This is a genomic window from Sphingopyxis sp. JAI108, assembly GCF_013410105.1.
In the GTDB taxonomy this organism is placed as follows: Bacteria; Pseudomonadota; Alphaproteobacteria; order Sphingomonadales; family Sphingomonadaceae; genus Sphingopyxis; species Sphingopyxis chilensis.
In genome coordinates, this window is record NZ_JACCCJ010000005.1 from 172,442 (window position 1) to 220,189 (window position 47,748).

The 47,748-nt window shown below is 64.4% G+C and carries 34 protein-coding genes (1 of these 34 running past the window's edge); 19 read left to right on the forward strand and 15 right to left on the reverse strand.

The features are described 5' to 3' along the window. Both HDC29_RS18435 and HDC29_RS18440 read right to left on the reverse strand, forming a co-directional pair. Positions 1-128, reverse strand: partial view of a TonB-dependent receptor gene (locus HDC29_RS18435; RefSeq protein WP_179499745.1) — the beginning only. The gene continues 2,593 nt to the left of window position 1, outside the view; the window shows 128 of its 2,721 coding nt (coding positions 1-128); the start codon lies at positions 126-128; its stop codon lies beyond the left edge, outside the window. Between the two features lie 86 nt (positions 129-214). Next, a complete protein-coding gene (locus HDC29_RS18440; RefSeq protein ID WP_179499746.1) occupies positions 215-1,672 on the reverse strand; it encodes a sulfatase-like hydrolase/transferase in 1,458 nt (485 codons plus the stop codon). A gap of 95 nt (positions 1,673-1,767) precedes the next feature. Here HDC29_RS18440 and HDC29_RS18445 point away from each other — a divergent pair, with 95 nt between their 5' ends. The 4 genes from HDC29_RS18445 to HDC29_RS18460 all read left to right on the forward strand — a co-directional run bounded on the left by HDC29_RS18445 (position 1,768) and on the right by HDC29_RS18460 (position 7,583). After that, positions 1,768-2,892: a hypothetical protein gene (locus HDC29_RS18445; protein ID WP_218844763.1), complete on the forward strand. Its 1,125-nt coding sequence runs from the start codon at positions 1,768-1,770 to the stop codon at positions 2,890-2,892. Between the two features lie 65 nt (positions 2,893-2,957). Beyond that, the gene (locus HDC29_RS18450) at positions 2,958-4,535 is read left to right on the forward strand and encodes an arylsulfatase (protein WP_373562837.1); all 1,578 of its coding nucleotides are present in this window, start codon (positions 2,958-2,960) and stop codon (positions 4,533-4,535) included. Between the two features lie 22 nt (positions 4,536-4,557). Next, positions 4,558-5,679 (forward strand): hypothetical protein, encoded by a 1,122-nt coding sequence (locus HDC29_RS18455; protein ID WP_218844765.1) that lies wholly within the window; start codon positions 4,558-4,560, stop codon positions 5,677-5,679. An 8-nt stretch (positions 5,680-5,687) separates the two neighbouring features. Continuing rightward, a complete protein-coding gene (locus HDC29_RS18460; protein WP_257018381.1) occupies positions 5,688-7,583 on the forward strand; it encodes a family 43 glycosylhydrolase in 1,896 nt (631 codons plus the stop codon). A gap of 94 nt (positions 7,584-7,677) precedes the next feature. Here HDC29_RS18460 and HDC29_RS18465 read toward each other — a convergent pair whose 3' ends face one another. Next, complete coding sequence (locus HDC29_RS18465; protein ID WP_179499748.1) at positions 7,678-8,598, reverse strand: Gfo/Idh/MocA family protein; 921 nt, start codon at positions 8,596-8,598, stop codon at positions 7,678-7,680. Between the two features lie 109 nt (positions 8,599-8,707). On the opposite strand from HDC29_RS18465, the gene HDC29_RS18470 reads away from it, so the two are divergent. Genes HDC29_RS18470 through HDC29_RS18480 form a run of 3 tightly spaced genes read left to right on the forward strand, consistent with a single transcriptional unit; the run spans position 8,708 to position 12,532 of the window. Beyond that, the gene (locus tag HDC29_RS18470; protein ID WP_179499749.1) at positions 8,708-10,519 is read left to right on the forward strand and encodes an IlvD/Edd family dehydratase; all 1,812 of its coding nucleotides are present in this window, start codon (positions 8,708-8,710) and stop codon (positions 10,517-10,519) included. Further along, positions 10,519-11,373 (forward strand): SMP-30/gluconolactonase/LRE family protein, encoded by an 855-nt coding sequence (locus tag HDC29_RS18475; protein ID WP_179499750.1) that lies wholly within the window; start codon positions 10,519-10,521, stop codon positions 11,371-11,373. The genes HDC29_RS18470 and HDC29_RS18475 overlap by 1 nt, the downstream gene beginning before the upstream one ends. Positions 11,374-11,386: 13 nt before the next feature. Next, on the forward strand, positions 11,387-12,532 hold the full coding sequence (locus HDC29_RS18480; RefSeq protein WP_179499751.1) for an aldose epimerase family protein: 1,146 nt from the start codon (positions 11,387-11,389) through the stop codon (positions 12,530-12,532). A 16-nt stretch (positions 12,533-12,548) separates the two neighbouring features. Here the strand turns inward: HDC29_RS18480 and HDC29_RS18485 are convergent, their stop codons facing one another. Beyond that, a complete protein-coding gene (locus tag HDC29_RS18485; RefSeq protein ID WP_179499786.1) occupies positions 12,549-13,289 on the reverse strand; it encodes a FadR/GntR family transcriptional regulator in 741 nt (246 codons plus the stop codon). A gap of 125 nt (positions 13,290-13,414) precedes the next feature. On the opposite strand from HDC29_RS18485, the gene HDC29_RS18490 reads away from it, so the two are divergent. From HDC29_RS18490 to HDC29_RS18515, 6 genes are all read left to right on the forward strand, one after another. Beyond that, complete coding sequence (locus tag HDC29_RS18490) at positions 13,415-15,049, forward strand: sodium/sugar symporter (RefSeq protein WP_179499752.1); 1,635 nt, start codon at positions 13,415-13,417, stop codon at positions 15,047-15,049. Next, on the forward strand, positions 15,040-15,918 hold the full coding sequence (locus tag HDC29_RS18495; protein ID WP_179499787.1) for a 2-dehydro-3-deoxygalactonokinase: 879 nt from the start codon (positions 15,040-15,042) through the stop codon (positions 15,916-15,918). The genes HDC29_RS18490 and HDC29_RS18495 overlap by 10 nt, the downstream gene beginning before the upstream one ends. Then, entirely contained in the window at positions 15,915-16,544 is a 630-nt protein-coding gene (locus tag HDC29_RS18500) for a 2-dehydro-3-deoxy-6-phosphogalactonate aldolase (protein ID WP_179499753.1), read from the forward strand. Before HDC29_RS18495 ends, HDC29_RS18500 begins: the two co-directional genes overlap by 4 nt. Before the next feature lie 26 nt (positions 16,545-16,570). Then, entirely contained in the window at positions 16,571-17,992 is a 1,422-nt protein-coding gene (locus HDC29_RS18505) for a sulfatase (RefSeq protein WP_179499754.1), read from the forward strand. 187 nt (positions 17,993-18,179) lie between these two features. Next, positions 18,180-20,978 (forward strand): TonB-dependent receptor, encoded by a 2,799-nt coding sequence (locus HDC29_RS18510; protein ID WP_179499755.1) that lies wholly within the window; start codon positions 18,180-18,182, stop codon positions 20,976-20,978. A 12-nt stretch (positions 20,979-20,990) separates the two neighbouring features. After that, positions 20,991-22,088 carry a family 43 glycosylhydrolase gene (locus HDC29_RS18515; RefSeq protein ID WP_373562838.1) on the forward strand — a complete coding sequence of 366 codons (1,098 nt, stop codon included), beginning with the start codon at positions 20,991-20,993 and terminating at the stop codon, positions 22,086-22,088. A 67-nt stretch (positions 22,089-22,155) separates the two neighbouring features. On the opposite strand, the gene HDC29_RS18520 is transcribed toward HDC29_RS18515, so the two are convergent. The 3 genes from HDC29_RS18520 to HDC29_RS18530 all read right to left on the reverse strand — a co-directional run bounded on the left by HDC29_RS18520 (position 22,156) and on the right by HDC29_RS18530 (position 26,154). Beyond that, positions 22,156-23,721, reverse strand: coding sequence for a sulfatase (locus HDC29_RS18520; protein ID WP_257018382.1), 1,566 nt, complete (start codon positions 23,719-23,721; stop codon positions 22,156-22,158). Between the two features lie 2 nt (positions 23,722-23,723). Then, entirely contained in the window at positions 23,724-24,644 is a 921-nt protein-coding gene (locus tag HDC29_RS18525) for a formylglycine-generating enzyme family protein (RefSeq protein ID WP_179499790.1), read from the reverse strand. Positions 24,645-24,747: 103 nt separating this feature from the next. Continuing rightward, the gene (locus HDC29_RS18530) at positions 24,748-26,154 is read right to left on the reverse strand and encodes a sulfatase-like hydrolase/transferase (RefSeq protein WP_373562839.1); all 1,407 of its coding nucleotides are present in this window, start codon (positions 26,152-26,154) and stop codon (positions 24,748-24,750) included. Between the two features lie 259 nt (positions 26,155-26,413). On the opposite strand from HDC29_RS18530, the gene HDC29_RS18535 reads away from it, so the two are divergent. Then, positions 26,414-27,145 carry a FadR/GntR family transcriptional regulator gene (locus HDC29_RS18535; RefSeq protein ID WP_373562840.1) on the forward strand — a complete coding sequence of 244 codons (732 nt, stop codon included), beginning with the start codon at positions 26,414-26,416 and terminating at the stop codon, positions 27,143-27,145. A gap of 4 nt (positions 27,146-27,149) precedes the next feature. Here the strand turns inward: HDC29_RS18535 and HDC29_RS18540 are convergent, their stop codons facing one another. Both HDC29_RS18540 and HDC29_RS18545 read right to left on the reverse strand, forming a co-directional pair. Further along, positions 27,150-28,091, reverse strand: a complete 942-nt coding sequence (locus HDC29_RS18540; RefSeq protein ID WP_326914297.1) for a family 43 glycosylhydrolase — start codon at positions 28,089-28,091, stop codon at positions 27,150-27,152. Next, a complete protein-coding gene (locus HDC29_RS18545; RefSeq protein ID WP_179499757.1) occupies positions 28,088-29,242 on the reverse strand; it encodes a cellulase family glycosylhydrolase in 1,155 nt (384 codons plus the stop codon). The genes HDC29_RS18540 and HDC29_RS18545 overlap by 4 nt, the downstream gene beginning before the upstream one ends. Positions 29,243-29,414: 172 nt before the next feature. Here HDC29_RS18545 and HDC29_RS18550 point away from each other — a divergent pair, with 172 nt between their 5' ends. Genes HDC29_RS18550 through HDC29_RS18560 form a run of 3 tightly spaced genes read left to right on the forward strand, consistent with a single transcriptional unit; the run spans position 29,415 to position 34,238 of the window. After that, positions 29,415-30,719 carry an MFS transporter gene (locus tag HDC29_RS18550; protein WP_179499758.1) on the forward strand — a complete coding sequence of 435 codons (1,305 nt, stop codon included), beginning with the start codon at positions 29,415-29,417 and terminating at the stop codon, positions 30,717-30,719. Between the two features lie 32 nt (positions 30,720-30,751). Beyond that, the gene (locus HDC29_RS18555) at positions 30,752-32,755 is read left to right on the forward strand and encodes a glycoside hydrolase family 2 protein (protein ID WP_218844769.1); all 2,004 of its coding nucleotides are present in this window, start codon (positions 30,752-30,754) and stop codon (positions 32,753-32,755) included. Between the two features lie 16 nt (positions 32,756-32,771). Next, positions 32,772-34,238 (forward strand): sulfatase-like hydrolase/transferase, encoded by a 1,467-nt coding sequence (locus tag HDC29_RS18560; RefSeq protein WP_218844771.1) that lies wholly within the window; start codon positions 32,772-32,774, stop codon positions 34,236-34,238. Between the two features lie 99 nt (positions 34,239-34,337). Here the strand turns inward: HDC29_RS18560 and HDC29_RS18565 are convergent, their stop codons facing one another. Then, complete coding sequence (locus HDC29_RS18565; RefSeq protein WP_179499759.1) at positions 34,338-37,148, reverse strand: TonB-dependent receptor; 2,811 nt, start codon at positions 37,146-37,148, stop codon at positions 34,338-34,340. 241 nt (positions 37,149-37,389) lie between these two features. Between HDC29_RS18565 and HDC29_RS18570 the strand changes: the two genes are divergently transcribed. Then, positions 37,390-39,102 (forward strand): arylsulfatase, encoded by a 1,713-nt coding sequence (locus HDC29_RS18570; protein WP_257018394.1) that lies wholly within the window; start codon positions 37,390-37,392, stop codon positions 39,100-39,102. 29 nt (positions 39,103-39,131) lie between these two features. Here the strand turns inward: HDC29_RS18570 and HDC29_RS18575 are convergent, their stop codons facing one another. Genes HDC29_RS18575 through otsB form a run of 3 tightly spaced genes read right to left on the reverse strand, consistent with a single transcriptional unit; the run spans position 39,132 to position 42,972 of the window. Next, positions 39,132-40,529, reverse strand: a complete 1,398-nt coding sequence (locus HDC29_RS18575; protein WP_179499761.1) for a trehalose-6-phosphate synthase — start codon at positions 40,527-40,529, stop codon at positions 39,132-39,134. Further along, the gene (locus HDC29_RS18580) at positions 40,526-42,307 is read right to left on the reverse strand and encodes a glycoside hydrolase family 15 protein (protein WP_179499795.1); all 1,782 of its coding nucleotides are present in this window, start codon (positions 42,305-42,307) and stop codon (positions 40,526-40,528) included. The genes HDC29_RS18575 and HDC29_RS18580 overlap by 4 nt, the downstream gene beginning before the upstream one ends. Then, positions 42,304-42,972: a trehalose-phosphatase gene (gene otsB / locus HDC29_RS18585; RefSeq protein WP_179499762.1), complete on the reverse strand. Its 669-nt coding sequence runs from the start codon at positions 42,970-42,972 to the stop codon at positions 42,304-42,306. The genes HDC29_RS18580 and otsB overlap by 4 nt, the downstream gene beginning before the upstream one ends. 159 nt (positions 42,973-43,131) lie before the next feature. On the opposite strand from otsB, the gene HDC29_RS18590 reads away from it, so the two are divergent. Further along, entirely contained in the window at positions 43,132-43,824 is a 693-nt protein-coding gene (locus HDC29_RS18590; RefSeq protein ID WP_179499763.1) for a hypothetical protein, read from the forward strand. Between the two features lie 98 nt (positions 43,825-43,922). On the opposite strand, the gene HDC29_RS18595 is transcribed toward HDC29_RS18590, so the two are convergent. After that, positions 43,923-45,635 carry a serine hydrolase gene (locus HDC29_RS18595; RefSeq protein ID WP_179499764.1) on the reverse strand — a complete coding sequence of 571 codons (1,713 nt, stop codon included), beginning with the start codon at positions 45,633-45,635 and terminating at the stop codon, positions 43,923-43,925. Positions 45,636-45,736: 101 nt separating this feature from the next. Continuing rightward, complete coding sequence (locus tag HDC29_RS18600) at positions 45,737-47,305, reverse strand: sulfatase-like hydrolase/transferase (protein ID WP_179499765.1); 1,569 nt, start codon at positions 47,303-47,305, stop codon at positions 45,737-45,739. Positions 47,306-47,748: the final 443 nt, after the last annotated feature.

Genomic DNA, 47,748 nt, shown 5'->3' on the forward strand with positions numbered 1-47,748 from the left:
GCCTGCGGATCTTCGGGCGCCGAGTCGACGGTGACCTGCCCGTCCTGGTCCTGTGCCAGCGCCGCCGAAGGCATGGCGATGAGCCCCAAGGCCGATGTCGTGCACGCCAGGATTATCTTGTTTCGCATTGTGAACTTCTCCCCCTTCAAATCTGATATGTATAGAATTAATATGATAAAATTCGGCGCGAAGCCGCCGGTTAGCTGCCCGTGCGCTATCTGGCGCGGCGCCGGGGAAAGGCTGGTTGCGGCAAGCTCGCGATCCACTTCGAAAGCTTCGCCGACAGCTTGGCGGCGGTCGCGGGATCTTCGGTCTTTCGATCACGCTGTTCCCGCCGATCCTCTTCGATATTGTAGAGTTCGGCGCCACCGCCGTCGGCGTTCATCAACAGCTTCCACGGGCCCGAGCGGATCGAATAGAGCGGGCCGAAGGCTTCGCCGCCGGGGCGTGCGATATGGCTGTAGATGTCGGGGCGCGTGGCGATCGGCTGGCCGCGCCAGGCGGCGGACATATCGATGCCGTCGATCCCCGCTGGCTTTTCGGCGCCGGTGATGGCCGCGAGGGTCGGAAGCAGGTCGACCGCCTGCGTCACGCTCTGTGCGTCGCGGCCGCCGCCGGCGATATGGCCGGGCCAGCGCACGATCAGAGGCTGGCGTATTCCGCCTTCGTACAGGCTCGCTTTCCGGCCGCGATAGGGCGCCGCCGACCCCGGGGTATCGGCGCCGATGGTGGGGCCGTTGTCGGAGGTGAAGACGATCAGCGTATCGTCAAGCTCGCCGGCCTGCCGCAGCCCATCGACGAGCCGGCCGATCTCGGCATCCATCGCGACGAGCACGGCGAGGAACTGGTCCTCGCGCGGCGTGGCGCCCTTGCCCTTGGTCGCGGCGAGCTGCGCGGCGCTGGGCACCCACGGCGTGTGCATGTCGGTCAGCCACAGCTGCGCGAACCACGGACGGTCCTTGCTGCGCCCCACGAAATCGATCGTCTTGTCGATGAAGCGGCCGGTGATCTCGGCGCGCGGCAGCCATTCGACCGGGCCCTGTCCCAGTTCGGCGCTCTGCTGGCCCAGCTTGTTGGTAAGGTCGGTCGGCAGGACGCGCGGGCCGAGGCCTTCCCATTGAGTATAGCTTTCGTCGAAGCCATAGGCTGACGGCAGCGGCGCGTCGCCGATGTCGCGCCCGCCACCGAGGTGCCATTTGCCGAAATGGCCGGTAGCATAGCCGGCCTGTCGCATCAGGCGCGGCAGCATGGGGAGCGACGGGTCGAGCCAGTCGGCCTGCCCGAAGTTACGGTTGCGCTTGCGATCGTGGATATAGGTCACGAAACGATCGCGGGCAGGGAAGCGACCGGTCATGAAGCCGGCGCGCGAGGGCGAACAGATCGGCGCGGCATCGTAGAATTGCGTCATCACCATGCCGTCGCGGGCGAGCGCGTCGATGTTCGGCGTCGCAACCAGCTTGTTGCCGGTCAGCGACAGGTCGGCATATCCCATGTCATCGATCAGGATGAAGAGGATGTTCGGCTGCCGCGCCGGCGCGTGCGGAGCCGATTTCGCTGGCGTGTCAGCGGGGGCGACGCCATGGGCGGGTGCCACGCCGGCGCCGAGCATCGCGAAAAGGGCGGCCCCTGCCGCCCCGATCGCCCATCTCCGCGTGTGCCGTGCCGATTTCATCCATTCCTCCCTTGCCCGGCTGTACGCCATCGTTATATCTGTATTATCGTATAATTAAGATGAGTCAAGGTTTCAGCACAGAACGGGAGGGCGAAATGCCGGGGAAATGGATTTGGGCCGCTGGTGCCGCAACGATGATGCACCCCGGCGCCGCTGCGGCGCAGGGCGCGCTCGGCGCGAATTTCAACGAGCATTTCGAGGATGTCGATTATCGGGAAATCGATGACGCGGGCGCCAAATGGATCCGCCTGTTCCTGCCCATGCCGCAGGTCGATCGCGGCGCGGCGGAGCATGGCGCCATCCGCACCACCCTTGAAGCGAGTGCGCGGGGGTACAAGACGATCTTCACGCTGAAATGGCCGCAAACCGACCGCGACTTTGCCAAGGCGGGAAGCGCGGAGTTTGCGCGCGAACTCGCGCGGCTCGATGCCGTGCTGCCGCTGGTGATGGGCAAGGTCGATATTTTGGTGATCGGCAACGAGCCCTATTTCGAAACGCGCGAGCAGGACCGCGACCTCGACCTCAATGCCTTTTACGAAACGATGGCGGGCCGCATCATCGCTTATCGCAAGGCCAATTGTGGCGGCGAGTGCAAGACGAAGCTCTATATGGGCGCGCTCAACCGGCTCGACCTCAAAAAGAATATTACGCCGTCGACCGAACGCTGGCTGGCTTATGTGAAAGCGACGCCCGAGATCGAGGGCGTCAATATCCACCCGCACGTCCCCAGGATCGAGCTGTCGAAAGCCTTCCTCGACTACATCCTGCCGCGGATGCGGCCCGAGCAGACATTCATCGTCACCGAATTTTCGCTCGTCGGCTGGTGGCAGCAGAATCTGACCAAGCCGGTCGCGCCGGCCTTTGCCGACAAGTATCAGGCGCCGCGTAACGCGCAAAACTGGCAGATCATCAAGGCGGCGCTCGAAACGCCTTTCCCCAAGGCGCAGTGGGACGATTTCCTGCGGATGAGCCCGTGGTTCGAGAACCGCAAACATTATCTCGCCAACCAGATGAAGATGTTCCGCGACACCGGCCGGTTGGCGGTCGCGACCTATGGGTTCAAGCAGGGCAGTTCGATGTCGAACAATTTCGGTCCGAAGAAGACGCCGTGGCTGCTAAACAGCGTCTATGCCGGACGGACGATCCGTCCCAATCCCGACGGCACCGCGGCATTCAATTACGCGTGGATAGACGATTTCCGACGGATGCAGGCGAAATAGCCCCGCCGCGTTGCGCGCTCATAATAAATCAGATATATCCTACTCAAGTCGATTAGGAGAGGGTCGTGAAATCCATATTGTCGCGTCGGGCGCTGCTGCTGGCGGGCGCGGGAGCGGTCGCGCTGCCGCGTGTCGCCTTGGGGGCCACCCCGCGCACCAAGCCCAATATCATCGTCATCTATGCCGACGACCTCGGTTATGGCGATCTGGGTTGTTACGGCGCGACAAATCTCAAGACGCCCAACGTGGACCGTCTCGCCGCCCGCGGGACGCGCTTCCTCAACGCCCATTCGCCCTCCGCCACCTGCACGCCGTCGCGCTATGCCCTGCTGACCGGCGATTATGCCTGGCGCGCGTCGGGAACGCAGATCCTGCCCGGCGATGCCCCCGCGCTGATCCGCCCCGGCCAGTTCACCCTGCCGCATATGCTCAGGAAGGCGGGCTATGCGACCGGCGTTGTCGGCAAATGGCACCTCGGCCTCGGCGACGGCAAGGTCGACTGGAACGGCGAGATCGCGCCGGGGCCGCTCGATGTCGGCTTCGACTATGGCTATTTCATGCCCGCGACGCTCGACCGCGTGCCGACGGTACTGATCGAGAACCGGCGCGTCGTGAATCTCGATCCCGCCGACCCGATCCGCGTCGATTACAAGTCTAAGGTCGGCGACGAGCCGACCGGTGCCGAACATCCCGAACAGCTGAAGTTCAAGGGCGATCCCGAACATTCGAACACGATCGTCAACGGCATCAGCCGCATCGGTTACATGACCGGCGGCAACGCGGCGCGTTGGAAGGACGAGGAGCTGACCGACCAGCTGCTCGGCAAGGCGGTCGATTTCGTGACCGCGCGCAGGGACAAGCCATTCTTCCTCTATTTCGCGATGAACGAGCCGCATGTCCCGCGCGCGCCGCATCCACGCTTCGCCGGCACATCGGGCATGGGGCCGCGCGGCGACGCGATCGTCCAGTTCGACTGGACCGTCGGCGCGTTGATGGACAAGCTCGCCGAGCTTGGCATCGCCGACGACACTCTCGTGATCCTCAGCAGCGACAATGGGCCGATCCTGTTCGACGGTTATGAGGACCAGGCGGTCGAACTGGCGGGTGAGTATAAGCCGTCGGGTCCGTACCAGAGCGGAAAATACAGCATTTACGAAGGCGGCACGCGCGTGCCGATGATCGTCAGCTGGCCGGGGCATGTCCGCGAAGGCCATGTGTCGGAGGCGCTAGTCGATCATGTCGATATGGTTGCGTCGCTGGCGGCGCTGGTAGGGCAGGCGCTGCCGCGCGATGCCGCCGTCGACAGCTTCGACATGCTGATGCCGCTGATGGGGCGTAGCGCGCGCGGCCGCGACCATGTGATCGAGGATACCAAGCTGATGGTGACGACGGGGACCACCGTCGCGAGCAGCGGCGCGCGCATCCTTGCGCTGCGTGCCGGCGACTGGAAATTCATTCGCGGCAGCGTCGAGCCGCACGAGTTTCATGGCAATGCGATCGGGACGCTGCCGCGGCACCAGCTCTACAATCTGGCGGGCGATCCCGGCGAGCGGGCGAACCTCGCGGACAAAATGCCCGACCTCACCGCGAAGCTGGCGGGCTGGCTCGACAAAATCGAAAAGGACGGCCGCAGCCGCCCGTGACCAGGATCATGAGGAGATGAAAATGCGGGGATTGTTGACCGCCGTCGCGGCGCTCGCCTGGCTGCCGGGCTTAGCCCAGGCGCAGGGCATTTTGGGGGCGAATTACAACGAGCATTATGAGGACGTCGATTACCGCGACCTCGAAAAGGCCGACGCGCGCTGGGTCCGCCTGTTCGTGCCGATGCCGCAGCTCGACCGCGGCGCCGCCGACCATGGCGCGGTCAAGGCGATCCTCGATGCCCATGCGCGCGGCTACAAGACGATCCTGACGCTGAAATTTCCTTATAATCGCGGCGATTTCCCCAAGGCGGGCACGCCGGCGTTCGCGCGCGAACTGGCGCGTGTCGATGCGGTGCTGCCGCTCGTGGTCGGCAAGGTCGATATCCTCGTCGTCGGCAACGAACCCTATATCGAAAGCCGCGAGCAGGACCGCGACCTCGATCTCAACGCCTTTTACGAGGCGATGACAAAGCGCGTGATCGACTATCGCGCCAAGGCGTGCCCCGGCGACTGTAAGACCCGCCTCTATATGGGCGCGCTCAACCGGATGGATCTCAAGAAGAACCAGACCGCGTCGACCGAACGCTGGATGGCGTTCGTCAAGGCGACGCCCGAGCTCGACGGGGTCAACATCCACCCGCATATCCCGGCGATCGAGGCGTCGAAGCCCTTCCTCGACTATATCCTGCCGCGCATGCGGTCCGAGCAGACATTCATCGTCACCGAATTTTCGCTCATCTGGTGGTGGCAGCAGAATATGAAGGGCGTCGTCGCGCCGGCCTTTGCCGACAAATATCAGGCACCGCGCACCGCGCAGAACTGGCAGATCATCAAGGCAGCGCTCGAAACGCCGTTCCCCAAGGCGCAATGGGACGACTTCCTGCGGATGAGCCCGTGGTTCGAGAACCGCAAACATTATGTCGCGAACCAGATGAAGATGTTCCGCGACACCGGCCGGCTCGCAGTCGCGACCTATGGCTTCAAGCAGGGACGTTCGATGTCGAACAATTTCGGTCCCGACAAGACGCCGTGGCTGATCAACAGCGTGTTCGCGCCGGCGACGATCCGCAAGAATGCGGACGGCAGCGCCGCGCCCAACTATACGATATTCGACGACTTCAAGGCGCTCCAGAAGGGTAAATGACCGTGCAGATGAAGACCTGGATCACCGGCCTGACGCTGGCGGCGCTGTCGCTGGCGCCGTCGGCCGAAGCGCAACAGAAGCTGAAGAGTGCCGTCGCCGACGATATCTTCGCCGACCACCCGTCGATGGACAAGAATGCGACGGTGATGCCCGCCGCAGACGCCAAGCCGGTTGCCGCGATCTTTGCCGAACGGCCGATCGGCGACGCGTCGGTCGCGCGGCTGCCGGGGGGCGGGTGGATCCTCACCGGCACGAGCCTGCGTAGCGGCGCGCGGCACGGCGTCGAACTGTGGACCTCGCCCGACGCGGCGACATGGACGCGCATCGGCCCGGCCAGGATTTCGGGCGAGGGCATCGCGCCCGGCGACGTGTCCGAACGCTATCTGGCCCCGTCGGTGACGGTTGCGGGCGACAAGCTGTATCTGGCTTTTTCCGACAAGACCGGTTGCGCGCGCGTCGCGACGGGGCTTGCGGCGCAGCCGGGGGGTGCGTTCAAGGCTTCGCCGTGCCTTGTTGATGGTGCGTCCGACGTGTCACTGTTCGTCGATACGGACGGCACCGGCTATCTGCTCTGGGGTGGCGGCTCGATTGCGAAGCTGGCTCCGGGTTTCGGCAAGCTCGCCGAAGCGCCGCGCTTCCTCAAACCCGATCAGGCGCTGTTCGCCAAGCATCCGCCGGTCGGCAAGGATTGGCCGGTACGCACCCGCGTCGGAACGCGCGGCGCGGCGATGGTCCGCGACGGCGACCGCTATGTTCTTGCCGCGAGCGAGGTCACGGGGCGGATGCGCACCGCGACCGAGGATCTGTTCGTGGCAGAGGCGCCAACGCCCTACGGCCCGTTCACGATGCGCGCGCTCGCGGTGCCGCACGCCGGCCGCGGGTCGCTGGTGCGGCTCGACGATGATCGGCTCGCCGCGGTTTATAACCCCAAATGCGACGACGGCTTTGCGATGTTCTGCGAACAGGTCGGGCTTGTGCCACTCGAACGCGCGCCCGACGGGCGGCTGCGGCAGGCGGCGTCGGTGATCACCGAGGATAGCGCCGTCGCCGCGCGCAAGGCGCTGGTGACCAGCGAGACGATGCGCGACCCTTCGGTGACGCTCGGCGGCGACGGCTTCTACTATCTCGTCGGCACGCTCGACGGCTATGGCTATCACAAGCCCGATGGCGGGGTGAAGCTGTGGCGCTCGTCGGACCTCAAGCAGTGGGACGAGGTCGGCTTCATCTGGAAGTGGGAGGGCATGGGCTATGATTTCGGCAAGAATATCGCCGAGCTCTGGGCGCCCGAGATCATGTGGTCGGCGCGCGACAAAACCTATTATCTCGCCTTTTCGGTGATGGAGAAGGGCGTCGGCGGCAAGACCTGGCTCTATCGCTCGACGACCGGGAAGGCCGATGGGCCTTATGAAAATGTCACCAAAAGCTTCTTCGTCAAAGGCATCGACGGCTTTCCGTTCGAGGATGACGACGGCCTTTATTTCCTGTGGGGCGGTGGCAGCATCGGAAAACTCAACGCCGCGCGCAGCGGCTTCGAGGGGCCGGTGCGCAAACTTGTCGACGCCGACGGCGACCATGTCGGTTATGAAGGAAACGGGCTGATCAAGGCGAACGGCGTCTATTTCCTGACCGGCGCCGAATGGCACGGGCCGCTGCGCACGCATGGCACCTACGACATGATGTACGGCACCTCGAAGAGCCTGTTCGGTCCCTATACGCAGCGCCGCATGGGGGCGCCGCACGGCGGCCATGGCACGGCATTCCGCGATAAGCAGGGTCGCTATTGGTACACGATGTTCGGCAACGACCCGACCGCGCCCTGGCGTATGCACTTCGGGCTGGTGCCGATCGATATCGGCGATACCGAATCGATCGGCATCCCGCGGATCGGCGCCGCGCGCGACTAGGCGCGCCCCTCACTATTTTCGTCTGCACACCCAAAGGCCCGCCGTCCCCTTCGAAGGCGGGCCTTTTTTTGTCAGCGATTGGGATGCGTGCTTGTCAGAACTGGAACGGGGCGACCGTGCGCCGTTCGGCGACGAGGAAGGCGTCGGCGACAAGCTGGAGCGGGCGGATGTCGACGTCGCTCTTGCCCGCCGCGACCAGTTCGGCGAAGCGGGAATAGAGGCGCGGATATTCACGATCCGCGCCGGTCGCAGGTTCACCGCCCGGCAGTTCGAGCACGCTGCCGCCCATCGACAGGCGCAACATGCCGGCATCGGTTTCAACCTCGATGTCCCAGCTCTGCGGCCCGGTTTGCAGGAAATCGAGGTCGGCGGTGACCGTGGCATCGCCGCTGCGCATCGCCATCGTCGCGGCGATCGGCGAACTGCGGCAATCGGGAATGTCGATTCGCGCCGCGTCGAGCAGCAGCGGCGCGGGGAGGATCGCGGTCATGATCGACAGTGCGTTGATGCCGGGGTCGAAGACGCCGAAGCCGCCGGCTTCGAGGATCCACTCCTGCCCCGGGTGCCAGCGCCGGATGTCTTCCTTCCACCGGATATGCGCGGTGCGGATCTGCTTGTCGGCCAGCCAGTCCCTCGCAGCAGCGACGCCCGCGGCTTCGCGCGAATGCCAGGTCGCGAACAGGGTGACGCCGCGCGCGCGGGCGTGGTCGGCGAGCGCGGTGATCTCGGTCGTAGTTGCTGCGGGCGGTTTTTCGAGCATGACATGCAGCCCCGCGTCGATCGCCGCCGCGGCGATAGCGTGGCGACCGACGGGCGGGGTGCAGATCGAAACCGCGTCGAGCGCATGATCGGTCGCGATCATTTCCGCGATATCGGTATGGCCCGGCACGCCGTCGAGCCGTGCATGGCGGCTCGCGGTGGCGACAAGCCGGTATCGATCGTCCGCGTCGATGGCCGGAAGATGCTGATCGCGCGCTATTTTTCCAATTCCGACCAATCCCAGGCGAATCATCATTCTTCATCCCATTTTTATTTGTCTGATATATATGCTTCCTATCTGTGCCGGTTCAGGTTATCAACCGATTCCGGCCTTGGGCTGAAAATGTGCATCGAGAAGGATATATATGGGAGACGGGGCGAAAACGCGGCCAGAAGGCAAGGCAGGGTTGCGGTCGCGTGCCTGGTTCGACAACCCGGACAACCCGGATATGACGGCGCTCTATCTTGAGCGATATCTGAACTATGGTTTCAGCATCGACGAATTGCAGTCGGGGCGCCCGATCATCGGCATCGCCCAGACCGGCAGCGACCTGACTCCGTGCAACCGCCACCACATCGAGCTCGCGAAGCGCGTCCGCGACGGGATTCGCGACGCGGGCGGCATCGCGATCGAATTTCCGACGCATCCGATCCAGGAAACCGGCAAGCGCCCGACCGCTGGGCTCGACCGCAACCTCCAGTATCTCAGCCTTGTCGAGGCGATTCATGGCTATCCGCTCGATGGCGTGGTGCTGACGATCGGGTGCGACAAGACCACGCCCGCGTGCCTGATGGCGGCGGCGACGGTGAATCTGCCGGCGATCGCGCTGTCGGTCGGCCCGATGCTCAACGGTTGGTTCAAGGGCGAGCGCACCGGGTCGGGAACGATCGTGTGGAAAGCCCGCGAACTGCTCGCGGCGGGCGAGATCGACTATAAGGGCTTCCTCGAGCTCGTCGCCTCCTCGGCGCCGTCGACCGGCTGGTGCAACACGATGGGCACCGCGACGACGATGAACTCGCTGACCGAGGCGCTCGGCATGTCGCTGCCCGGATCGGCCGCGATCCCCGCGCCTTATCGCGACCGGCAGGAATGCGCGTATCGCACGGGCATGCAGATCGTCGAGATGGTTCTCGCCGACCGCAAGCCGAGCGATATTTTAACTCGCACCGCCTTCCTCAATGCGATCCGCGTCAATTCGGCGATCGGCGGATCGACCAACGCGCCGATCCATCTCAACGCGATCGCGCGCCATATCGGCGTCGAACTGACGCTCGAGGATTGGGAGGCGCAAGGCGCCGACGTGCCGCTGATCGTCAATCTGCAACCGGCGGGCAGCTATCTGGCCGAGGATTTCTATCGCGCGGGCGGGGTCCCCGCGGTGATGGGGCAGTTGCTGCGCGCTGGGCTGATCGATGGCGAAGCGCTGACCGCCAACGGCCAGACGGTGGCGGCGAATATCGGCGAGGCCGATACGCAGGATATCGATATCATCCGCAAACTCGACGCACCGCTGAAGCCTGCGGCGGGGCTGACCGTGCTGCGCGGCAATCTGTTCGACAATGCGGTGATGAAGCTCAGCGTCATTTCGCCCGAGTTCCGGGAACGTTATCTAAGCAATGCGGCGGATCCCGACGCGTTCGAGGGTGTCGCGATCGTGTTCGACGGGCCCGAAGATTATCATAGCCGCATCGACGATCCGGCGCTTGGTGCCGACGCCAATTCGATCCTGATCATGCGCGGCGCCGGGCCGATCGGCTATCCGGGCGGCGCCGAGGTCGTGAACATGCGCCCGCCCGCGGCCCTGATACAGGGCGGCGTCCACGCGCTGCCGTGCATCGGCGACGGGCGCCAATCGGGGACCAGCGGCAGCCCGTCGATCCTGAACGCGGCGCCCGAAGCCGTTGTCGGCGGCGGGCTGGCTCTTGTCCGGACCGGGGATCGCATCCGTATCGACCTTGCCAAGCGCACGGCGAACATGCTCGTCGACGACGCCGAGCTCGAACGCCGCCGCGCCGCGCTCAAGGCCGATCCCGACTATATGCCGCCCGCGCAGACGCCGTGGCAGGAAATCCACCGCGCGCTGACCGGGCAGTTCGACGGCGGCGCGGTCCTCGAAATGGCGGTCAAATATCAGCGCGTCGCGCAGACGCATGGATTGCCGAGAGACAGCCACTGATGTCTGATGTGCGGGTGATCGCGCGCGACGGGCGCGACCGGCTGGGCGAAGGCCCGATGTGGTCGGCGCGGCACGATGCGCTGTTCTGGGTCGATATCCTCGGCCGGCGGATCAACCGCATGGCGCTGGCGGACGGGCGCGTCGACAGTTTCGACCAGCCGCATTACGCAGCCTGGATCATCGAGCGCGAGGCGGGCGGCTTCGTTGCGGGGATCGGCCGCGATATCGTCCGGATCGACCTTGAGGCCGACGAACGGGAGCCGATCGTATCGGTCGATCCGCGCAACGCCGGTAATCGGCTGAACGATGCGAAAGCAGATGCGCGCGGCCGGATCTGGGCCGGGACGATGCCGGTCACCTGCGACCGGCCCTCGGGCGCCTTCTATCGCCTCGATCCGGACGGCGCGCTGGCGCAGGTCGACGGGCCCTATACGATCGCCAACGGTCCGGCGATCGATCCGGACGGCGCCTTCCTGCTACACACCGACACCGCGCGCGGGACGATCTTTCGTTTCGATGTTCGGGACGACGGCTCGCTCGGCGAGGCCGCGCCCTTCATCGTCTTCGACGAGCAATGGGGCAATCCCGACGGGATGACCTTCGACGCCGAAGGCGGCTTGTGGGTCGCCTGTTGGGGGGCTTCGCGCGTCATGCGCTTTGCGCCCGACGGTGCGCCCGATCGTCATATCGACCTTCCTGCGTCGCAAATCACCAGCTGCACCTTTGCCGGCCCCCATCTCGACCGGCTGTTCGTAACCTCGGCGTCTGATGGCGTGACCGAGGAACATGGCGGCGCCTTGTTCGAGGTCGATCCGGGGTGTCGCGGCCTGCCGACGCTGAAATATAAGGGTTAGAGGAGTGAAGAAGATGACGAAACTGGCTTGGGGCGCCGCCGCGGCGGCATTGGTCGCGGCGACGCCGGCGCTTGGCGCGGAGGCGTCGCAATCGACCTTCGGCAAGATGCCCGATGGGCGCAGCGTACCCGCGGTGACACTGACCAACGCCAATGGCATTTCGGCAAGGGTCATCGCGCTCGGCGCGACGCTGCAATCGGTCGTCATGCCCGACCGCGACGGCAAGAAAGCCGATGTCGCGCTCGGATACGACAATCTGGCCGACTATATCGACCAGCCGCAATATTTCGGATCGACCGTCGGCCGCTTCGCCAACCGCCTCGCGGGCGGGCGCTTCAAGCTCGACGGCAAGACCTGGCAGACGCCGGTCAACAATGGTGCGAACGCGCTGCACGGCGGGACGCTCGGTTTCGACAAGGTGTTGTGGGAAGTGACCTCCGTCAAGAGCGGTCCGACGGCGTCGGTCACGCTGCGCTATGTCAGCCCCGACGGGGACCAGGGCTACCCCGGCACGATGACGGTCGGTGCCATCTATTCGCTCGACGAAAATAACGATCTGCGCATCGAATATGTCGCCACGACCGACCGGCCGACGATCGCGAACATCACTAACCATGCCTATTGGAACTTGTCGGGCGAGGGATCGGCGAACGGTGCGATGGGGCATGTCGTGACGATCCCGGCGGAAAGCTATCTGCCGACCGATTCGGGCGCTATTCCGACCGGTGAATATCGTCCGGTGGCGGGGACCGTGTTCGATTTCCGCAAGCCGACCGCGATCGGCGACCGCGTCCGCGATGCCAGCGACGAGCAGATCGTCTTCGGCCGCGGCTACGACCATAATTGGGTGATCGGGCGGAAGGTCACAGCCGACCAGCATCTGATGGCGCGGGTCGAGGATCCGGCGTCGGGTCGCGGCTTCGAACTCTGGTCGAACCAGCCGGGGCTGCAGATGTATTCGGGCAATTTCTTCGACGCGACGAGCCACGGCAAAAGCAAGAAGATTTACCGGATGGGCGACGCGCTGGTCATGGAGCCGCAGATTTTCCCCGACGCGCCGAACCAGAAGAATTTCCCGGACGCGCGCCTCGCGCCCGGTGGCACCTATCGCAACGTGATGACCTATCGCCTGACGACCGGAGCGAAGGCGAAGCAGTAGGAGCTGACCGGTGCCGTCACCCCCGGGCGGCGGCACCGTCGGGCTTGGCGGCGTCGATCAGTTCGAGCACATCGCTGATCAGCGCGCGCATCGCCTTGCGCGCCTTGTCGGGATTGCCGGCCACGATCGCGTCGCGCACCGCGGCATGGTCGCCGACATTGGCGGTGCGGCCCTTGACGCGGTTGGTAAAGCGGATCGAGGTGCGCAGCGCGGTGCTGACGACGTCGCGAAACTGGGCGTAGAACGGGTTGCGCGAGGCTCGAAGCACGGCAATGTGAAACGCGATGTCGCTTTCCAGCGTATCATCGTCGCCGCGTTCGGCCTTTTCCATCCGTTTCAGCCCCGCGTTCACCCGCTCGATATCGTCCGCCGTCGCGACGCGCGCGGCCAATGCTGCCGCTTCGGGTTCGATCGCGACGCGCAGCTCGTTGAACTGCCGGAGGAGGTCGATCGAAAATTGCCGCTCGAGCAGCCAGCGCAGGACATCGGTGTCGAAGAGGTTCCACGATGTCGTGGGCTGGACGATCGTGCCCTGACGCGGGCGGGCGCTCAGAAGCCCCTTCGCGGTCAGCATCTTCACCGCCTCGCGCGTCACCGAGCGGCTGACGCCATGCTGTTTCGCAAGCTCCGCCTCGGTCGGGAATATCTCGCCCTCATAATCGCCTACGACGATCGCACGCCCGATCGCATCGAGCATGCCATAGGTCAGATTACGCCCAAGTTGCGGTCCCGCATCGTCAATTCCCAATCCCGACATGTTCGCCACGTTCGTCTCCACGCAATATTTTGACAGGCCTTATCACCGATTCCACACAGGAAGCTAGACAAGCCGTTTAAATCAGATAAATGTGATTTCAATAAACAGCCAAGGGGAGAGTCCGTATGTCGGGCCTGTCGCAAATCGATATCATCGTCATCGTCATATATGCCATCGGCATTTTCGGCCTCGCGCAATGGGTGAGCCGCGAAAAGGCGGGGCACACCAAGGACACGTCCGATTATTTCCTCGCCTCGAAATCGCTCCCCTGGTGGGCGATCGGCGCGTCGTTGATCGCGGCGAATATTTCGGCCGAGCAGATCGTCGGCATGTCGGGTTCGGGCTATGCCATCGGGCTTGCGATCGCCTCCTATGAATGGATGGCGGCGCTGACGCTGCTGATCGTCGGCAAATGGTTCCTGCCGATCTTCCTGAAGAATGAAATCTACACCATGCCGCAGTTCCTGGAACAGCGGTTCGGGCCGACGATCCGCACCGTGATGGCTATATTCTGGCTGGTTCTCTACATCTTTGTGAACCTTACCTCGATCCTGTGGCTCGGTTCGATCGCCGTCACCCAGGTTGCGGGGGTGAACCAGGACGTCGCCTTGTTCGGCCTCGGCGCCTTCGCGCTCGTCTACCAGCTTCGCGGCGGGCTCAAGGCGGTGGCGCTCACCGATATCGTCCAGGTGACGCTGCTCGTGTTCGGCGGCCTCGTCATCTCCTATCTCACGCTCAGCCAGATCGGCGGCGATGCAGGCGTGCTGGGCGGCTTTGCGCGCCTGACCACTGAATTGCCCGAAAAATTCGACATGATCCTCTCGCAGGACAATCCGTTTTACAAGGATTTGCCCGGGCTTTCGGTGCTGATCGGCGGCATGTGGATCGCGAACCTCAGCTATTGGGGGTTCAATCAATATATCATCCAGCGCGCGCTGGCGGCCAAGAACCTTGGCGAAGCGCAAAAGGGTGTGGTGTTCGCCGCCTTCCTGAAGCTGCTGATGCCCGTCATCATCGTGCTGCCCGGTATCGCTGCGGTGATCCTCGCGCCCGATCTGGCCAAGCCCGACCAGGCCTATCCGACGATGATGGGGCTGCTCCCGGTCGGCCTGCTCGGCCTTGTCTTCGCAGCATTGGTCGCGGCAATCATCGCCTCGACGGCGTCCAAGATCAATTCGGTCGCCACCATTTTCACGCTCGACCTCTATGCCAAGATGAAAGGGGTGGAGTCGCGAGCGCAGGATGCCAGTCAGGACGCTAACCTCACCAGCGCGCACGAACGCCAGCTCGTTTTTGTCGGCCGGATCACCGCCGTCGTCGCGACGCTTCTCGCGATCTTCACCGCGCGTCCCTTGCTCGGCAGCCTCGATCAGGCATTCCAGTATATCCAGGAATTCTCCGGTTTCGTGACGCCGGGCATCACCGTCATATTCCTGCTCGGCCTGTTCTGGCCCCGCGCGACCGAAGCAGGGGCGCTGGTCGGTGCTGTCGCCTCGGTGCTGTTCAGCCTCATTTTCTGGTTCCCTGCCGAATGGGGCGGGATCGCGGCGTTCAACGCCGTACCTTTTATGGATCGCATGCTCATCGTCTTCTTCGCCAGCCTGGCGTTGGCGGTGATCGTCTCGCTCGCACGCCCCGCGCGTGCCGACAGCAACCGGATCGTCATGCAAGGCGTCTCTTTCGCCACGACCAGGGGCTTCAATATCGCCGGGGTGCTGGTGATCCTGATCCTCATCGCGCTCTACGCGACCTGGTGGTGAGCGCGCCGTCCGCCTTTCTCGCCATCGACTGGGGCACGACCAACCGGCGTGTGTTCCGCTTCGAGGGCGGCGCGGTCGCGCATACCGAGCGCGACGACCGCGGCGCTGCGTCGGTCAGCGACTTCGCGGGCGAAGTCGCGGCGATCCGCGAGCGCTTCGGCGACCTGCCGATGCTGCTCGCGGGCATGGTCGGCTCGACCGTCGGCTGGCGCGTCGTGCCCTATGTCGCGGCGCCGGCGGGGATCGACGAGCTGGTCGCGGGGCTCGACTGGATCGATGACCGGACTGCGATCGTACCGGGCGTTTCCTGTTCGCAAAATGGCCGCGCCGACGTGATGCGCGGCGAGGAGGTGCAGTTGCTCGGCGCGGTGGCGGGCTGGATGTCGCCGCCCGACGCGCTGCTCGTGCAGCCCGGAACGCATTGCAAATGGGCGACGATGGCCGGCGGGCGCATCACCGGCTTCACCACCGCGATGACGGGCGAGCTTTTCGCTTTGCTTCGCGGACACAGCCTGCTCGCGGGTTCGCTGACCGCTGAGGTCACTGACGGCGACGCGTTTCGCGAAGGGCTGGCCGAAGGCGCGCGGCGCGACCTCGCCGCCTCGCTGTTCGGCATCCGCGCGGCGTCGGTGCTCGGCCTGCGCGACGATGCCGATGCGGCCTCCTTCGCGAGCGGCGTGCTGATCGGGGCCGATGTCACCGCGCGCATGGACGATTGCGCGTTCGAGCAGATCCATATTCTCGCCGACCCTGCGCTCGGCAATCTTTATGCCACCGCCGTCGCGGCGACCGGCCGCGAGCCGGTGATCGTCGACAGCCATAGCGCCTTTGCGCGCGGCATCCTCGCCATCGGAGACAATGCCCTATGACCCATATTGCCGCCTTCGACGCCGCCTTCGCCCGCTGCCCGTTGATCGCGATCCTGCGCGGGGTGAAACCGGACGAAGTCGAGGCGATCGGCGAGGCGCTGGTCGAGGCGGGCTTCACGCTGATCGAAGTGCCGCTGAACTCGCCCGACCCGCTGGACAGCATCGGCCGCCTCGCGGGCCGTTTGAAAGGACGTGCGGTAATCGGTGCCGGGACGGTGCTGACGACCGCCGATGTTGCCGCCGTCGCTGATGCGGGCGGAACGATGATCATCTCGCCCAACACCAATGTCGACGTCGTGGCCGCGGCGGTTGGAGCAGGGCTCGTGTCGCTTCCGGGCTTCGCGACCCCCAGCGAGGCCTTTGCCGCGCTGGCGGCGGGCGCGACGGCGCTGAAGCTGTTTCCGGCCGAGGCCGCCAGCCCGGCGGTACTCAAGGCGCTGGGCGCGGTGGTTCCGGCGGGGACGCGATTGCTGCCCGTCGGGGGGATCGCGCCCGACAATATGGCGCCATGGACGGCGGCTGGCGCGGCGGGCTTTGGCCTCGGGTCGGCGCTTTACCGGCCGGGCGTGACTGCGGGCGAGGTCGGTGAGCGCGCACGCGCCTTCATCGCCGCGCTTGGCCGATAATAACTTCATAATCCGGGAGATTTCCGATGAGTAAATTCAGCCGGCGCAATCTGGTGCTCGCATCGAGCATCCTCGCCTTTTCCTTCGCGTCTGCCGCGCCCGGTTACGCGCAAGGCGCCGCCAAGGCGTCCGCGAAGCCCAATATCGTGATCTTCCTCGCGGACGACCTCAGCTACGGCGACGTGTCGATCAACGGCGACGCCAATGTCCGCACCCCGGCGTTGCAGCGCCTCGCGTCCGAAGGCATGTCGTTCGACCGTGCCTTCGTCGCCTCGCCCGCCTGCGCGCCGAGCCGCGCCGCCTTGCTCACCGGCATGATGCCCGCGCGCAACGGGGCGGAGGCGAACCACGACCGCGCCAACGCGGCGATCCGCAAGCTGCCGTCCTATTTGCAGGAACAGGGGTATCAGGTCGTCGCCTTCGGCAAGGTCGCGCACTATCAGCACACCGGAACCTATGGTTTCGATTATTATGCGAACGACACCTTCCACGATCACAAGGGCATTCCGGCTGCGGCCGAATGGCTGAAGGAGCGCAAGGACAAGCGCCCGCTCGCGCTGTTCGTGGGCAGCAACTGGCCGCATGTGCCGTGGCCGCGGACGACCGAAGGCTATGATCCGGCGGCGATGAAGCTGCCGCCGAAGACGGTCGACACGCCGATCACGCGCGATGCGCGCGCGCGCTTCTATGCCGCGGTGACGCGGATGGACCAGGATCTCGCGTCGACGATGGACGCGGTCGATGCCGTGCTGGGGAAGGACACGTTCGTTCTCTATTCGACCGACCATGGCACGCAGTGGCCGTTCGGGAAGTGGAACCTCTATGACACGGGCACGCGCGTGCCGATGGTCGTGCGCTGGAACGGCCATGTGAAGGCGGGAACCCGTACCGACGCGATGGTGAGCTGGGTCGATGTCCTGCCGACGCTGGTCGAGCTTGCCGGAGGCAAGGCACCCGAAGGCATCGACGGCCTTTCCTTTGCCGGCCTGGTGGGCGTCGGCAAGCAGGCCGCAGGGCGGAAAGAGATTTTCACCACGCATAACAATGACGGCCGCGTGAACGTCTATCCGATGCGCAGCATCCGCACCGATCGCTGGAAATATATCGAAAACCTCCACCCCGACTGGACTTACACGACGCACATCGACCTGAAGGTGAAGCGCACCGATTCGGGCGCCTATTTCCCTTCGTGGCGCGACGCGGCGGACAAGGACCCCGCCGCCAAGGCGATCGTCGACAGCTATTACAAGCGGCCCGCCGAGGAACTTTATGACCTGAAGGCGGACCCCGATGAAAAGGTGAACCTGGCCGGCGACCCGCGCTACGCCAAGACATTGTCGGAACTTCGCGGCCGGCTCGCCGCGTGGCGCAAGGCGCAGGGCGACAGCGGGGCGGTTCCCGTCAAACCCCGCTTCGAACGCGGCGCGATGGACGGCGAGGGCGACTGAGAACGGTCACCGTTCAATCGACAAAAAAATGCGCCGAATCCACCTCCGGCGCATTTTTTCTAGCGGTGCCACGTCGCGATCGCGCGTTGCGGTATTCTCCGTTTTATATTATTTATCGTTTCAAGAATCGATCCCGCGACCGGGGCCGGTGACGAGCGCGCGAAACGCGTCGAACAGGGAGAGGGTTATGCGTAAGACTTTGTTGGGCGCGGTGTCGGCGACGGCCGTGTTCGTTTCGATGCCGGCGGTTGCTCAGGATATGGCGGCGCCGGCGGCGCAGGATCAGTCCCGGCAAGCGGAAAGCGCCGACGGCGACATCGTCGTCACCGGCGTGCGCCAGTCGCTCGAACGCGCGGCGGAGGTGAAACGCAACGCCACGCAGGTCGTCGATTCGATCGTCGCGACCGACATCGGAAAGCTGCCCGACCCGACCGTCGCCGCGGCGCTGCAGCGCGTTCCGGGCATCCAGGTCCAGAACGACCGCAACAACGAACTGTCGACCGTCCGCATCCGCGGCCTCACCGACATATTGACGACGGTGAACGGGCGCGAGGTCGTGACCACGACCGGGCGCGGCTTCGACCTGCAGGACGTCCCCGCCGAAGCCCTCGCGCGGATCGACGCCTTCAAATCTCAGACCGCCGACCAGATCGAGGGTGGGGTCGCGGGCGCGCTCGACCTGCGTCTCAACCGCCCGTTCAGCTTCCGCGACCCGACACTGGTCCTGACGGCGCGCCAGAATTACGCGACGACCGCCGACGCGAGCAACCCGCAGTTCGGCGCGCTCGCCGCCGCGAAGACCGATTCGTCGATTGGCGAGATCGGCGCGCTGGTCAATGTGACCTATTCGCAGGCCGAGAATATTCGCAGCGTCACCAATCTGGGTGAACGCCGCTTCGTCTCGGGCGCGCCCTTCGGCACGGCGGACATCATGATGCCGCAGGTGCTGCGCAACATGCCCGACGTCGGCGATATCAAGCGTTTCCAGGCCAATGCCGCGCTGCAATGGCAGGCGACCCCGTCGCTGCAATTCTATGCCGACGGCCTTTATACCTATTTCAACAGCACGACGGGCTTCGCCGGTTTCAACCCCCAGCCTTTCACCAACAATTCGCAGATCGCCGAGATCACCCTTAGCGATTATTGCATCGACGCGCGCGTCAACGGCGCGGGGACGAACCCGCAGATCGTGAACAATGCCGATGGCACGCAAACGCTTCAGCCCGCGACTGTCAGAACGATGTGCGAGCCCACGAGCGCGCGCTTCAACAATGTCGTGGTCAACCAGAACAGCTCGTCTGAAGAGGTGACGCAGCGGAACAAGATGGTCGCCGGCGGCCTGATTTTCGAACAGGATCGCGGCGTGCTCAAGGTCGACGTCGCCTATCAGACGTCGCGCTCGGTGACCGAGAATTTCAACGCCGAAGTCGGCCAGCGCGTGCCGACGGTCTTCGTCGAATTCGACGATAATGACGGCCCATCTTTCACGATCGATCCGTCGATCCCGCTCAGCTCCGAAAATGTCTCGCTGCGCAATTCGATCAACCAGAATTTCTCGACCGGCAAGGGCAGCCTGTTCCAGGCGCGCATGGACAGCGAATATGAATTCGACGGCATATTGACCAAGCTTCGCGGCGGCCTGCGTTACGCCAAGCGCGAGGCGCGGTTCCAGGAAGTGCGCCAGACCAACACCGTGCAGTCGATCGGCTTCGGCAATATCGGTACCCCGTCGGAAGCGAATGCGCGGCTGATTTCTTCGTTGCCGCTGTCGCCCGATTTCCTGGGTGTGATCGGCGTCGCGCCGCGGCTCAATGGCGGGCAGGCGTTCCTGGGCGTGAATCCCGCCTATCTGCGGTCCGAACGTGGGCGGAACGAACTGCGCGACCTGTTCGGCCTGCCGCTCGAGGCGCCGCCTTACGATCCGACCAAGGAATTCAACGCCAGCGAGGAAACCTTGGCCGCCTATCTGGAGGGCGGCTATGAAATCCCGATCGGCGCGCTCACCCTCGACGGGGTGGTCGGCACGCGCGTCGTCAAGACCGACCGCACCATCTCCGGCTTCGAGCGCGTCGAGGGCAGCGATGCCTTCAGCCCGATCGTTGCCAAGAGGTCGGACGTCGATATCCTGCCGTCGGCGACCGCGCGCCTGAAATTCCCGGGCTCGTTCCAGACGCGCCTGACCTATTCCCGCTCGATGCGCCGCCCCGATTTCGGTTCGCTCAACCCTTCCGAATCGCTGACCGTCGTCGGTAACGTGTTCCTCATCAACAACGGCCAGCGCGGCAATCCCGACCTGCGCCCGCAGCAATCTGACAGCATCGACCTGACCGCCGAATATTATTTCGACAGCGGCTATGTCGCGATCACCGGTTATTATCGCTCGATCAAGGACCGTGTCGTCACCGCCAACCGGCAGGAGGAGATCGGCGGCGAAAATTACCTGATCTCCACCCCGCGCAATGTCGGATCGGTCGACCTCAAGGGCATCGAGGTCAGCGCCCAATATTTCTTCGACTTCCTGCCAGGCGCGCTGTCGGGCTTCGGCGTGCAGGGGGCGTTCACGCTCGCCGATTCGAAGATCAAGGGCGACGATCCCCTCGCGGGCAATCCGCTGGTCGGCGTGTCCAAATATAATTACACCGCCGGACTGCTCTATGACAAAAAGGGTCTGAGCGGGCGCCTGATCTGGACCTTCCGGTCGAAATATATCAACGGCGACAATACGGGCGGCGTCGCGGTGCGACCCTATGACGAAGGTCGGCCGGTCGACGCGCCCTATATCCCGGTGTTCCTGTCCTATGTCCGGCCTGCCGGCCGCCTCGACTTCAGCATCGGTTATGATGTGACCGATGCGCTGCGGCTCGACATCGGCGGGACGAACATCCTGCGCAACAAGACGTCGACCTATTGGGGCGACGAACGCGTCGTGTTCGCCCTGCAGGGCGACGAGACGGTGTATAGCATCGGTGCCCGGGTGAAATTCTAACGAGGGAAATACGTGACGATCTGGCTGAAACAGGGCGCGGCGGGTTCGACCCGCCGCGCGGAAAAGGACATGGGCTCGCCCATCTTGCGGTCGATGGGTTTGCTCGCCGCTGCCGCGTCTTTGGCGATGCTGCCCGCCGCGGCGTGCGGGATGGAGGCGCCGCCGGCGCCGCCGACCTTCACCAACCCGCTGCTCACGTCGGGGCCCGACCCCTGGATCACGCAGGTCGACGGCGTCTATTATTACACGCATACGCTCGGCAATCGCCTCATGCTCTGGCGGACCGACGATATCGCCGACCTCGCGAAAGCGGAGAAGCGGGTCGTGTGGACGCCCCCCACCAGGGGGCCGAACGCACACAGCATCTGGGCACCCGAACTCCACCGGCTCGACGGCAAATGGTATCTCTATTATTCGGCGACCGCGAGCGGCTTCAAGGACGACCAACACCGCGCGGTCTTTGTGCTCGAGAATGCGGGCGCAGATCCGATGCAGGGCGAATGGGTGGACAAGGGGCGCGTGAATACCGCGCGCGCCGGGATCGACGGCACGGTCTTCGAACATGGCGGCAAACGCTATTTCGCTTACTCGCCCTATATCGGTTCCGACAGCGGGCTGGCGATCGCCGAAATGCGCAACCCCTGGACGCTCACCGGACCCGAAAGCGTGATCGCGATGCCCGACAAGTCCTGGGAAAAGCAGGGCGGGCGCCAGATCCTCGAAGGTCCGGAGTTTCTACTGGGGCCGAAGGGCGATCTGTTCCTGACCTACTCGGCGAGCGCCTGCTGGTCTGACGACTATTCACTCGGCCTGCTCCACGCGCCCGCAAGGTCGGACGTCCTCGATCCCAAGGTCTGGACCAAGACCGCCCAGCCGGTGTTCAAGAGCGCGAACGGCGTCTATGCGACCGGACACAACGGTTTTTTCACCTCGCCCGACGGCAAGGAAAACTGGATCATCTATCACGCCAATCCGGGGCCGGGGATGAAATGCACGTCCGCGCGCGCGCCGCATATCCAGCGTTTCGGGTGGAGCGAGGCGGGGTGGCCGCAGTTCGGCGAGCCCGTCGCCAGCGACACGCCGCTTCCGGTTCCGTCGCGCGGGCGCTGACCGCCCTGCGCTTGTGATAAAGAAAAGGCCGCGGGTACCGCGGCCTTTTCCTTATTCCCCGAACCCCTCAGTTCCGGCGAGGCTTGCCGTTGATCGGCCGCGCCGCGGGCTGGGTGTCGAGGATCGCGTCGAGTTCGGCGCGCACCTTGGGCAGCGCGTCCGCCTGGTTGCGCGTCTCTTCGGGATCGGCGACGAGGTCGTAGAGTTCATAGTCGCGCGCGCCGGTCTTTTCTTCGGTCCAGCGGACGAGGCGATAGCGATCGGTGCGGATCGCCTGCCCGAGCCGTCCCGGACGCGGATAGGCGTGATAAGCATAGCCGCGAACGCGCGTCGCCGGGTCATGCAGCACCGGCGCGAGCGAGATGCCGTCGATCGGCTGCGGTCCGTTGGGGGCGGGCAGCGCGGCGAGCGCGGCGAGCGTCGGGTAGATATCGACGGTCTCGGCGAGCTGGTCGGTCGAACCTCCCTTGACGACGCCGGGACCGGCGAAGATCAGCGGGATGCGCGTCGCCTGCTCCAGATTGGTGTGCTTGGTCCAGATTCCGTGATCGCCCAAGTGATAGCCATGGTCGCCCCACAGGACGACGATCGTGTTATCGGCGAGCCCCTCGCGTTCGAGCGCTTTCAGCACCTTGCCGATCTGGACGTCGACATAGGAGACGCCGGCATAATAGCCGTGCAGCAGCGTGCGTTTCAGCTCGGCCGGGAATTTGTCGCCGCGAACATCCTCCGGCGGCTCGCGATAGGCCGTGATCTCGCCGCCTTGCTTGTCAGTATAGGCGGGCGCGCCAGCGGGCAGTTGCTCGAAATCCGGCATCGGCAGCTTCGCTGGATCATACATGTCCCAATAGCGCTTCGGCACGGAGAAGGGCAGGTGCGGGCGCGCAAATCCGACCGCGAGGAAGAAGGGCTGGTTGCCCTGTTTCAGCGCCTTCAGCCGTTCCTCGGCGCGCTTGGCGGTGCGGCCGTCGGCATAGGCGTCGTCGGCGACGTCGGGCATTTCCCAGGCGGCGCCGCGCGCCAACGTGCGCGCATAGGCAAAGGGATTGCCCTCGGGCACCGGAATCTCTTCGAACAGCGCCTCTTCCTGCGTCGGTTTGCCGCCGGTGCTGGCGGGATCGACATATTCGATCACCTTTTCCTTATGGTGCGGGACCGACCAGCCGGCGGTATCGCCGACGGTGCCGTGGCCGATGTGATAGACCTTGCCCATGCTTTCGGTGTGGTAGCCCGCGCGCATGAAATGCTGCGGCAGCGTCACCGCGCCCGGCATATAATCGCGCAGGTTCATCCCGAAATTATAGATGCCGCTGCTCGTCGAGCGCGCGCCGGTCATCAGGTTGATGCGGCTCGGCCCGCAGACGGCTTCGTTGGCATAGGCAAGATTGAACTTCAGCCCGCGCTGCGCGAGGCGGTCCATGTTCGGGGTGATCGCGGTGCGGTCGCCATAGGTGCCAAGCGCGGGCTTGAGATCGTCGACGAGGATGAGCAGGACGTTGGGCCGCTGCGCTGTCGCGGGTGCTGGCGCAGGCGTCAGCGCCGCCCGCGGCGCCGGGGTCTGGCTGCACGCCGAGGTTGCCGTGATCAGCAGCGCGAGCATCGCCCGGCGGCTCCAGTGGGCGGTCCGTCGCATCTTCATTCTCCCTTTCGTCGCGACACGCAGCGAAAGCCGATGTGGCTCGTCGCGCTGTCGACATGTTGCGGATGCCGCGCCGCCGGGCGGTAGCGCTGGCAATAGTTGACGGCGCAAAGATGCGATCCGCCCTTCATGACCTTGCGGCCGATGCGCGCGCCGGGATTCGCATCGTCATAGCTTTGCGCGAGCGTTGCGCCGCGCGGGTTGGCGACCGCGCAGCAGGGCGACTTGGTCTTCGCCGACTGCGGCGCGGCATACCAGTCGCGCGTCCATTCCCAGACATTGCCGATCATGTCGAACAGGCCGTAGCCATTGGCGGGAAAACTGCCGACCGGCGTCGTGCGGTAATTGCCGTCGGGCTTGGTCGTCGAGACGGGAAACAGGCCAAGCCAATAGTTGGCGAGGATCGCGCCGTCCGGCGCCAGCTCGTCGCCCCACGCAAATTCTTGCCCGTCGATGCCGCCGCGCGCCGCATATTCCCATTCGGCCTCGGTCGGCAGCGACTTGCCCGCCCATTTCGCATAGGCTTCGGCATCGCTGTGCGCGACGTGGACGACGGGGTGATCCTCCATCCCGTCGATCGAGCTGTCGGGGCCGGTGGGATGGCGCCAGTTGACGCCGGGGACGAAGGCCCACCATCCCGACGGGTCGTCGAGCGGGATCAGGCCGTCGGCCTTCTGGAACAGGAGCGATCCGGGCTCGATGCCCTCCAGATCGGCGCCGGGATAGAGTTTGGGGTCGGGCGCAAGTTCGGCGAGCGTGCGGTAGCCCGTCGCCGCGACGAATTCGGCGAAGGCGCGGTTGGTCACCGGGGTTTCGTCGATCCAGAAGCTGTCGACCTTGACGCGGCGCAGCGGCTGTTCCTCGGGATAGAAGCGGTCCGACCCCATGGTGAAGGTGCCGCCCTCGATATGCCGCATGCCGTCGAGCGACGGGGCGGGGGGAGAGGCGGCGCGGCGCGATGCGGCTTTCATGGTCGGGGGATCATCTCGTTTCGGTCGGGGTTCGGCGTGTGCGGCCCGCTCATTCGGGCAGCTGGGCAAGCCATTTCTTGAGCTTGGCGAGCAACCGCCCGCGTACCTCCGGCTCGCCTGCCGCCAGATCCTGCTTCTCCATCGGATCGCGCGCAAGGTTGTAAAGCTCGACGTCGGCGCCGCCGTCGTTCGCGAGCAGCTTCCAGTCGCCCTCGCGCACCGCGAAGCGCGGCGAGACGTCGATCGCCTGGCTGGGTTTGCCCAGCATCGGCCGGCCTTCCTTGCCATAGGCCCAGAACAGGTCGGGTCGCTGCGCGACGGGCTGGCCCTGAAGCGCCGGCGACAGATCGATGCCCGCGCTGCCCGCCGGCTTCCGGGCGCCGATGATGCTGGCAAAGGTCGGGAGCAGGTCGACCCCCTGCGCCACCGTCTGCTCGTCGCGCGTTCCTGCCTTCATATGGCCGCGCCAGTGCATGATCAGCGGCTGGCGGATGCCGCCTTCGTAAAGGCTGAACTTGCGCCCGCGCAGCCCCTCGGTGCTGCCCGGCGCGGTTTCGCCGCGCTCGTGGTAGCGCGCCAGCGAAGAAGGTCCGTTGTCCGATGTGAAAAGGACGAGCGTATTGTCCATTTCGCCCATCTGGTCGAGGCGTTCGATCAGGCGGCCGAGCGTCTTGTCCATCTTGACCAGCGACGCGAGCATCCGGTCGTCGTCGGAGGAATCCCCCTTGCCCATGACGTCGGACAGGCTTTCGTCGTCGGGCGCCCAGGGATCGTGGATGTCGTTGAGCCAGAGGTTCACGAACCACGGTTTCTGTGAATTCTGCGCGACGAAATCGACCGTCATGTCGGCGTAAAGGCCGGTGAGGTTGGTCTTGATCTCCCAGAAGCGCGGACCCTCGCCGAGCTTGTCCGACTGCTGCGCAAGGAAGCGTTCCTCGTCCGAAACGAGCACGCGCGGGCCGAGCCCCTCGAAGGTCGTGAAACTCTTGTCGAAGCCATAGGCCTTCGGCCATGGCGCGTCGCCAATGTCGCGCCCGCCGCCCAAATGCCACTTGCCGATATGCGCGGTTTTATAGCCGTTCTGCTGGAGCAGGCGGGCGATCGTCGGCAGTTTCGGGTCGAGCCAGTCGACCTGCCCGATTTCGGCGTTGCGCGCACGCGCGCCGGTAATGCCGACAAAGCCGACGTCGGCGGGGAAGCGTCCGGTCAGGAAACCCGCGCGCGACGAGGAGCAGATCGGGGCCGCATCATAGAATTTGGTGAGCAGCACGCCGTCCTTGGCCAGCCGGTCGATATTGGGCGTCGCGACCTTTTTGTTCCCCATCACCGACAGGTCGCCGAAGCCCATGTCATCGACGAGGATGAAAAGGATATTGGGCCGGCGCTCGGCCTGTCGAGAGGGTTCGGCCGCGCGTGCCGGGGGCGATGCCTGTGCCAGGGCCGTCGCAGCGGGCACGGTCGCGATCGCTGCCAGGCCCATCGCCGCGGCAGCAAAAAACCGCCTGCCGGCAGCCGAGCGTAGCGGGCCGCGAGCTTTTCCGGTGGCGGGTAAAGGGATGGTGGACGACGACATGACCATATTCTCTCCCAACCTCCCGATTCCTCCTCGGCGAGTAATGTATATTTATCGTATTAATTAGGCTTGTCTACTTTTCTGTTCGGTTTAACATCGCCGCCAGGGCCGATCCGCGGCTTTTCAAAAGGAGGCGAACGCCGTGTCGTTGGAACCATCGGGATTGGGGCAGGATGACGCGCCCGCTTCGCTCGGGCGCAACCTGACCTATGGGCTGCTCGACAATCTGGGGCGCGCCATCGTCACCGGACAGTTCGACGACGAAGCCTTTCCGACCGAGGCCGAGCTGACCAAGCGCCACGGCGTCAGCCGATCGGTGACGCGCGAGGCGGTGAAGATGCTGACCGCGAAGGGGCTGCTGAGCGCGCGGCCCCGGCAGGGTACGGTCGTGCAGCCGACCTCGTCGTGGAACCTGTTCGACACCGATGTGCTGCGCTGGTTGCTCGAACGGCAATTCTCGATCGAGCTGCTCAAGCAGTTCAACCAGCTGCGCGTTGCGATCGAGCCCGAAGCGGCGGCGCTCGCGGCGCAGTTCGGACGGCCCGAGGAGCTGAAACGGATCGGTGACGGGCTCGACCGCATGGCGGCGGCCGAGCGCGGCGAGGACGATACGCTGGAGGCCGATATTGCCTTCCACGTCGCCATCCTGCGCGCGTCGAACAATCCCTTCTATGCGCAGTTCCGCGATGTGGTGAGCACGGCGCTGCGCACGTCGATCCGCTTCACCAACCGGATCAAGGGACGCAGTGCGAGTGTCGCCGACCATGCTGCGGTTCGCGATGCGATCGCGGCGCATGATCCCGATGCGGCGCGGAGCGCGATGCGCCATCTGATCGGCGACGTGCTGACGCTGATCGACGACGCCGAGGCATAAGCGCTTAGCGCATTTCCAACGGCACGATCGTGCCATCGACGCGATAGACGATCGGCTGGACGGTAAATTTACGGCTGCCCTTGTACGGGCCGGGTCCGGTCTGCCCTTCCCAGCGGTGATAGGCGATATACCAGCCGCCATCGGCGGGATCGTGCAGGAATGCGTGGTGGCCGGGCCCCTTGAAGCGCGCGTCGCTCTCGACGATCTTGCCGCGATAGATCCAGGGGCCGGTCGGCGAGAGCGCGGTCGCATAATGGACCTGATAGCTGTCGTGGCGATAGCTGCCCGACGAATAGGAGAGGTAATAGGTGCCGCCGCGTTCGTGCATGAACGCGCCTTCGGTGAAATTTGGCGGCGTTTCGACCGGAACCTCGCGGTCGATCGTCACCATGTCGGGCTTCAGCGTCCAGACGCGCAGCTTCGCGCCCGCGCTGCCGCCGGCATAGAGATAGGGCGTCTTGCTCTTTGGATCGACGAACACCGCGGGGTCGATCGCCTCGAAGCCGTTGCCGCCGGTGACGAACGGCTTGCCGCTGTCGGTGCACGGCCCTTCGAGGCCCGCGCAGGTCGCGACGCCGATCCGGCTTGGTGTCGGATTCTGCGGCCCGACCGAAAAATAAAGATAATGGCGCCCGTTCGCGGCGACCATGTCGGGCGCCCACAGCGCGTGGCGCGGCGCACCGTCGTCGCCGATCCAGCCGATCTGGTCGAGCCGGATCAGCTCGGCGCCCTTTTTCCATTGGCGCCGGTCGGAGGAGGTCCAGACGTGCAACCGCGAGGTGTCGCCCGAATTGGTGGGATAGATGTAATAACGCCCGTCCGCCGCCTCGATGTCGGGATCGGCGCCGTCGAACGAGGGCGGGGCCGGCGCATCCGCCGCAGCTGCGGCCGAACTGACGAGCAGCGCGGTGAGCAGGGTGCGGCGGAGCACCGGCCCCCCGATCACTTGGCGTTCGCCATCGGCACGACGCCCTTCGGCGCGGCGGCGAGGCGCTTGATCAGATCGACTTCGGCCTGGCGATAGGGCTGGCCGTCGGCGCGGAAAACCTCGTGGAACCAGATCGTCGGCTCGTCATAGGTATAGGGCTTTTTCCAGCTGTCCCACGGCAGGCGCGTCTGCGTCTTGCCGTCGGCGAAGCCCCAATTGTACATGCCGATATTATATTTCTTGCCGAGCGGCAGCGACCCGTCAAAGGTCGATCCGTTGCCGCGCGCCATATATTCGGTGCACAGCACCGGACGGCCATAGCTCAGCATCTGCTTCGCGCGCTTCTCGAACTTTTCGGGCCAGCTGTAATCGTGAAAGCTGTTGATGTCCGACTGGGTCAGCTGGGTGCGCTCGACCGCGTCGACCTTGTCCATATTGTCCCAATTCTCGCCGATCCAAACGCCCGAGGTGAGCGGCTGGCTGGGGTTGGCGCCGCGCGCCCATTCGAAGACCTGCGGCAGCAGCAGCGCGACATATTTATTCTTGTCGGGGATGTGCTCGTAATTGCCGCCGCCCTTGTTGTTGGGCTCGTTCCACACGTCCCAGGCGATGATGCGCTTGTCGCCGGCAAAGGTGCCGACGATGTCTTTCACATAACCCTCCAGCTTGTGATACTGGCTCGCGTCCTTCAGCCGCGCCTCGCCTGGCGCCTGCACCCAACGCGAATTGTGGACGCCAGGGATCGGCGGGCTTTGCAGGCCGTAAACCGGGTTTGGATCCCAAACGCTGTCGAACAGCACGAACATGATCTTGATCTTGTGCTTGTCGGCGATGACGAGAAATTCGTTCATCCGCTTCTTGAGACCCTCGGGGTCGTTTTCCCAGAGCAGGTTATGCAGGAAGACGCGCATCGTGTTCATGCCGATGCTCGACGCCCAGCCGAGTTCCTTGTCGATCGTCGCGGGATCGAAAGTGGGCTCGTGCCACATTTCGAGCTCGTTGACCGCCGAGCCGGGATTGTAGTTGGAACCGATCAGCCACGGCTGCTTGTCATACCATGCGTTCGCCTGTTCCTTCGACCATTGCTCGCGCGCGGCGGCGGGCTGGGCGGCGGTGGCGGCAATCGTGAAAGCGGCGGCGGCGGTGAGCAGGAAGCTCCGGCGGATCATGTCTCTTCTCCCTCTTGGTGTCCTTGGCGGGAGTCGGTTCGCTCCCGCGCCACATCGATGGCCATTGATAGAATCGATTTGCCCGGATAGGAAGCATATATATCGTATAAATAAATCGAAGGCGTTCCAGTCGCCTCAACGGTCCGCAGAGCGACGATGGGGAGAGGCAGATATGGACGACATCGGCGCGACGACGGTCCGGCGCATCACATGGCGGCTGATGCCGCTGCTCTGCCTGCTTTACCTCGTCGCCTATATCGACCGGCAGAATGTCGCCTATGCGAAGCTGCAGATGGTCGGCGACCTCGGGCTCAGCGAAGCCGCCTACGGTTTGGGTTCGGCGCTCTTCTTCCTCGGCTATTGCATCTTCGAGATTCCGAGCAATCTGATCCTCGAGCGCGTCGGGCCGCGCATCTGGTTCGCGCGGATCATCGGGGCGTGGGGGCTCGTCACCCTGGCGCTCGGCTTCGCGTGGACGCCGACCAGCTTCTATATCCTGCGGTTCCTGCTGGGCGTCGCCGAGGCGGGCTTCTTTCCCGGCGTCCTCTATCTGCTCACCCTCTGGTTCCCGCAGGCCGAGCGCGCGCGGGCGATCGGGCTGTTCCTGATCGCGAGCGCGTTCGCCAATGCGGTGGGAGCGGCATTGGGCGGTCTGCTGCTCGAACTCGATGGCCTCGCTGGATTGCGCGGATGGCAATGGGTGTTCATCGTTACCGCGATCCCCGCGCTGCTGCTCGTTCCTGTCGTGCTCGCGCGCCTGCCGCGCGGGCCTGCCGAGGCCGGGTGGTTGACGGACGGACAAAAACAATGGCTCGCGGCAACGCTTGCGGCTGAGGGCGGCGCGCGCGAACACGCCAATCCGCTGCGCGCGCTCGGCGACCCGCGCGTGTTGCTGCTTTGCGTCGCTTTTCTTGGCTTTCCGCTCTCGGCCTATGGTCTCAGCTATTGGCTCCCGACGATCGTTCGCGGTTTCGGGGTCAGCGATGGCGTCAATGGCCTGCTCAACATCATCCCCTGGCTGGTCGTCGCTGCGGCGCTTTGGTGGCTTCCGCGACGGGCTGCGCGTAGCATCGGTTCGCGCCGCTTCATGGTGGGACCGGCGCTCATCGGCGCCTTCAGCCTGGTGATGGCAGCCGCGCTGCCGTCGCCGGTGCTTCAGTTTGCGGCGCTGTGCATTGCAGCTGCGGCGATCTTTGCCGGCCAGCCATTTTTCTGGGTTCTGCCGGGGCGCTTCCTGACCGGGGCGGCGGCGGCGGCCGGCTTTGCAGCGATCAATTCGGTGGGCAATCTCGGCGGCTTCGTCGCGCAGGCGGTCGTGCCGAAAATCCATGATGCGACGGGCAGCGACCTGGCGCCGATGATCTTCCTCGCCGCGATGCTCGCTTTTTCGGCGATGGCGATCTTCCTGATCGAGCGCCGCATTCCGCGGAGCGGCGCAGACCGTTTTCCGGTTGCCACGTCCGGCGACTCTTTATAAAACACATTGATCATATAAATTGGGAGGGTCAGATGAATCATATTTCAAAGCTGCTGGTCGGCGCCGCGCTGTTGGCCAGCAGCGCCAGCATTGCCGCCTATGCGCAGACCGGCGCGCCGCCGCCCAAGAAACCGGCCAATTCGACTGCCAATACCGCGGGTTACACCGCGCCCGGCACCACCGAGGGCGGGCCCGCCTATGTCGGCCCGATCATGACCGAGTGGGGCCGCAAGGTGACCCCCGAAAATGCGTGGCGCAGCTATCCGCGCCCGCAGATGGAACGCGACACCTGGATGAACCTCAACGGGCATTGGGATTATGCGATCCGGCCGGCGAACGAACCGCAGCCCGCGGCGATGGACGGCAAGATCCTCGTCCCCTTCGCGGTCGAATCGAAACTGTCGGGCGTCGCGCGCAAGCTGATGCCCGACGACCGGCTCTGGTATAAGCGCAGCTTCACGCTGCCCGCGAAATGGCCGGGGCAGCGGACATTGCTCCACTTCGGCGCGGTCGATTTCGAATCGACCGTGCTCGTCAACGGCGTCGTCGTCGGGAGCCATAAAGGCGGCTCCGATCCGTTCAGTTTCGACGTCACCCGCTATCTGCGTCCCGGCGCGAACGAGCTTGTCGTGCAGGTCACCGACCCGACCTCGACCGGCGACCAGCCGCGCGGCAAGCAGACGCTCGAACCCCGCGGTATCTGGTACACCGCGGTCAGCGGCATCTGGCAGACGGTGTGGCTCGAACCCGTCGCCGACCTCCACATTGCCGACCTTCGCGCGGTGCCCGACATCGACAAGGGCGAGCTGACAGTCGATGTCGCGCTCAGCAACACCGCGACGCCGAGCGACGCGGTGCGCATCACCGCGCGCGACAAGGGCAAGGTCATCGCAAGCACGATCATCCGCGGCAACCGGCAGGGGGTGCTCAAGATCCCGAACGCGCGGCTCTGGTCGCCCGACGACCCCTATCTCTATGACCTGACCGCCGAGCTGGTGAAAGTGACGCCGCCAAAGGGTGCGGGCAACGACCGCACCGGACTGCCGCCGATGACCGGGCGCGAGGCCCAGGCTTATGCCGCCGCGACCGTCACCGGCGCGCCGAGCGACAGCGTCAAAAGCTATTTTGGGATGCGCAAGATTTCGACCGGGGTCGATCCCAAGACGGGCAAGATGGCGTTGCTGCTCAACAACAAACCGCTCTTTCACAATGGCACGCTCGACCAGGGCTGGTGGCCCGAAAGCCTGCTCACCCCGCCGTCGGAGGAAGCCGCGCGCAGCGACATCGTCTTCCTGAAGAAGGCGGGTTTCAACATGCTGCGCAAGCATATCAAGGTCGAGCCCGCGCAATATTATCACGACGCCGACCGGCTCGGCATCCTGATCTGGCAGGACATGCCCTCGGGCGCATTCGGCGATCAGGCGGTACGCCGCCCAAGCGACCGCGAGGCGACCTTCAGCTCGGCAGGAATGGCGCAATATCAGGCCGAACTGGCGCGGATGATCGGCGCGTTGCGCGCCTTTCCGTCGATTGTCATGTGGGTGACGAACAACGAAGGCTGGGGCCAGTATGACGTCAAGACCGTCGGCGGTATCGCGAAGAATATGGACCCGAGCCGCCTCGTGAACAACGCGAGCGGGTGGTTCGATGTCCCCGGCAGCGGGTCCGACGTCTATGACATCCATACCTATGACGAGGTGCCGGTCGAACCCGCGCCGCAGGCCGACCGGCCGATCGTGACCGGCGAATTCGGCGGCGTCGGCCTGCCGATTCCGGGGCATCTGTGGTTCACCGACCGCGACGCGCGCATCTATCAGTTCGCGGCCGACAAGGAAGATTATCGCCGACGCTACAAGATCAAGTTCGACGAGATCATCCGGCAGGCGAAGGAACTGGGGCTCGCGGCGTCGGTCTACACCGAAACGAGCGATGTCGAGGGCGAGCTTAATGGCCTGCTCACCTATGACCGCGCGGTGTCGAAGCTGCCGGTTGAGGATTTCGCGAAGATCGCGAAGCCGCTGTTCGAGGACAAATAAGGCAAGGGGAAAGTCGATGGCACGACGCACCGCGATCGCCCGCTGGGCCGCGACCACCATGCTCGCGGGCCTCATGGGCGTCGCGGCGCCCGTGACGATGGCGGCGGCGGCCGCCGCCGATCCGCCGGCGCCGGCCGCCGCGGCGGGCAAGCCGAATATCCTGTTCGTCCTTGTCGACGATATGGGCTTTGGCGACCTGTCGGTGATGGGGAACCGCAAGGTCCAGACCCCCAATCTCGATCGGCTGGCGCGCGAAGGCGTGCTGATGACGCAATTTTACGACGCGGCGCCGATCTGTTCGGCGTCGCGCGCCGGCCTCCTGACCGGACGCTTTCCCGCCGAGGTCGGTTTCATCAACTATGTCAGCGATCGCGCCTATAACAAGGCGATCGGACAGGCCGACTGGCTCGACCCCAAGCTGCCAAACATCGCTCGCCTGCTGAAGGGTGCGGGCTATGAAACCGCGCATATCGGCAAATGGCATCTGGGCGGTGGGCGCGACATCGCCGACGCGCCGTGGCCGACGGCCTATGGCTTCGACCACAGCTTCACGACCTTCGAGGGGCTGGGGCCGCGCGTGCTCGTTTCCGACGAGGAACGTTTCCTTGCCGAACAATCGGACGAGCTCGGGGAAGGCCCGCGCTTCTGGGAAATCAAGACCAGGCTGACCGGCCTCTATGCCGACATGACTGTCGATTTCGTCGCGCAGCATTCGGAAAAGCCGTGGTTCGTGAACCTGTGGCTCAACGATATGCACGATCCCTGGGCGCCCGATGATGAAAGCCTGTCCGACGTCATGGGCAAGGGCGCATCCTCCGACGACGACCGGATGCTCGCTTCGCTGGTGAAGATGGACAAGACGCTCGGCCGCCTGTTCGACCGCCTCGACCAGATGGGCGAGATGGACAACACGCTGGTCATCGTCACCAGCGACAACGGCCCATCATCGTCGCAGCGATATTATACGGGCGGCCATGTTGCGCCGGGCAGCACCGAGAACCTGCGCGGGCGCAAATGGAGCCTCTACGAAGGCGGCATCCGCCAGCCGCTGATCCTCTATTGGCGCGGGCACACCAAGGCCGGGCATCGCGACGAGCGGACGGTGGGGCAGGGGGTCGACCTGCTCCCGACGCTCGCCCGCATCGTCGGCGCGCGGATACCCGCGGGGGTGGACGGGGTCGACCTGTCGCCGGTTATCGCAGGGCGTCCGGTCGCCGAGCGGCCCGACCTTTACTGGGCTTATGGCAAGGAAGGGGCGTCGAAGGAGCCGCCGCAACCCGCGCTCGAGCGCGACCAGGCGCCGCCGTTCGCGATCCGCGAGGGCGACTGGAAATTGCTAGCCGAAGCGGGCGGCGCGAGTCCGCAGCTCTTCGACCTTGCGCGCGATCCCGGCGAAGCGAACGACATGGCCGCAAGCCAGCCCGCAATCCGCGACCGCCTTCTCGCCAAGCTGAAAGCATGGATGGCGACGCTTCCCAAATGACGTCGGCCGGGAAATAAAATGGCCCCCTCGCGACCGGGCGAGGGGGCCTTTTTATTTGGCGAAGCGGGCGGCGGCAGATCGGTGCCGCCGCCCGATTGGTCAGAATTTCACGCGGACACCGACCGAATAGGTCGTCTCGTCATACGCCATCTCGTTGTTGATATTCGTATATCCGGGATAGTCGTAATAGGTCGAGGTGTTGTTGCCGAGGATATTGGTGCCGCCGACATCGACGCGGATCTTGTCGGTGATGTCATAGCCGATGTTGAAATCGAGCCGCCCCGCGCCGCGCGCATAGGTAACGAGCGCGGGCACCTCGAGCGCATCGATCGTCTCTTCGGTCATCGGGCGCAGCGTCGGTTGGCCGCTTGCGTCGAGCGAAAGATATTTGGAGCGATAGGTGTAGACCAGCCGCGCGCTGACCCCGCTTTTTTCGTAAAGCAGGCCGACAGTATAATTATACTTCGACACGCCCTGGAGCGGATAGCCCGCCAGCGGATCGTCGCCGCCGACTTTGGAATCGGCGAGCGTGAAAGCACCCTGCACGCCGAGCCCCGACAGCGCGCCGGGCAGGAAGTCGAAGAAATATTGGGTGCTGAGCTCGATACCCTTCAGCGTCGCCTGCCCGACATTGCGCGGACGCGATACGGCGTAGGTTTCGCCGTCATAGACTTCGGCGGCGCCGCTGGTGATGACGCGGTCGCTGATGTCGCGATAATAGCCGGCGACCGCGATATAGCCGCTGGGGAAATAATATTCGAAGGTCGCGTCTAGGCTTTCGGACTTTTGCGCCTTGAGATCGGGGTTGCCCGCATTGCCGGTGCTCTGGACCAGCGGGTTGTTCGACTCGTTGAGCGTAATCGCCGGGTTGAGCGCTTCGAAGTTCGGACGACGGATCGACTTGGCATAGCCGAAGCGGATCTGGATATCGTCGCCGATGCGGAACCGCGCGGTCGCGTTGGGCAGCCAGTCGTGATCGACGGAGTCGGCGGTCAGCCGGTCAAATTCGCCATCCTCACCCTCCACGAACGTGCCGATCGTCCGGCTCGTGCGGATATAGCGCACGCCCACGACACCATCCAATGTGATGTTGTTCGACAGATCGGCTTCATATTTGCCTTGCACATAGGCCGCGAGCGTATCCTCTTTCGCGTCGAACGCGCGCCCCGGATCGAAGTCGGGCCGCCCCGCCGGCAGGCCGAAATAGGCGCGCGCGGCGTCGAGCCCTTCCTCGGACAGCAGGAAATCGGGATTGGGGATATAGAAGCGCGAGCCATTGTTGAGGTCGGGTGCGCGCGACCCGAGCGCGAGGAAGTCGTCGGGCAAGCCGGTGTCCGAAACCAGCACCGCCGCCGCGTCGTTTCCGGTGCCGATGTTGCCGCCGGGGGCGGCTTGGTTGAGGTTGACCGCCTGCTCCTTGGCCGAGCGGTGCGCATAGCGGGCGCCGACCGCGATATTCGACAGGAAGCCGTCGAGGTCATAGTCGACGTCGCCCTTGGCCTGGAACAGCTTGCCGCGGTTCTCGGTGAAATTCTGGATGAGTGCGTTACGGATATAGAGGTTGTCGCGGCTGAGCAGCGCGTCGCCGGGCACCGTATATTCGGCGTGCCCGTCGACATCCATCTCCACGGTCAGGCTCGGCAGCCGCTGGCCGATGTCCGATGTGATGTTCTGAATCTCATATTTCGACGTCTGATAAGCGACATCGAGCACCGCGTTCAGTCGGCCCTCGTCATATTTCAGCCCGCCGGCGAATTGCTTGTTGCGCTGGTTGAGGTCGCGTGCCTGCGTCGTCTGGTTCGACACCAAATTGGCGAAGGTCATGCTTTCGGGCTGGCACAGCTCGACCGGGTTGGCCAGTTGCGGCTCGGTTAGCGTCCATGACTTGTCGCCATTGGCGTCGGTCTGGATGACCGGATTGTTGCCGTTCGAGCGGACATAGGTGTTGATGCAGCTCGTACCCGGGGTGACGTCGGTGATCGTGGTGCCGTTGGTGAAGGGCTGGATATTGGCGCCGTTGCGGCTGCCGCGGTCGCGGAAATAGGTGTAGAATCCCTCGACATAGGCCTCGAGCGACGGCGTTGCCTGCCATTGCAGCGCGCCGTTGAGCTGGTGGCGCTCGATAAAGCCCTGTTGCGGAAAATTCTGTAGGATGCCGGGGATCACATAGCCCGGCGTATTGAACGGCGCGGTATTGGTGCTGCGCCGCTGGAACAGCACCGTCGTCGCGCGATAATAGTCGGACTTGGAATAGGTGCCGTTGATCAGCGCGCCGATCTCGCCGATCCCGGTGTCCCAGCGATCGGTCGCGAGCAGGCTGAACTGCGGATTGATCTTGTCGACGCGGTCGCCGTAATTGGCGCGGCCGCCCAGGACGACGGTCGGATCCCTGAAATTGAACGGCCGGTTGAGCTGGAGGTCGATCACGCCGGCGAGGCCGCCTTCGGTCAGGTCGGCGGTCTGCGATTTGAAGACGTTGACGCGCGACAGTGCCTCGGCAGGCATATCCTGCAAGTCGAAATTGCGGCCGATCGTCGAAAACACCTCGCGTCCGTTCACCGTGGTCAGCACGTCGGGAAGGCCGCGGACGCGCACATCGCCGAGTTCGTTGTTGCGGTTCACCGACACCTGGACGCCGGGCACGCGCTGGAGCGCCGCCGCCGTCGTCGGGTCGGGAAGCTTGCCGATGTCCTGCGCGACGATCGCATCGACCACCTGTACCGAGTCGCGCTTGATGTCGGCGGCGCGCTCGAGCGAGCGGCGGATGCCGGTGACGACGATCGCGTCGTCGGCGTCCTGCGGGGTTTCCGCGACCGTATCGGCCGCATCGGTGGATTGCCCCCAGGCCGGCGCGCTCACGACGAGCGCTAGTACCGATACCGCGGCCGAAAAACCTGTGTGCCTCTTCATGTTGTCCTCTCCCGACGTCCCTGTTCAGGCATTTTTTGCCTTTCGACGTTGGAAAGAAGGAACGGCCGATGATCCCGGGATCGCGCGACCTAATGGCCGCCAACCCGATCTCACGCAGATTATTGCACCTTCTCGTCAACGCCTCGACCGGGACGTTGACCAATGCCCTAAACAAAGTCAATATATATATGATATATAGGCTATAACGCGAATCCGCGACAGGGGAGAGAATCTGGTGGCTATGAAATATGCGGTTCGCCTGTTGGGTCGTGCTGGTTGTGCGGTGGCAGCACTGGCGGCGGGTATCCTGCCGTCTGCCCTGGTCGCGGCGGAAGCGCCGCCGGTCCGCCCGCAACCCATACGCCCGAACGTCGTCGTCATCCTGCTCGACGACGTCGGATTTTCGGACATGGGCAGCTTTGGTGGCGAAATCCCGACGCCGAACATCGATGCGCTGACGAAAAACGGCCTCGCTTTCACCCAATTCTACAACAATGCGCGGTGCAGCCCGTCGCGCGCGGCGCTGCTGACGGGCACCTATCCGCATCAGGCGGGGCTGGGGCATCTCGAATCGGTGCAAGTGCCCGGATCGAAAGGGCTGCACAGCAAGCTTGCGGACCGCGTCGTCACGCTTGCCGAAGTGATGAAGTCGGCGGGCTATTTCACCGCGATGGCGGGCAAATGGCATCTCGGCATTTCGCGCGGGGTCGGCCCGTGGCAGCGCGGCTTCGACCGGTCGCTCACCTCGCCTGCGGGCGAGCTCTATTATCGCGACCAGCCGCAACCACACGCAAAATCGGTCTATATCGACGGCGAGCGGGTGCCAGCCGGGTCACCGCGCGTGGGGCAGGGCTATTGGTATTCGTCGGACATGTTCGTCGACTGGCAGACGAAATTCATCGGCGAGGCGCGCGAGCAGCGCAAACCCTTCTTCCTCTACATGCCCTTCGTCGGCGCGCATTTTCCGCTGATGGCGCCGGCCGAGGATGTGGCGAAATTCAAAGGCCGGTACATGCGGGGCTGGGAAGCCATGCGCCGCGAGCGTTTCGAACGGCAAAAGAAACTCGGCATCATCGCGGCCGACGCCGAACTGCCCGCCGCCCTTCCCGGCAGTTACGACTGGAATAAATTGTCGGCCGGGGAAAAGGATCGTTTCGATACGATGATGGCGGTCTATGCGGCGGTGGTTCACCGCGTCGACCGGGCGATCGGAACGCTCGTCGATCGCCTGCGGCAATCGGGCGAACTCGACAACACGCTGATCCTGGTGATGAACGATAATGGTGGTACCGCCGAAAGCGGCCCCGACGGCCGGCTCAAGGGTGAAGGGCTGCCGGGCAGCGCACAGTCGGTGGTCTGGACGGGCATGAACTGGGCGACGCTCCAGAACGCGCCCTTCCAATATTACAAGCACCACACCTACGAGGGCGGGATCGCGACGCCGCTGATCGCGCACTGGCCGCGCGGGATCGCCGCGAAAGCGCGCGGCACGCTGGTGCGCGAGCCGGGGCATCTGATCGACGTCATGCCGACGCTCGTCGAACTCGCCGGCGCTACTTATCCCAAGACCTTCAACGGTCATGCCATCCTGCCGATGGAGGGGCGTTCGATGGTTCCCGCCTTTCGCGGGGAGCCGCTAACCCGCGACAAGCCGATCTTCTGGGAGCATGAGGGCAATCGCGCCGTCCGCGATGGCCAATGGAAACTTGTCGCGGGTTTCGAGAAGCCCTGGCAACTCTTCGACATGGCGACTGACCGCACCGAAATGCATGACCTTGCCGCCAGCCAGCCCGAGCGCGTCCGCAGGATGGCGCAGCAATGGGACGCGTGGGCGGCGCGCAGCTATGTCGATGCGTGGAGCGACGCCTATGACCCGCACCTCAAGGGGCGGGAGCGCCAAGTCTGGGGCGGGGCGGAAACGCCGCAATTGCCCCATGCGATAGCCGAAAAATAAGGCCGATCGCCCGCGCGCGGCGCTTGCTCTTACGCCTCCGGCAAGGCCGGTTCCTGCGTGAGTGCCGAGAGGAAATCATCCGCCCAGCCGATCACGTCGGCGTCGCGGACGATGGCGTAGAGCTTTTCCCAGCGCGCCTTGCGCTCCGCGAGCGGCATGTGCATCGCGGTCCAGATCGCGCGGGCGACGTCGCCGCCATCGTGCGGATTGACGAGCAACGCGTCGGTGAGTTGCTCGGCCGCGCCCGCGAAGCGCGAGAGGATCAATACGCCCGGATCGTCGGGGTCCTGTGCCGCGACATATTCCTTGGCGACGAGGTTCATCCCGTCGCGGAGCGGGGTCACGAGACCGATCTTCGCCGCGCGGTAGAAGCCGAACAATTCGGCGCGGCCGAAACCGCGGTTGACGTATCGGATCGGGACGAGGTCGACGTCCGAGTGCGCGCCGTTGAACTGGCCGGTCTTCTGCTCGAGCGTCGCGCGGATCCGCTGGTACGAGCGGACGTCCTCGCGCGAAGGCGGCGCGATCTGGACGAAGAGCAGCTCGTTGACCATGTCGTCATGGCTGGCGAACAGCCGTTCGAGCGCGTCGATCCGTTCGGGAAGCCCCTTGCTGTAGTCGAGCCGATCGACGCCGATCGCGATCGTGCGCTTGCGGGCGCTGGTGCCGAGCCGCTGCTGTGATCGCCGGGCGATCTCGGTCTCGCCGAGCGCCATGAATTCGGCATGGTCGATGCCGATGGGAAAGGCGCGCGCAATGGTGCTGTGGTCGCCAATGCGGACGGTGCCGCTATCCTCGTCGACCTCGGCGCCATGTTCCTTTCGGCAATAATGGAGGAAGCTTTCGAGCCATTCGACCGACTGAAAGCCGATCACGTCATAATGGAGCATCGCGGCGACGAGCCGCTCGTGATGCGGGAGGGATACGAGCAGGCGCGTCGGTGGCCACGGGATATGCAGGAACAGGCCGATGCGGTTCGTCACCCCCTGCGCGCGCAGCCGTTCGCCGAGCGGCAGGAAGTGGTAGTCCTGCACCCAGACGACGTCTTCCTCTTCGATCAGCGGATAGAGGCTGTTCGCGAACTGCTCGTTGACGCGTTCGTAGCCGCGGCCGAATTCATTCTCATATTCGGCCAGATCGATGCGGTAGTGAAAGAGTGGCCAGAGCGTTCGGTTGGCATAGCCGTTGTAATATTCGTCGACGTCTTGGGGCTCGAGATCGACGGTCGCGGTAGTAAAGCCGTCGACCCGCTCCATCGTGAGCTGACCCGTGAAATGTTCGACCTCATTTCCCGACCAGCCGAACCAGATGCCACCGCGCTTGTGCAGCGCCGCGCTCATCGCGACCGCAAGACCGCCCTGCGCGCCCGCCGCACCACGCCCCTTGGCGACCGAGACGCGGTTCGAGACGACAATCAGCCGGCTCATCGCACCGTGTCCCAGCCGCGCGAGAGCAGCCCGGCGCAATGGATGATGCCGACAAGCGAATAGGTCTGGGGGAAATTGCCCCACAATTCGCCGCTTTCGAAATCGAGATCCTCGGAAAGCAGGCCCGATGGCGTTCGGTGCGCGAGCATCTTTCCGAACAGCTCGCGCGCTTCCTCGCCCCGACCGCACAGGTGCAGCGCCTCGATCAGCCAGAAGGTACAGAAGTTGAACGCGGTCTCGGGGAGGCCAAAATCATCCTCGCTGTCATAGCGCAGCATATGTTCGCCGCGGCGCAGCGCCTTTTCGATCGCGGCGAAGGTCGCCTGGAAACGGGGATTGTCGGCGCGGATATAGCGCAGCTCGACCATCTGGAGCAGGCTGGCGTCGAGATGGGCATGGCCGAAGGCGGCGCCATAATGGCCCGCCGCTTCGTCCCATCCCTCGCGCTCGATCGTTTCGCGGATTTTGGCCGCGCGTTCGTTCCAATGGGCTTCGCGGTCGGGTTTGCCGATGCGTGCGGCGACGTTGCCGAGCCGGTCGCACGCCGCCCAGCTCATCACCGCCGAATAGGTGTGGACGAGCTGCTTGGTACGAAATTCCCACAACCCGGCGTCGGGCTGGTCGTGCATCGCCCACGCGACTTCGCCGACGCTTTCGAGGCTTTCGAAATCGCGCTCGTCGGCCATGCGGAACAGCCGCTGGTCGAAGAAGCCCTGCACCGTCGGCAGCACGATCTGGCCATAGGCGTCGTGCTGGATCTGCTGATAGGCCGCGTTGCCGATCCGTACCGGTCCCATGCCGCGATAACCCGCGAGATGTTCGGCGACGCCCTCGTCCAGTTCGGCGACGCCCATCACCGAATAGAGCGGCTGGATCTGCCCGCCCGCGGCGCGATCGACGATGTTGCGGAGGTAAGCGAGATATTTTTCGAGCACGTCGAGCGCGCCGAGCCGGTTCAGTGCCTGAACCGTGTAATAGGCATCGCGGATCCAGCAATAGCGATAGTCCCAGTTGCGCTCGCTGTGCGGTGCCTCGGGGATCGATGTCGTCAGCGCGGCGACGATCGCGCCGGTTTCCTCGTGCTGGCAGAGCTTGAGCGTGATCGCGGCGCGGATCACCGCGTCCTGCCAGTCCATCGGCGTCGCGAGCCCGCGCACCCAGCTGCGCCAATATTGGCCGGTCGCTTCCTCCATACCGCGCACCGATTCGCGGACATTGCCCGTGAAGGGCTCGTCGGGTCCGAGGAAGAAATGGAGGTCGGATTCGACGCGAAAGGCAAGCTCTTGCATGACATAGCCGACCGGCGCGTCGGTGGTGAGGCGGAGCGGCTGGTTGCCGACGAGATAACGGATATGGTTGGTGCCGCGCGTCGTCGGCGCGCGTTCGGCGCCATGATCGCGCATCGGCGACAGGTTCATGCGGATGCGCGGACTGCCGGCGACCGGGCGGACGATGCGGGTGTAGGCGACGGGGCGATACATGCGTCCCGAGCGTTCGGCGCGCGGGCAGAAATCGATGACGTCGACCGCGCTGCCATCCTCCGCCTCGAGACGCGTTACGAGGATCGGCGTGTTGCGGCTGTAGCGCGGGGTTGCGCGCACCTGCCCTTCGAGCACGAAACGCCACACGCCTTCCGCCTGACGCTCGCCGTTCATCAGCGCGCAGAAAACGGGATCGCCGTCGACCCGCGGGACGCACCCCCACACCAGCCCCGCCGCGCTGTCGATGAGCGCGCTGACCTGGCAATTGCCGATCGGCCAGAGTGACAGGTCGCTCAAAGGTCCAGCCAACGATAGACCTCCCGCGGGTCCGCAAGCCTGTATCGGGCAGCGGTCGGACGCTGTGCGCCGACCAGAATGCCGTGTCCGCCCGCTGCGGCAGCCGCGGCAAAACCGTCTTCGTCGGTGACGTCGTCGCCGATGAAAACCGGCATGGCGCCGGCATAGGCGGGCTCGCGCATAAGCCGCGCCACGGCCTGTCCCTTGTTGGCTTGCGCCGGCCCCAGTTCGACCACCATCTTGCCTCGCCGTACGGCCAGGTCCTCGCGCTCCGCAATGTCGTCCATGACGGTAAAGACGGCTGTCTCGGCGTCTGGTTCCTGCCGGTAATGAATTGCGATGCCGTGCGGCTTGGTTTCGACCAGCAGACCGGGCCACTGCGCCGCGAGCGTCGCGATCGCCGCCGTTGCCTTTCTCGCAAGCGGGGCGGTCGGAGGGGCGGCTTCACCCTGTTCGGCCCCGTGCGAACCCACGATCATGATCGAACCCTGCCCGAGATGCTCGCCGATGTCCGCAAGCGACCGTCCGGTGACCAGCGCGAGGCGGCCATCCACGCGCGCCTTGAGATCTTCCAGCCGCCGCACGAGGTCGTCGGGGATCAGGATGGCGTCGGGGGTTTCCGCGATTTCAACGAGCGTGCCGTCAAAATCGAGGAAGAGCGCCACCGGCTGTCGCGCTGCCCATTCCGAAAGCCGTGGGGGAGGAGGGAGGCTGTCCCTTTTGTGCATCGCAGCAAGGCTAGAGGCGCGGAACGCGAGGGTCAACCGCCGACCGGTAGGCCCCGCCGGCGGGGCGAACGCTCTCACTCTCACCCCGCACGTTCATTGGCGGTCGCGATCGGGGGGAACGGCATGAAACCGAGGACGCTCCGTCGGCTCGCCGTGTCCATTGCACGGCCGGACAACATGCGATTTGGCGTGAGGCCGCGCCATGCGGCACGGGACATTGCTTTTCGACAGGAGCTTCTCATGCCCAAATCTTCCGGCGCTCTTGCCGCGCTATGCCTGATCGGTGCGGCGCTGTCCGCTGTCCCCGCCGTGCAAGCGCAAGAGGCGGCGTCGTCCGCTTCGCTGACCCCCGGGACCAAAGTCTATGACCAGGCCGGCGAAGAGATCGGCCAGATCGTCAAGGTGGAAGGCGACAAGGTTGCGGTTGCAGTCAACGGCAGCGGGCTGGTGGTATCGAAAAGCGCCTTTCTGATGACCAAAAAGGGTCCGGCGCTAAAGGCGCCGAAGGCGAAGATTTTCGCGGTTCTGAAAGAGGCGGAGGCCGATGCGGCGGCGGTCGACGGGGCATTGAAACCGGGGGCCGAGGTGCGCAGCGCCGATGGCACGGCCGTGCTGGGCAAGGTCAAGGCGATGGCACGGCAAGGCGCGGTGCTCGCCACCCGCGAAGGCAATATCACGATGCCGCGTGCCGCGTTCTTCCTGTCTGACAAGGGGCTGGCCGTGAAGGTTACCGAGAAACAGTTCGTCGCGGGCGTTAAGGCGGCGCGCGCGCAGAAGAAGGGCAGCTGAGCCGCCCGGCCCGAAAGCCGCCAGCCCGCGTAACGAACATGGGCTGTTCACCATCACCAAGGACGTGTGGCAAACCGAGATCGTCGGCCAACCGCACGTCACCGTTCGATCGAGGTAATCGTCGCTCTCGTGAAACGGAGATCGCGCACTCGCTGGTTTGGCTGCGTCAGCACGAAGTTGGTGACCTTGTCGCCGGTTCGCCCGAACCGAATGGAATAATCCTCCTGACGCCAAAGGAAGATGTCGCGCGCCTCGGCACGCAGTTCGGCCTCGCCGCGCGGGTAGCGTAGCCAGAGCTTTCCGTCGCGCTGGCTGACGCGATAGAGCACGCCGAGTTCCGGCGACCAGTAATCGCCGGCAAGCGCGCTGGCATCGGACAGATCCGTCGGCGGCGGCGCAACCGCTTCCGGCACCCGGCGCGCGACAAATTCATCGCCGTCGTCATTGTGGATGATGACCCGCTGCGAGGGGCCTCCTCCGGGCGGCGGTAAAAAACGCGCGCGAAAATCGCTTTGCGGGGAAAAGAAATCCGTCGGCGAGAATGCCGTCAGTTGGGCTGCTGGACCGACGAAATCCTCGCGGCGGAATATATATCGCCGGCCTGGCGCGCGAAGGGTTGTGCCGGTGGCGACCGCATAGGTCCCTGTATAGCGATCGATCAGGTGCAGGGGTGGGGCGATCGCTTCCGGCTTCGGGGGCGAAGAAGGAAATTCGCCTTTGAGATAAATGTCCGCCACTTTGAACGCCAGCGACGGCGGATCGCTGTCGTCTGCGTTGGCCAGAATGATGATGGTCAGATTCTGGGTCGGGAAACGAAGGATTTCGGTCTTGTAGCCCCAGTTGTGGCCGCTGTGCTCTATGAACGGAAGGCCGCGATAATGCTCGCGGTGGAGACCGGAGGCGTAAGTAATCGGCGTGCCGTCGCCGAGCGTGCCGGTCCTCAGCATGGCCGCGATCAAGGCGGGGTCGCCAACCGCTTCCGGGTCATCGAAATTGGCCAGCCATATGGCCAGATCGCCGACCGTCGAGCTGATGCCCGATGCGCCAAGAAGGGCGTCCGGCGTCTGGCGCGGTGTGTACCGGTCTTTTTCTCTGCCATACCCCGAGGCGCGGCGAGGAATGATCTGGATGGGGTCCTGCGAAGCTCTGGTCGCGGTCATGCCGAGCGGCTGAAAGATTCGCCGTTCCCAAAACTGCGCGAGCGACATGCCGGAGGCACGCTCGATGACCAGCCCAAGCAGCAAATAGTTGGAATTGTTATAGCGGTACTCCGTGCCCGGCCGGAAATTCAGATCCTGCTGGCGCCACAGGAGATCGAGCGCCTGCTGCCGGGATACGGCGTCCTCCGGACCATATCCCTGCAAATCCAGAAGGCTCGTCGCATCGCGGAGGCCGCTGCTATGGTGGATCAGCATCTCCAGCGTGATGGTTTCGCCAAAGTCGGGCAATTCGGGGACATGCTTTCGTACGTCATCGACGAGCGAGAGTTTGCCGTCGCCCGCCAGCAGGTGAATCGCGAACGCGGTAAACTGCTTGGAATTGGAAGCCAGCGGGTAAACTATGTCGGGACCATTTGGGACCGACAATTCGACGTTGGCCATGCCGAAGCCTCGAGCATAGACCGTCTTTCCGTCCCGCAGGATCGCCACGGTCATCCCTGGCGTATCGGTGTGATCCCAAGGCTCAAAGAGCTTGTCGACGAGTTCCGGTCGCGGCTCTGCTCGCGCCGCGCCAATCATGCCAGCGGCACAAGCTATCGCAATCAGCATGGCCGAGGCGATTCGCAGAACAATGGATGGCGCGTCGATCAACTGGGGCTTCTATCAAAGGACAGGGCTATCCCAGCTGTGTTATCACTACACTACACTAATGGCAATGTGATGGTGTTTGAAGCAAATGCCACCCGTTCTCGTCAGCGGTTTGAAGGCGGTATTTCCCACTTCCGCAAAGGGGGGAGTTTGGTCGCATTCAATCTATCGCGAGAAATTTGGCGCAGGGCGGTGAAACGCGCAATCTCGGCTTGAAGGCGGCGCACTACGTCCGGATGATCGGCTGCGATGTCCCGTCGCTCGGACGGATCCGCGACGATGTCATAAAGTTGGTTCCCGACCAGCTTCCACCGGCCCGAGAGGACCGCGGGAGCCCGTCCCGCGAGCGCGTCCGGCGCGCGCGAAAAACGCTCGCCATAAGCGGGGGCCTCCCGATAATCCTCGCCGAGAAACAGGGTTCGATTCGATACGACCTTCCCGCTCGACAAATTCTTGCTGATATCTGCGCCATCGACTTTTCGGGCCGGCTTGGTTCCGGCGAGCGCAGCGAACGTAGGCATGATGTCGACGTAGGACAGCGATCCCACCGACGCACGCGGACGAGGCCGCAGATGCGCTGGCCAGGCGATGGCCGCCGCCACGCGAACGCCGCCGTCATAATGCTGGGTCTTATAGCCGCGCAACACGCCGTTATCGGCCGCGGGATCGCGCGCACCGTCGCGACCGGGCCCGCCGTTGTCGCTGGTGAACAGGATGACGGTGTTGTCGAGCTGGCCGATTCGGCGCAATTCGTCCAGAATCGTCCCGATCCCTCGATCCATTGCCCGGATCATGGCGATTGCGGTCTGTCGACGCGTGTTGCCCCGGCCGGCCAAACCAAAGCCGGCCCCTTCCGCGCCATCCTCGCGCTCGCCGAATCTGGGTTTCGTGGGATCGAAACCGGCCGCGGCGAGGTCTTCGGGTTTTGCCTGCAGCGGCCCGTGCGGCGCATTATATGCCAGCCATATCATCCAGGGTTTCCCATCCCCGTGTGCGCCGCGGATGACACGAACCGCTTCCTCGCTGAGCAGGTCGGTCGAATATCCCTTGTCCGATGAGGGCGCGCGGTCGCGATGCCAATCGACCTCCCCCTCTCGCTTGTGAGTAAAATAATCGATCGCGCCGTTGTAATGGCCGTAAAAGCTGGTGAAACCGAAGTTCAGCGGATGATATTGCGGCTTGCGGTGGCCAAGATGCCATTTGCCGATAAAGGCGCGGCGACCGTAACCCGCGCGGGCCAGCATCGCAGCGATCGTTTCCTCTTGCGGATCAAGGCCGAAATCGCTTCCCGGCGTTATCGTGTCGCCCATGATGCCAAAGCGATGGGGATAGCGTCCGGTCAGCAAGCCCGCCCGGGATGGCGAGCACAAGGCCGACACGTAGAAGTGATCGAGCACCATGCCCGATTGCGCGATGGCGTCGATATTGGGCGTGCGGAACTGCGCCCCGTTAAATCCGACATCGGCAAAACCCAAATCGTCGGCGACGATCACCAGGAAGTTCGGCCGCGCGTTTTGCCGTGCTTCGGTGGACTGGCCCACTTGCTTTGCGCTTTTGAGGCTGGTGTCCATCGCGCCACTCTGAGCCGCGGTACATGCAGCCATGGACAATCCCGCTGCCAAGGCCGTCACGCCGCGAACAAGCTTGAAGATAATTGCGGGACCCATGGTCATGCCTCCCTCTCCATTCGATATTTGGAGTTCGCTGTAATCGAAGACAAACCCTAATAAATCATATTTATAACTTAATATAAAAATGTCAACGCCTTGGCCGAAACTGCTCCAGCGCGGACGGCGACGGGGACAGGATCGCGGACGACCATCGCGATGGCTCGGCTAATCCATACCCCGCACGACATTCCTCATGGCAGCAACGGCATCGTTGAAATTGAACGATGCATGTCGTTGCAAGAAGCCGTTCGCCTGTGCATTCCGATCACCGAATTATCTGCCGAATAGGATTGAGGCGGAACGGAAGGTCTGCTTTTTTGCGTGCGCATTCCCGATTCCGGACCGTCAGCTATCGTTGAGAGTTTCGGACGCCGATAGGCGTCGGAAAGTCTTCGATGCCCGAACCGCGGGGGTCATAGGCTGAGAGCTATGGGGAAAGCGGTTTT

Excerpts from the sequence above, each read along its gene's own strand:
- HDC29_RS18475 (WP_179499750.1), top strand. The coding sequence starts at position 10,519 with ATGTCTGATGTGCGGGTGATCGCGCGCGACGGGCGCGACCGGCTGGGC.
- HDC29_RS18485 (WP_179499786.1), bottom strand. The coding sequence starts at position 13,289 with ATGTCGGGATTGGGAATTGACGATGCGGGACCGCAACTTGGGCGTAAT.
- HDC29_RS18480 (WP_179499751.1), top strand. The coding sequence starts at position 11,387 with ATGACGAAACTGGCTTGGGGCGCCGCCGCGGCGGCATTGGTCGCGGCG.
- HDC29_RS18510 (WP_179499755.1), top strand. The coding sequence starts at position 18,180 with ATGCGTAAGACTTTGTTGGGCGCGGTGTCGGCGACGGCCGTGTTCGTT.
- HDC29_RS18440 (WP_179499746.1), bottom strand. The coding sequence starts at position 1,672 with ATGAAATCGGCACGGCACACGCGGAGATGGGCGATCGGGGCGGCAGGG.
- HDC29_RS18505 (WP_179499754.1), top strand. The coding sequence starts at position 16,571 with ATGAGTAAATTCAGCCGGCGCAATCTGGTGCTCGCATCGAGCATCCTC.
- HDC29_RS18570 (WP_257018394.1), top strand. The coding sequence starts at position 37,390 with ATGAAATATGCGGTTCGCCTGTTGGGTCGTGCTGGTTGTGCGGTGGCA.
- HDC29_RS18500 (WP_179499753.1), top strand. The coding sequence starts at position 15,915 with ATGACCCATATTGCCGCCTTCGACGCCGCCTTCGCCCGCTGCCCGTTG.
- HDC29_RS18490 (WP_179499752.1), top strand. The coding sequence starts at position 13,415 with ATGTCGGGCCTGTCGCAAATCGATATCATCGTCATCGTCATATATGCC.
- HDC29_RS18575 (WP_179499761.1), bottom strand. The coding sequence starts at position 40,529 with ATGAGCCGGCTGATTGTCGTCTCGAACCGCGTCTCGGTCGCCAAGGGG.
- HDC29_RS18560 (WP_218844771.1), top strand. The coding sequence starts at position 32,772 with ATGGCACGACGCACCGCGATCGCCCGCTGGGCCGCGACCACCATGCTC.
- HDC29_RS18520 (WP_257018382.1), bottom strand. The coding sequence starts at position 23,721 with ATGCGACGGACCGCCCACTGGAGCCGCCGGGCGATGCTCGCGCTGCTG.
- HDC29_RS18455 (WP_218844765.1), top strand. The coding sequence starts at position 4,558 with ATGCGGGGATTGTTGACCGCCGTCGCGGCGCTCGCCTGGCTGCCGGGC.
- HDC29_RS18550 (WP_179499758.1), top strand. The coding sequence starts at position 29,415 with ATGGACGACATCGGCGCGACGACGGTCCGGCGCATCACATGGCGGCTG.
- HDC29_RS18465 (WP_179499748.1), bottom strand. The coding sequence starts at position 8,598 with ATGATGATTCGCCTGGGATTGGTCGGAATTGGAAAAATAGCGCGCGAT.
- HDC29_RS18470 (WP_179499749.1), top strand. The coding sequence starts at position 8,708 with ATGGGAGACGGGGCGAAAACGCGGCCAGAAGGCAAGGCAGGGTTGCGG.
- HDC29_RS18445 (WP_218844763.1), top strand. The coding sequence starts at position 1,768 with ATGCCGGGGAAATGGATTTGGGCCGCTGGTGCCGCAACGATGATGCAC.
- HDC29_RS18545 (WP_179499757.1), bottom strand. The coding sequence starts at position 29,242 with ATGATCCGCCGGAGCTTCCTGCTCACCGCCGCCGCCGCTTTCACGATT.
- HDC29_RS18565 (WP_179499759.1), bottom strand. The coding sequence starts at position 37,148 with ATGAAGAGGCACACAGGTTTTTCGGCCGCGGTATCGGTACTAGCGCTC.
- HDC29_RS18555 (WP_218844769.1), top strand. The coding sequence starts at position 30,752 with ATGAATCATATTTCAAAGCTGCTGGTCGGCGCCGCGCTGTTGGCCAGC.
- HDC29_RS18525 (WP_179499790.1), bottom strand. The coding sequence starts at position 24,644 with ATGCGGCATATCGAGGGCGGCACCTTCACCATGGGGTCGGACCGCTTC.
- HDC29_RS18460 (WP_257018381.1), top strand. The coding sequence starts at position 5,688 with ATGAAGACCTGGATCACCGGCCTGACGCTGGCGGCGCTGTCGCTGGCG.
- HDC29_RS18600 (WP_179499765.1), bottom strand. The coding sequence starts at position 47,305 with ATGACCATGGGTCCCGCAATTATCTTCAAGCTTGTTCGCGGCGTGACG.